The following is a 56,663-nucleotide window of genomic DNA, read 5'->3' as shown; positions in this document are numbered from 1 at the left end:
GGACGGAGTACCCCACCAGGCTGCCGACCGGCGTTCCGGACAGCGCCGCCAGTCGCCGCGCCGCCGAGCGGGCGGCCACCCGCCGGGGCTGGGTGACGACGACCCGTCCCGCGATCCCGTCCGCCGAGGCGACCGCCGGTGGTGCGAGCGTGGTCTTTCCCGTCCCGGGTGGAGCCTGGACCACCGCGGTACCCGCCGAGGCGAGCGCGTCCCGCAGGGCCGGGAGCGCGTCGGTGAAGGGCAGGCCGCGGCCGATCCGGTCCAGATCGAACGGGCTCATCACCCGGTCCCGCCCGACGCCACCATGTCCCCGAGGGTAGATGTCCGCTGCGTCCCGCACGGATTCGGCGGCGTTCGCTGACGGCGTACACGTATCCGCAATGATTCCCCGACCTGCCGCGTTGAACCCTGGTGACGGGCCGACTGCCACTCCTGTGGCTCCGGGCGTCAGACCGGGCCACTACAGTGGTGAACACCCGAGGAATGTGAGGTAGCACGATGTTCGAACGGTTTACCGACCGCGCGCGTCGCGTCGTCGTCCTGGCCCAGGAAGAGGCCCGGATGCTCAACCACAATTACATCGGCACCGAGCACATTCTGCTTGGTCTCATCCACGAGGGCGAGGGAGTGGCCGCCAAGGCGCTCGAGTCCCTGGGGATCTCGCTGGAAGCGGTGCGGAGTCAGGTCGAGGAGATCATCGGCCAGGGCCAGCAGGCGCCCAGCGGGCACATCCCGTTCACGCCGCGGGCCAAGAAGGTCCTCGAGTTGAGCCTGCGCGAGGCGCTGCAGCTCGGCCACAACTACATCGGGACCGAGCACATCCTGCTCGGCCTCATCCGCGAGGGTGAGGGAGTGGCCGCGCAGGTGCTGGTCAAGCTCGGAGCGGACCTCACCCGGGTCCGTCAGCAGGTCATCCAGCTGCTCTCCGGCTACCAGGGCAAGGAGGCAGAGGCCACGGGCGCGCCGGCGGGGACCGGCGGTCGCGAGTCCGGGACGCCGTCGTCCTCGACGGTCCTGGACCAGTTCGGTCGCAACCTCACGCAGGCCGCCATGGAGGGCAAGCTGGACCCGGTGGTCGGCCGCGCCAAGGAGGTCGAGCGCATCATGCAGGTGCTCTCCCGGCGCACCAAGAACAACCCGGTGCTCATCGGGGAGCCCGGCGTGGGCAAGACCGCGGTCGTCGAGGGCCTGGCGCAGGCCATCGTCAACAACGAGGTCCCCGAGACCCTCAAGGACAAGCAGGTCTACTCGCTCGATCTGGGGTCGCTGGTGGCCGGTTCCCGCTACCGCGGTGATTTCGAGGAGCGCCTGAAGAAGGTGCTCAAGGAGATCAACCAGCGGGGCGACATCATCCTGTTCATCGACGAGATCCACACGCTCGTCGGCGCGGGTGCCGCCGAGGGCGCGATCGACGCGGCGTCGATCCTCAAGCCCAAGCTGGCCCGCGGTGAGCTGCAGACCATCGGCGCCACCACGCTCGAGGAGTACCGCAAGCACATCGAGAAGGACGCGGCGCTCGAGCGTCGTTTCCAACCGGTGCAGGTCCCCGAGCCCAGCGTCGAGTTGTCCATCGAGATCCTCAAGGGTCTGCGGGACCGTTACGAGGCGCACCACCGCGTCACCATCACGGACGCCGCCCTGGCCGCGGCGGCCCAGCTGGCGGACAGGTACATCAACGACCGCTTCCTGCCGGACAAGGCGATCGACCTCATCGACGAGGCCGGCGCCCGCATGCGGATCAAGCGGATGACCGCTCCGCCGGACCTCCGGGAGTTCGACGAGAAGATCGCCGAGGCCCGGCGCGAGAAGGAGTCCGCGATCGACGCGCAGGACTTCGAGAAGGCAGCTGGTCTGCGCGACACGGAGAAGAAGCTCATCGCCGAGCGCTCGGAGCGTGAGAAGCAGTGGCGTGCGGGCGACATGGACGTGGCCGCGGTGGTCGACGAGGAGCAGATCGCCGAGGTGCTGGGCAACTGGACCGGGATCCCCGTGTTCAAGCTCACCGAGGAGGAGACCACGCGTCTGCTCCGCATGGAGGACGAGCTGCACAAGCGGATCATCGGTCAGGAGGACGCCATCAAGGCGGTCTCCCGGGCCATCCGCCGCACGCGAGCCGGTCTCAAGGACCCCAAGCGCCCGTCGGGGTCGTTCATCTTCGCCGGCCCGTCCGGTGTCGGTAAGACCGAGCTCTCCAAGGCGCTGGCCAACTTCCTGTTCGGCGAGGACGACGCGCTCATCCAGATCGACATGGGGGAGTTCCACGACCGCTTCACCGCCTCCCGCCTGTTCGGCGCACCTCCCGGGTACGTCGGATACGAGGAGGGTGGCCAGCTGACGGAGAAGGTTCGGCGCAAGCCGTTCTCGGTGGTCCTGTTCGACGAGATCGAGAAGGCCCACTCCGAGATCTACAACACGCTCCTGCAGGTGTTGGAGGACGGCCGTCTCACTGATGGGCAGGGTCGCATGGTGGACTTCAAGAACACCGTGCTGATCTTCACCTCCAACCTCGGCACGAGGGACATCTCCAAGGCTGTCGGGATGGGCTTCCAGTCCGCCGACAACACCGAGGACGCCTACGACCGGATGAAGCAGAAGGTCAACGACGAGCTCAAGAAGCACTTCCGGCCCGAGTTCCTCAACCGTATCGACGAGATCGTGGTGTTCCACCAGCTCACCAAGGACCAGATCGTCGAGATGGTCGACCTGATGGTCGGCCGTGTGGGCGTGGCGCTCAAGGCCAAGGACATGACCATCGAGGTCACGGACCGGGCCAAGGAGCTCCTGGCCAAGCGGGGCTTCGACCCGGTTCTGGGTGCGCGGCCGCTGCGTCGCACCATCCAGCGCGAGATCGAGGACACGCTCTCGGAGAAGATCCTGTTCGGCGAGGTCGCGGCCGGCGAGCTGATCACGGTCGACGTCGAGGGCTGGGACGGCGAGTCCGATCAGACGGAGAACGCCAGGTTCACCTTCACCGGGGTCCCGCGGCCGGACGCCGCCGAGTCCCGCGAGGGTGAGGAGATCACCGCGAGTGTCGCTCCGACCGGCGAGGCCGGACCGGGGGACTCGCTTCCGCCGAGCTCGGGAGGCTTCGGTGGTGGTGCCTCCGGTGCCCCCGGTGGCTCGTCGGGTAGTGGTGGGGCGGCCCCCGCCACCACCTAGGCCGAAGCCGCCGTACCAACAAGGCGGCCCCCGCTCAGATGAGCGGGGGCCGCCTCGTCGTCTATCGTGCTGTAGGCCCCGGGGGGGGGCATCCCGCCGTCAGTCGCGGGCCGTCGGCACGGCCCACAGGCCACCGTCGACCACCACGAGTGGATCACTCGGCTCGTCGTCGTCGAACCATGCGTCCAGCAAACGCGCGATCACCAGGACGTGGTCGCCCGCAGGCACGAGACGGTCCAGTGCGACCCGCAGTCGCGCCCGCCCGCCGTGGAGGAGAGGTTCGCCGGTCTCGGCCCGGGTCCACAGAGAGTGGTCGGCGAACCTCTGTGTCGCGGGCCCCGAGAACCTCAGCGCCAGGTGCCGGTCGGATTCCCCCAGCAGGTGGATCACCGCGGTGCGGGCGTCGAGCACCGCGGCCAGGCTGGACGAGGAGATCCCGACGTTGAAGCTCACCAGGGCCGGTTCGGACGACAGACTGGACGGCGACGACGCGGTGAACCCCACCGGGCCGTCGGCGCCGTCGAGGGTGATGATCGTGACTCCGGCGGGATGCAGACGCATCGCCCGGCGGTGGGTCTCCGCCGAGACGCTCTGGCGGTCGGAGGACAGGCTTCGTTCGGTCATGTCTGAAGTCTGGAGGCTCGTGCTACGGATGTCGAACGTTCTGGTCGCGGTGACGCGAAGTGCTGATGCCACAGGCACCACGTCAGGACACCGACAACAACCTGGCAGGCAGCGCGCTCGTGGGGTCCGCGGAGATGGCGTCGAGAGCCACCGCCATGGCCGCCAACTGCTGGATCCGCCCTCCCGCCGTCGACACCCTCAGTTCGGGTGCTTCTCCCGGCAAGGGGGTCTCCCGTGAGGCTCTCAGTACGGGGCCCAGGTATCTCGGATGGTCGGTGAAGGCCTGGCCGCAGAGCACCACCGAATCAGGGCGGGTGATGGTCGAGAGCAGCCCCACCAGGCGGCCGAGTGCCGTGGCCCGCTCGACGAGGATCGCCTCGGCCATCGGATCGCCGTGTGCGCGTGCGGCGAGTTCCGCCACCGACCCGACGACGATGCCGCGGGCGGCCGCGGCGCGGACCAGTCCGGAATCGCCCACCACGTCCGTGAGGCCGCCTCCGCGGTCGTCGAGATACGTCGTGGGGCCCACGGGCAGGTGCGCCAGTTCGGCCGAGCCGGCGCGCGGCAGGTGCACGGCGCCGTCGATCACCAGGGCGGAGCCGAGATGCTCGCGGGCGTAGACGACGAGCGTCGTCCCGGTGTGTGTCTCATGCCCCACGAGGAGTTCCGCCGCGGCCATGGCCTCGACGTGCGGGGCCACGGAGAACGGCACCCCGAGCCGATCTGCGAACAGCTCGGTCACCGGGACGTCCCGCCACCCCAGCAAGTCGTGGTCGATCCTGCCCGGGGAGGTGATCCTCGCCGCCGTGGCCACACCACCCCAGACGAGCCGACGTCCACGGTGGCCGTCGAGAAGACGGAACGCGATCGCGGACAGCTCGTCCGCGATCTGCTCCGGATCCCGGCCCGGGGTGGGGATCGCGAACTCGGACAGGATCCGGCAGGCGAGGTCACTGATCGCCACGACGCAGCGGCTGAGGCCGATGTGGACAGCCACCACCACCGGCCCGCCCGGATCTATCTCGACAGGGATGCTCGGTCGACCCACGGAACCGTCGTGCATGAGTTCCGGCCGCTCCCGGATGACTCCTGCGGACAGCAGCGCCGCCGTGGCGCGGCCGACCGTCGCCACCGACAAGCCCGTGGACGCCGCCACCTCCGGGCGGGTGACGGGCCCCCGGAACCGGATCGTGCGCATCACCCGGGCCGCGCTCACGTCGGACACGCGCAGGACAGGGGCGACTGATCGGGTGGTCATGACGAGCAGGGTAACACAGGATATAGACCGATCTGTCTACTGCGGTTATAGGAATCGATCCTCGTGATGTGAATTGTGGCTCCACGCCACCGCCCGGTCCCACGATGAGTCGGTCCGAAGTCCGATCCCAGACTCCCCAGGAGCCGTCAGTGGCCACCGACCCCACTCGTCCCCGTGCCGACCGGGCCGACCAGGCCGACCAGGCCGACCAGACCGACCAGGCCAGGACCCACTTCCACTGGTTCCTGCCCACCTACGGGGACTCGCGCAACCTCGTCGCCGGGGGGCACGGAACGTTCATGTCGGGGGACCGTCCGGCGACGCTGTCATACCTGCGGCAGATCGTCGCGGCGGCCGAGCACAACGGGTTCGAGTCGCTTCTCACGCCGACCGGCGCATGGTGCGAGGACGCCCTCATCACCAGCGCTCTGCTCGCCGAGTCGAGCGACCGCATCAAGTTCCTCGTCGCGCTGCGCCCGGGCCTCATGAGCCCCACACTCGCCGCGCAGATGGCGGCCACCTTCCAGTGGCATACCGGAGGACGACTGCTCCTCAACGTGGTCACCGGAGGCGAGTCGCGGGAGCAACGCGCCTACGGGGACTTTCTGGACAAGGAGGCGAGATACGCCCGAGCCGACGAATTCCTCGACATCGTGCGGGGACTGTGGCGCTCCGGGGAGGCGCTGACCTACAGGGGCGACCACCTCGCCGTCGTCGACTCCGTCCTGGCCCGGCGGCCCGACCCCGCGCCGCCGATCTTCTTCGGCGGTTCCTCCGCGGCCGGGATCCGTGTCGCGGCGCGCCACGCCGACACGTACCTGACCTGGGGAGAACCGCCAGCCGCGGTCGCCGAGAAGCTCGACCGGGTCCGGGGCGCCGCGGCCGCTCACGGGCGGAGCCCGTCGTTCGGGATCCGGCTGCACGTGATCTCCCGGGACACCTCGGAGCAGGCGTGGGCGGAGGCGGATCGACTCCTGGCGGGGATCGACCCCGCGGATGTCGCGCGCGTCCAGGCCTCTCTGGCCGCCAGTGAGTCCGAGGGGCAACGCCGCATGCTCGATCTCCACGGCGGCCGGACCGACTCCCTGGAGATCTCACCCAACCTGTGGGCCGGTGTCGGACTGGTCCGCGGGGGCGCGGGGACCGCGCTCGTCGGCTCCCACGAGGAGGTCGCCGACCGGATCGCCGAGTACGCGGCGCTCGGGCTCAGCCACTTCGTCCTGTCCGGATACCCGCATCTCGAGGAGTCGTACCACTTCGGAGAGGGAGTGCTGCCCGTCCTGGCCCGACGCGGGCTGTGGTCCACCGGTGAGCGCCGCCGGGAGACGGTGTCGGTCCCGTTCGCCACGGCCGAACCCGCGGTCGCCCGCGGGTGAGTGCAGGAGGAGAGACCACCATGACCACCGTTCTCACCGCGTCGTCCGCCGGGACCCCGGCCGCGCCGGCGGGCCCGACCCGGCACGAACCGACCCCGGGCCGAGGCCGCCGCCGCCGCGTCGCGAGGCGCAGCCGACCGCGTCGAGCCACCACCTGGCTGCGGTGGCTCAGTCCCATCGTGCTGATCCTGATCTGGCAGGTCGCCGGCGCCACCGGCGTCCTGCCGGAGCGTATTCTTCCCGCCCCGCAGCTGATCGCCTCGTCGGCGCTGGAGCTCATCGCCTCCGGCGAACTCGCAGAGGCGCTGGCGGTCTCGGGCGTCCGCGTGGCCCAGGGGTTCGTCCTGGGGGCCGTGGCCGGACTGGTCCTCGGGGTGATCGTCGGGACCTCGCGGGTCGCGGACGCCCTCGTCGACCCCCCGCTGCAGATGCTTCGCGCGCTTCCCCACCTCGGGCTGATCCCGCTGTTCATCCTGTGGTTCGGCATCGGCGAGACGCCCAAGGTGCTCCTCATCGCACTCGGGGTGGTCTTCCCCATCTACCTCAACACCGCCTCGGGGTTGCGGCAGGTGGATCCCAGGCTGCAGGACATGGCGACGGTCTTCGGATTCAGCCGACGCCAGCGACTGACGGAGGTGATCCTGCCGTCGATCGCGCCCCAGGTCCTGGTAGGTGTGCGGCAGTCGCTCGCGATCGCCTGGTTGACCCTCATCGTGGCCGAGCAGCTCAACGCGACCAACGGCATCGGCTACCTGATCATGAACGCCCGCGACTACTTCCGGATCGACGTGATCATCGTCGGCCTGGTCGTGTACGCGCTGCTGGGGATCCTCACCGACGCTCTCGTGCGCGTCGCCGAGGCCCGCGCACTGCGCCACTACCGATGACCACCGCGCAGCGCACATGGGAACCACCCAGCGCACATGAGAACCAGCCAGCGATCAGGAGCCCCAGCAATGTCCACCACCCTCGCCCCCGCGGGCGCGCTCCGCGGTGTCACCCGCAGCTTCGGGGACACCGCCGTTCTCCGGAATCTCGACCTCACCATCCCCCGCGGCGAGATCGTCGCCCTGCTCGGTCGGAGTGGCAGCGGGAAGTCGACCGCGCTACGCATACTGGCCGGACTGGACCGGGATCTCGAGTCAGGCGACGTCCATATCGACGGCCCTCCGGCGGTCGTGTTCCAGGATTCCCGGCTGCTGCCCTGGCGGACCGTGGCCCAGAACGTCCGGCACGGCCTCAACAGGGTCGAGGTCGGGCGCGCCGAGAAGTCGGACCGGGTCACCGAGATCCTCGCCGAGGTGGGCCTGGAGGGCCGGGAGGGTGCCTACCCCGGAGAACTCTCCGGCGGCCAGGCGCAGCGGACCTCGCTCGCCCGGGCGCTCGTCGCGGAGCCCGCGTTGCTGCTCCTCGACGAGCCCTTCGGCGCGCTCGACGCCCTCACCCGGCGGACCATGCACCGACTCCTGCTGAGACTGTGGGCCCACCACGGCCTCGGGGTCCTGCTGGTGACGCACGACGTCGACGAGGCGGTGTCATTGGCCGACCGGGTGCACGTCCTGGACGACGGCGTCGTCGGCCACACCGAGACCATCGACCTGCCCCGCGGTGGGGGCGAGACGGGCCACCACCGACGGCTTCTCCTCGACGCGCTGGGCGTCGACCACACAGACGAGGACTATTCGATATGACCACCACCCTCTCGCCGATCCACCGCCGATCCGCGTTCCCGGCCGTTCTGCTGGCGCTGTCGTTGATCGTGCTCCTCGTCGGAGCCGGGTGCGCCACGAGGGATTCCGAGGCCTCGGTCCCGGTGCCCGATCGTGTCGATCTCGAGGACCTGTCCGATCTCGTTCTGCGCGTGGGGGACCAGAAGGGCGGCACGCAGGCCTTGCTCACCGCGGCGGGAGAGCTCGATGATCTCCCCTACGAGATCGAGTTCTCCACGTTCACCTCCGGGCCGCCCCAGGTGGAGGCGCTCAACGCGGGGCAGATCGACCTGGCCGTCACGGGTAACACCCCGCCGGTCTTCGGGGCGGCCGCGGGGGCGCGGGCGTCCATCGTCTCGGCCTACGCCAACAGGGGTGAGGGGGACCGGATCCTCGTCCCCGGTGACTCTCCCGTGCGGTCCGTGGCGGACCTCGCGGGACGCAAGGTGCTGGTGGCCAAGGGCACCTCGGCGCACGGGCATCTCCTGCTGCAACTCCGCGGGGCAGGGCTCTCGCCGGACTCCGTCGAGATGGTCTTTCTCCAGCCGGCCGAGGCGGGGTCCGCCTTCGCGCGCGGTGACGCCGACGCGTGGGCCATCTGGGATCCGTACACGGCCATCACGCAGACCACCACCGACGCCCGGACCATCGCGACGGCGGCGGAGGCGTCCAACGGTTTCTGGTTCGGGCTCGCCTCCCACGACGCACTCGCGGACGCGCGGCGTCAGACCGCGATCGCGGATCTCCTTGTCCGGCTCGCCCAGGCGGGGACCTGGACGGTCGAGAACCCGGCGCAGTGGGCCGCGTTCTACGGGGAGGCCGTGGGACTGACCCCGGAGGCCGCCGACCTCTCGCAGGGTCGCAGTACCCGCAGGCCTGTGTCTCTCGCGGACACGGTGGAGCGCGAGCAGCAGCTCGCCGACGTGTTCACCGAGGACGGACAGATCGACCCCGTGGACATCGAGGGCCTTGTCGACGACAGGTACGCGGACGTGCTCGGGCCGGTGGTCGGGCCCGTCCCCGGGCGGTAGTGGCCCGTTCGGATGATCGGGTCGGTTCGGACGGTCGACTTGTCTCGTCAGGTCAGGAGGTGACCCCGGACCAGAGCGTGGTGATCGCGTTCCACCCCACCATGCCCACGGTGGAGTAGAGCAGTGCCCACAGCACACAGCCGACGGCCACGGCGGGAAGGTACCGGGTCAGCGGCATGCGGGTGAACCCGGCGGAGAAGTTGATCGCCGTCTGCACACCCACGGTGAGGAATGACAGGGGCACCGCGATCACGCCGTAGCGTGCGGACAGCCGCTGCGCACGCTGCATGTGTCGACCCTCCAGGTGACGCGCGGCCCGGTCGCTCAGCCTGCCTCCGCTCAGCGCGCCCCGGCCCAGCCAGTAGGTGGCGTTGGCGCGCAGCATCACGATGACGAAGAGCAGGCATAAGGCGATCGCAAACGGCTGTTCCGAGATCCGGTCCACGTGAGATGAGTGGGTGCGCCGGTTGAGGTGCCGGGGGTCAGGCGGACGGTGCGACGTCCAGCACGACGTCGAACTCGAGGAGGGTGGCTCCCTCGGCGACGGGCTTGCCGTGCTGGCCGGCGTGGGCGGTCCGGGCGTCGCCGTCGCGCCAGGCGGCGAAGGACGCCTCGTCCTCCCAGGTGGTCACCACGAAGTAGCGGTCCTCGCCGGCGGTGGGCCGCAGCAGTTGGAATCCGAGGAAGCCGGGGGAGTTCTCCACGGTGTGGGCGCGCTCGGCGAAGCGACGCTCCAGTTCGGGACCGGCCTGGCTCGGTACGGACAGGGCATTGATCTTGACGACGGCCATGTAGGTGAGCCTACGCTTCGTCGCGGCGTCGACGGTTGGTCAGCCCGGCAGCGAGTACACATCTCCGGTCCTCACCATCAACCCGTCGGCCACGAGCGAGTCGAGGGCGCGTCCGCGCTGGGCAGGATCGGGCCACACCGCGTCGAGGCGGTCCCGTCCCGCCGTGCCGTCGCCGTCGCGCAGGACGTCGAGGAGCAGTCCGCGAACCTGGCGATCGGTTCCGGCGAAGGTCTGGGTCCGGCGCCGTGGACCGTCCCATTCGGGTCTGCCGGCGGCCAGCCATGCGCACGACGGGGCGAGCGGGCAGTCCTCGCACCGCGGCGACCGGGCCGTGCAGACCAACGCGCCGAGCTCCATCAGGGCCACGGAGAAGGCCACCGCCCGTTCACGGCCCGCCGGCAGCAGGGCGTCGACCGCCGAGAGGTCCCGACGGGTGGACGGCGGCCCCGCCTCGGCCGCCCCTCCCACCGCCCGGGCGACGACCCGTCGCACGTTGGTGTCGACCACCGGGACGCGTTGGCCGTGGGCGAAGCACGCCACCGCGCGGGCGGTGTAGTCACCGACCCCGGGGAGGCCGAGCAGCTCGTCGACGTCGGTGGGGACCTCACCTCCGTGCTGTTCGACGACGACGAGTGCGCACTCCCGCAGACGGAGTGCGCGGCGTGGGTAGCCGAGTTTGCCCCACATCCGGATGACCTCGGCGGTCGGCGCCGCGGCGAGCTCGGCCGGGCCGGGCCACTTCTCGAGCCACGCCCGCCAGACGGGCTCCACGCGGGCCACAGGGGTCTGCTGGCTCATGATCTCGCAGAGCAGGATCTCCCACGCACTCACGTCCGGCCCGCGCCAGGGCAGGGGGCGCCCGGCGCGGTCGAACCAGGACAGCAGGGCAGGGGTGTCGACGGCAGTCACCGCGCACCCGTCAGGTACCGGTGTGCACAATATGAGTCATGCCTCATACCGATCCCATCAAGGCCTGGGCCTCCCTCCGTGACGGTAACCATCGATTCGTCGAGGGCGAGATGCGTCATCCCGGTCAGAATACCGAGCACCGCCAGACCCTCGTCGCGGCGCAGCACCCCAAGGCCGTGCTCTTCGGGTGCTCGGACTCCCGGGTCGCCGCGGAGATCATCTTCGATCAGGGGCTCGGGGACCTCTTCGTGATCCGCACCGCGGGCCACATCAGCGACTCGGCGGTGCTCGGGTCGATCGAGTACGCGGTCCACGTTCTCGAGACCCCGTTGATCGTGGTGCTCGGCCACGACAGCTGCGGCGCCGTCAAGGCCACGGTCGACGCGCTCAACACCGGGGAGATCCCGCCCGGTTTCCTGCGGGACGTGGTCGAGAAGGTCTCGCCCTCGATCCTCAACGGGCGCCGCGAGGGACTCACCGCGATCGACGATTTCGAGGCCCGCCACGTCCTCGAGACCGGCGAACTGCTCAAGCAGCGGTCCAAGATCATCAGCGACCGGATCGACGAGGGGAGGTTGGCCATCGTCGGCGTCACCTACAAGCTCTCCGACGGCCACGCGTACCTGCGCAGCGTGTTGGGGGATGTCGACGACACCCCCCACGGCCCGGGTGAGGAGATGATCGCGGTCTAGGGACACGCCGCGGGGGGGATCGGGTGCGACGCCACCCCGGCTCTAGAGTTGGTCGCGTGCACGAACCCCAGGGCTCCCTCCCGCGCGAAGTCTATGTGCGTCGCCGCGTCGCCGCGGTCGCCATCGCGGTCGTCGCGGTCCTGGCCGTGGTTCTGGCGCTCTTCCTCGCCTCCAGGGACAGCGGGACGGACACCCAGGACTCCGCGGCTGGCGGCGACGTCGACTCGGCCGAGGCGGCCACCACCTCGGAGACCACGACCACGCAGACGACCACCCGGGACGACGGCGGAGCCTCGCGGGGCCGGTGCGCGGACGAGGATCTGAGCCTGGAGGTCTGGTCCGCCGAGCCCAACGTCCCGGTGGGGCAGGATGTCCGGTTCTTCGTCAATATCCTCAACACCTCGGACACCACGTGCGACCGCGACCTCTCGGAGGCGCCGCTGTCCTTCGAGGTCTACCGTCTGGACACCAACGTCAAGGTGTGGTCGAGCATCGACTGCACCACCCCTCGTGAGGACGACGAGGTGGAGCTCCGCCCCGGTGAGCCCGAGCCCCGCCAGATCGACTGGACCGGCCGCCGTTCCGCGGAGGGCGCCTGCACGGAGGCGGACCGGACCCCCGTCGAGGTCGGGGCCTACCAGGTGTACGCCCTGGTCGGGAACGTCTTCAGCCCGGCGGCCACGTTCAACGTGGTCGAGGGGGACTGACCCCGGGCTGCGGGCCCCTCTGACCCTGCGACGACACCGGCCCTGGAACGACACCAGCCCTAGGACACCAGGCCGGTGAGCCACTGACGAAGGTGCCTGGCCCAGAGGGCTCCGACGCCCTCCACATCCGCGAAGTCGGTCTGTTCGGCGGCGAGCAGTGCCGACACCGAGCCGAAACGTTCCACCAGGGCCGAGATCTGCACGGGCCGGAGCCTGGGGATGTGGGCGAGCATCCGGTGCCCACGCGCGGTGACGTGCTCGTCCAGGTCCTCGGGCTCCGCGGGAAGGCCGAGGCAGCGCGCGACGGGGCCGGGCAGGAGGAGGTCGGCGTCGCTCAGCGCCGCCAGTCGCTCGAGCCCGGTCGCCACCTGCTCGGCGGTGGGGGCCGTGCTCCCTCCCGCGGGATCTACCGCGACGTGGTCGGCGACCAGGCCCCACAGCTCGTCCGGAGTGTCGGCCAGCAACTCCTCGAGCTGGAGCGTGGTCTGGCGCCCGTACTCGCCCATCTCCACGGCGAGCTCGGCGAGTTCGGCACCCAGACGGTCCAGCCGGACCAGCCGTTGGGCCATCGTGACGACGTCGCGGACGGACGCGTACCCGCCGAGCTCCGCGCGGTCGAGCCGGTCGCGTGCCCGGGCGGTGCGGGCACCGTGTCGCTCCATGGTGGCCACCGTCTGGTCCGCGCGGGCCAGCAGGACCACGGGGTCGGCCAGGACGCGGGCCTGCCCGCCCGCGTAGACGGTCACGGTCGTCATCGAGGCGGAGACCGCCACCGACGGGACACCCGTGTGCAGTGCGGTCCGTTCGGCCGCGCGGTGCCGGGTCCCGGTCTCGACCGCCGGCAGGGTGGGATCGGGCACGAGGTGGACGTTGGCGTGGGTGATGCGCTCACCGTCCGAGGACAGGACCACGGCGCCGTCCATCTTGCTCAGTTCGCGCAGCCTGGCCGGGGTGAACTCGACGTCCAGCGTGACGCCGCCGTCGCAGATCTCCCGGACGGCGGGGTCGTCGCCCAGCACGATGAGACCACCGGTGCCGCTGCGCCGGATGCGGTCCAGTGCCTCACGCAGCGGGGTGCCGGGGGACAGGCGCCGGAGGACGGCCCGGACGGGTGCGTCGACGGGGGTCCCGTCCGAGGCGCGGGGGGCCAGGGCGGACGTCTCAGTGCCCGTCTGAGTGGATCTCGACCGGGCGGGTGTACTCGTCGCTGGGCGGGACCTCGGCGATGACGGCGGCGGCCATCTCGATCTGGTCGCCGTTGGAGAAGGACACGGTGGCGGGCACGGAGGTCCCGATCCGGAGGTCGTCGGAGTCCGGCAGCGTGGCGGTGCTGCGCTCGACACAGAGGTCGTCGCGCGGGGGGACGGGCTCGACGTCGGCCGCCGGCGAGACGATCAGGGAGCATCCGCGTTCGAGCGGCTGAGTCTCGCCGAGGTCCGCCTGGGTCCCGTCGATCTCGATCCGGTCGAGGGAGATCGACTCGCCCATGCCGGTCCCGGTGAAGGAGGCGGCGAACCCGAGACGCGCCTCACCCTCCTCGGGGAGCACCACCACGAGATCGTTGACGTGGAGCTCACCCGCGGACCCCTGCCCGCCGTCCACCGCGGCGACCTGGTTGGCCGTCTGGGAGACCTGTCCGGCGCCACACGCGGACAAACCGACGGCGGTACCCACGGCCAGGACTACGAGCGCGGTGCGGCGCAGGCCGGTGTTCGGTGAAGTCACGTCAGGCTCCTCGGGGGATGGTCGTTCTCAGGCCGGTCTCATCGTAGTCCACGCCTGGTCGTGACCGGCGCCAGAGTGCGCTCCCGGCACCCCCCGGATGCGGCGCCCGGGCCGTACGGGTTTCTGACCTGCGCAAACGGAAAACCCCAGCACTGAGGGCGTGCTAAGATGTCTCAGTCGAAAGGGGAAAGCCACTCATGGAGTTCAAGGTCGGCGACACTGTCGTCTACCCGCATCACGGCGCCGCGAGCATTCAGGCGATCGAGATGCGGACGGTCAAGGGCACCGAGAAGGAATACCTCGTCCTCAAGGTTTCACAGGGTGATCTCACGGTCCGGGTTCCGGCCGAGAACGCCGAGTACGTGGGCGTGCGTGACGTTGTCGACGAGGCGGGGCTCGACAAGGTCTTCGACGTCCTGCGCACCGAGCACGCCGAGGAGCCGACCAACTGGTCCCGCCGCTACAAGGCGAACGGCGAGAAGCTGGCGTCGGGGGACGTGAACAAGGTCGCCGAGGTCGTGCGCGATCTGTGGCGTCGTGACCTGGACCGTGGACTGTCCGCCGGAGAGAAGCGGATGCTCGCCAAGGCACGGCAGGTCCTGGTGGGCGAACTCGCGTTGGCCGACCGCGCCGACGAGCACCGCGCCGACGAGCTCCTCGAGCAGGTCCTGTCCGCCGCCACCCCCGCCTGACGCGTCCGCAGGGGTGACTCGATTCACGGAGGCGCCCGGAGCGGGCAGCGGCCACCCCGCCCCTCCGCGCAGGGTGGCCGCCGTCGTTCCCGCTGCGGGCTCCGGGCTACGCCTGGGAGCCGGGATCCCCAAGGCATTCGTCGAGCTGTCGGGCCGGACCATGCTCGAGCGGGCCGTCGCCGGTCTGCTGGCCAGCGGCGCCGTCGACGACGTGGTGGTGGTGGTCCCGGCAGACCGGGTCGCGGAGTCGGAGGCGCTGCTCGCACCCCTCCGGTCCGGCGAGCACCTCGTCGTCGTCGCGGTGGGTGGGCCGCAGCGGACCGACTCGGTCCGTAACGGTCTGGCGGCCCTCACCGCCACCCTCGAGGGGTCCGGGTCGCCGGTCCACGACGTCGTCCTGGTCCACGACGCGGCACGCTGCCTGACCCCGGCCGCTCCGATCCTGCGGGTGGTGGAGGCGGTCCGATCGGGAGAGGGCGCGGTGGTCCCCGTCCTCCCCGTGGTCGACACCGTCAAGCAGGTCGACGCCGCCGGTTACGTGGTGGGCACGCCCGATCGCGGCGCCCTCCGAGCCGTCCAGACGCCGCAGGGTTTCGCGCCCGACGTGTTGCTGGCGGCCTACGACGCGGCCGGCGACGTGGCCACCGACGACGCCGGCCTGGTGGAGCGGCTGGGCCGGAGGGTGGCGACCGTGGAGGGCGATCCGCTCGCCTTCAAGATCACCACCGCGTCGGACCACGCCCGCGCCCTGGAGGAACTCCGCGACCAGCACGGGTTCCACGCACTTCAGAACCCGGAGGACACACCCGTGACCGAGCCCGTGATCCCTCGCGTCGGTATCGGCACCGACGCCCATCAGGTCCAACCCGGCAAGAAATGCATGATGGCCTGCCTGCATTTCCCCGACGACGACGGGTGCGAGGGCCACTCCGACGGTGACGTGGTGGCCCACTCCCTGGTCGACGCGCTGTTGTCCGCCGCCGGTCTCGGCGACCTCGGAAGCCTGGTCGGCACCGGCCGCCCCGAGTACGACGACGTCTCCGGCGAGCGGCTCCTGCGTGAAGCGGTGGCCCACCTCACCGGTCAGGGGTGGACGATCGGAAACGCCGCTGTGCAGATGGTCGGCAACCGGCCCAAGATGGGCCCTCGACGGCTCGAGGCCCAGGACACGCTCTCGGCGATCATCGGCGCCCCGGTGTCCGTCTCGGCCACCACGACCGACGGGATGGGCTTCACCGGCCGTGGCGAGGGGGTCTCCGCCGTGGCGACGGCTCTGGTGTTCCGGAGCTGACGAAGCGGGCGCGAGGAGGCCTCACCGGTAGACTCGATCCCCGTGACGCTCCATCTGTACGACACCGCCACCCGCTCCCTCCGGGAGTTCACCCCTGTCCGGGAGGGTCACGCGTCGGTCTACCTCTGTGGAGCCACCCCCCAGGCCGTGCCCCACATAGGCCACGTCCGGTCGGGGGTCGCCTTCGACATCCTGCGCCGCTGGCTGCTGGCGTGCGGATACGACGTGGCGTTCGTCCGCAACGTCACGGACATCGACGACAAGATCCTCACCAAGGCCGCGGAGAACGGGCGGCCGTGGTGGGAATGGGTCGCCACGCACGAGCGGGAGTTCACCAGGGCCTACGACGCCCTGGGCGTCCTGCCGCCGTCCACGGAGCCCCGGGCCACCGGGCACGTCACGCAGATGATCGACTACATGGAGCGGCTCATCGAGCGCGGTTACGCATACCCGGCCGAGGGGAGTGTCTACTTCGACGTCGCGGCCTGGTCGGCCGCCCCCGAAGGCGATTACGGGCACCTGTCCGGCCACCGGCTCGACGAGGTCGACCAGGGCGAGGGGGCCGACCTGCGGGGCAAACGCGACCCCCGGGATTTCGCGCTGTGGAAGGCGGCCAAACCCGGGGAGCCCAGCTGGCCCACCCCGTGGGGGGAGGGCCGGCCCGGCTGGCACCTCGAGTGCTCGGCCATGGCCACCTGGTATCTCGGCCACACCTTCGACATCCACGGCGGCGGACTGGACCTGCAGTTCCCGCATCACGAGAACGAGGCCGCCCAGTCCCACGCGGCCGGTGACGGCTTCGCCCGGTACTGGATGCACAACGGGTGGGTCACCATGGCCGGGGAGAAGATGAGCAAGTCGCTGGGCAACGTCCTCAGCGTCCCCAACATCCTCACCGCGGTGCGCCCCGTCGAGCTGCGCTACTACCTGGGAAGTGCCCACTACCGGTCCATGCTCGAATACTCACCCGAGGCGCTGCAGGAGGCCGCCGCGGGATACCGGAGGATCGAGGCGTTCGTCCGGCGCGTGGCCGAGGTCGTCCCGGAGGTACCTGTCGGAGAGTGGACCGACGGATTCGCCGCGGCGATGGACGACGATCTGGGGGTCCCCGCAGCACTGGCGGAGATCCACGGGATCGTGCGCGGGGGGAACACCGCCCTGGCCGCCGGGGACCACGATTCTGCTCTGGCCGCGGCGTCGGCCGTCCGGGCCATGACGGCGGTGCTGGGCGTGGATCCCCTCGACCCCCACTGGGTGGCCGGCGGCGGCGGGGACGACGCCGCGACCACAGCGCTCGACTCGCTCGTGCGCGCAGAACTCGAGGCGCGCAACACCGCGCGCTCGAACAAGGACTTCGCCACCGCCGACGCGATCCGGGACCGACTGGTCGAGGCCGGCGTCGAAGTGGCAGACACCGCGGACGGCCAGAAATGGTCGCTCGCCAACCGGAAGGACTGACATGGCGGGCAATTCGAGCCGACGCGGGGCGATCCGCAAATCCGGCACCAAGAAGGGTCAGGTCGTGGGATCCGGCGGCCAGCGGCGACGGGGTCTCGAGGCCCGGGGCGCCACGCCCAAGGCGGAGGACCGCACGTATCACTCAGCGCACCGCAAGGCCAAGGCCGCCTCGCGGAAGGCGGAGACCACCCAGCAGCGCCGCCGGTACGCCCAGAAGCAGGCCGACGGCCCCGAATACGTGGTCGGCCGCAATCCGGTGGTGGAGTGTCTCCGGGCCGGCGTGCCCGCGACCGCGCTGTACGTGGCGGTCGGCTCGGAGGCCGACGAGCGTCTGACCGAGGCCGTACACCTGGCCGCCAACAAGGGCATCTCGATCCTTGAGGTGCCGCGCACCGACCTCGACCGCATGACGAGCAACGGCATGCACCAGGGCATCGGCCTGCAGGTGCCGCCGTACCAGTACACGGACCCCAAGGACCTCCTCGACATCGCGATGGGGTCGTCCCGCCCCGCGCTCCTGGTCGCACTCGACAACATCACCGACACCCGCAACCTCGGGGCCGTCATCAGGTCGACGGCTGCCTTCGGCGGGCACGGCGTCCTCATCCCCGAACGGCGCAGCGCGTCCATCACGGCCGTCGCGTGGCGTACCTCGGCTGGTGCGGCGGCCCGGCTGCCGGTCGCGCGTGCGACCAACCTCAACCGCACGCTTCTGGACTGGGCGAAGGCCGGCGTGCAGCTCGTGGGCCTGGACGCCGACGGCGACACCACGCTGGACAGCTACGACGGCACCGGCCCCACGGTCGTGGTGGTGGGATCCGAGGGCAAGGGGCTCTCGCGGCTCGTGCGGGAGAACTGCGACTCGATCCTCTCCATCCCGATCTCCGGTGGGGTGGAGAGCCTCAACGCCTCGGTCGCGGCCGGTGTTGTCCTCTCCGAGTTCGCCCGTCAGCGTCGCGTGACGGGCTGACGGGCACATCGGAACCAGCTCAGTCCAGCGGGCGCCGGGGCGACCGACAGCGGTCGAACGTCGCCCGCGCGTACTCCCACGTCTCCTCGCCGTAGTACAGGTGGCCGACGACCATGTAGAGCCCGGCGAACCGTTGGTAGGTCCAGGCCCTGTCCAGAAAGGTCTCGTCGATCCTGCCGACGTAGCGCGCGAGCACCTCGTCGACGAAGCGCGGGCCGTACTCGTACAGCTCGGCGAAGTCCACCGCGGGGTCGCCGAGGCACATGTCGGTGAAGTCGATGAGCCCCAGTCGGCCCGGGGACGTGCGACGGTCCCAGTACAGATGGCGTACATACACGTCGTTGTGCAGGAGGACCCGTGGCAACAGGGTGGACTGCAGCGCGGCGACCTCGTCGCAGATCTCCCGCGCCGTCCGCATCTCGTCCTCGGTGAACACCGCCGAGAGGTCGTTGGCCACGATTCCCCGCACGAAATCCAGGTTCTCGGGTTGGTAGGAATCCGGAACCCGGTCCAGCGGAGGTCCCGACGTGTCGGCCCCGTGCAGCGCGGCCAACAGTGACCCGAGCTGGCCGGCGATCATCGTCCTGTCCGTCGTGGGCAGGGACCGGAGCAGGTCAGGAGTGAGCCGGTCCCCACACACCAGTGGGTACCCGGCGAAGCCGCCGTCCGGGGGGACGTGCGAGTACAGGGGTATGGCGGCGTCGACACCGGCCGAGAGATGTTCGAGGACGGCGACCTCGTGGGGGAGCTGCGCGAGCGCCTGCTCGTCCATGGGGAACCGGAACACCAGGTCCCGGTGCCCGAGCGAATCGGCGCCACGGCACTCGTGGAGCATCACCACCACGTGATCCCAGCCCTCGTCGATCCACTGCGCCGACTCCCAGAGCAGGGCGGGGAAGGCGGCGCGGATCGCGTCGAGTGCAGTGCTCCGGTCGGCGGGGGAGACGGCGTGGTCGGGGGAAACGGCATCGGCCGGGGAGACCGGGTCGCTCGGGGGGTCGGGATCGACGGGCATTAGTCCGACCGTAGTCACACGGGCCGGTCGGCGCTCAGCGCCGGAGCGCGGCCACCGCCCGGCAGGCCAGGTAGATGACGAAGGAGATGGTGGTGACGAACACCGAGACCGGTACCCCGGGGGCGAGTGAGAGCAGCATCCCGCCGATCGCCGCGATCTGGGCGAACAGGATGGTCAGGGCGATCGCGCGCCCGGGGCTGGAGGTGACCGCGGCGGCGGCCGCGGCCGGCGTGATGAGCAGGGAGAGCACGAGCAGAGCTCCCACCACCTGGACCGCCTGAGCGGCCGCGAGCCCGACCAGGACGGCGAAAATGAGGTTGATGGCGCGCACGGGGACCCCCCGGGCCTCGGCGACCTCGGGATCCGCGGAGGAGAAGACCAACGGCCGGTAGAGGGCGATCAGCGTGACGCAGATGATCGCCGCGACCACCGCCATCTGGATCACGCCGTGTTCGGACACGCCCACGATCTGCCCGGTGAGCAGGGAGAAGCTGGTCCCGGATCGCCCCGGGTAGAGGTGGATGAACAGCACGGCCATGCCGAGGCCGAACGCCATGACCACACCGATCGAACTGTCGCGTTGCGAGGCGCGCGCCCCCATCAGTCCGAAGATCAGCGCGGCCACCACCGAACCGAGGATCGCTCCCAGGCCGAGATTCAGGCCGAACAACAGGGCGGCCGCGGCCCCGGTCAGGGCGAGTTCGCTGGCCCCGTGCACGGAGAACGACATCTGCCGCATCACGATGAACGGCCCGATCGCCCCGGCCAACAGGCCGAGCAGCGCGATCGCCACCAGACCGTAGAGCACGAAGTCCTGTCGGAGCAGGTGCGCGGTGACCTCGGTGTCGGCGATCGACCCGGCGATCTCGAGCAGGCGGTCCATGGTCAGGCTCCGTGTCCGGGGTGGGCGTCGTCGTGATGGTGGTGGCCGGTCGACCACGGCTCGGCCACCAGGTGCTGGGTGTCGCCCACCACGATGATCTGGCCGCGGACCCGCAGCACCTCGACGGGCGAGGAGTAGAGGTCGGACATGACATCGGTGGTGAACACCTCCTCCGGGGTGCCGATGCGGTGGCGGCCGCCCACCAGGTAGACGATCCGGTCCACCATCGGCAGGACCGGGTTGATCTCGTGGGTGACAAAGATGACGGCGGTGCCGTGCTCGCGGCGCCGGTGGTCGAGGACCGCGGCGACGGTGCGCTGGCCGGCGAGGTCCAGGCTCAGTAGCGGTTCGTCGCAGAGCATGACGCACGGATCGCAGGCGATGGCCTGAGCCACCCTGACGCGTTGCTGCTCGCCTCCGGACATGCGGCCGAGGGGCTTGTCCGCCAGTCGCCCCGCCCCAAGGCGGTCCAATGAGTCAGCGACCACCCGGCGCTTCTCGCCGCGACCCGTCGGCCACCCCGGACCCCAGCGGGTGCCGTCGATACCGAGTCCCACCAGGTCGCGCCCGCGCAGGGTGATCCCGGGGTCGAACGCCTTCTGCTGGGGCACGTAGCCGAGGTGGGTCCCGCGGTCGCCTGGGACACGTCCGTCGACGAGGACCGTGCCGGAATCGGGCGCGAGCTCGCCGAGGAGCACCTTGAGCAGGGTCGTCTTGCCGGCTCCGTTGGGGCCGAGGACGGCGACGAACTCCCCGGCGGCAACCTCGAGGTCGAGGTCGCGGATGAGCGTGCGACCCCCTCGCGAGACCGTCACCGAGTTCAAGGAGACGACCGGCCCGGGGCCGGGTTCCCCACTGGTGTGGGGGGACACCTGGTCGTCAGTGTCGTCAGTGTCCACCCTCGTCAGTGCCCGCCGTCGTCGACCGGGGTCGCACCGTCGAGGGCCGAGGACAGGGAGTCGACGATCTGCGTCATCCACTCGGTGTAGTCCATGCCCTCGGGAAGGGTCTCGGTGAGGTCAAGGACGGCGACGTCCGCCGATTCGGCCGCGTCCCGGACCCGGGCGGTCACCGAGGTCTCGGTCTGGGTGTTGAACGCGAGGAACGCGACCTCCCGCTCGGCCATCAGGTCGAGCATCGCCGAGAGGTCGGCGGCGGACGGGTCGGTGTCGTCCTCGATCGAGGCGAGGAACCCGCGCGGGGTCAGGTCGACCATGTGGGCGGCGTCGAACAGGTGGGCGCCGATCCGCTCGGTCTGGGCGTAGGCGAAATGCCCGCGGTCGTGGATCTCGTCGAGCTGGGCCTCGAGCGGGGCGAGGGAGTCGGCGAACCGGTCGGCGTTCTCGCGGTACTCCTCGGCGTTGGCCTCGTCGATCGCCGCCAGTTCCTCGGCCACGCGCTCGGCGACGGCGGCGGCGGTGGGCAGGCTGAACCACACGTGCTCGTTGGTGTCCGAGTCGTGGTCGTGGCCACCGTGGGAGTCGTCCGCGCCGTGGTCGTCATGCCCGTGCTCGTCGCCGTGCTCGTCGTGGCCGTCCTCGGCACCGTGCTCGTCCTCATGCCCGTGCTCGTCGTCGTGTTCGTCGCCGTGATCGTGATCGCCGTGCGAGTGGCCGGCGATGGTCTCGCCGGTCACGCGCTCGAACTCGTCGACCGCCCGGACCACGTGCACGTCGTCGGCGTTCTCCAGTGCCCGGTCCACGAAGGAGTCGTACCCGGCGCCGTTGTAGACCACGAGGTCCGCGCCGGTGACCGCGGCCGCGTCGGCCGGGCTCGCCTCGTAGGAGTGCGGGTCGGCGGCCGGGTCCGAGATCACCGACTCCACTGCCGCGTTACCGCCGGCGACCTGCTCGGCGATATCGGCGTAGACGCTCGTGGACGCCACGACGACCGGCCCGGTCTGCGCGGACCCCTCGCCGGAACCGGCGTCGGATCCACACGCGGTCAGGACCGCCCCACCGAGGACTGCGACGGAGGCGAGGGCCACGACCCGGGCGGACAGGGGAGTACGGGGCAGGGTGGATGACGACATAACGAAGACCGCTCTCGTAGCAATGGGAACCGTTGTCGTTAATTCTAAGCCTCCACCCGGCACCGGGGTCGAGCAGGCCCCCGGTCTAACCCCGGAGTTCGGCGAGGTGCGCGAGCAGCCCGACGACCGCGGGGATGTCGGCGACGCGATATCCGGCGAGGGTCTGGCCGTCCCCGACCTTGATCCCGATGTCCCCCTCGCGCAGGCGCGCGAAGCCTCGTTCGTCCGTCACGTCGTCGCCGATGAAGATCGCGATCTCCGCACCGGTCTGCTCGACGAGCCTCTCGATCGCGGCGCCCTTGCTCGCCTCGCGAACCGCGATCTCCACGACGTTCTTGCCCTCGGTCACGAATACTCCGTCGAAGGCGGCGGGCCCGGCCATGGCCTCGGACATCGCCGTCCGACGCCGATCCGGGTCCTCGACAGGCCGGACGTGGAGGACTGCGGCGGTGGGCTTGGGCTCGACGTGTGCGCCGGGGGTGTGCGAGACGATCTCCTCGAGTGCGGAACGCACCCGGGCGAGCCGCGCGAGCTCGTCGTCGTCCAGAGGGGTGTCGAAACCGCCCTCCCACTCGGACCCGTGGCTACCGACCAGGACCACCGGTGCGGCGGCGCCGCTCACCTGCGCCAGGGCCTCGCGGTTGCGGCCGGAGAGCAGGGCGACGGTGGTTCGCGGCAGCCCGGCGAGCCGTTCGAGGGCGTCGACGGCGCCGGGCGCCGGGACGGCGAGGGTCGGGTCGTCGACGAACGGCGCCAGGGTTCCGTCATAGTCGCACGCGATCACCAGGGTGGGGGCCCCGGCGGCCCGGCGCAGGGCGTCGGCGAGTTCGGGGGACAGGTCGTCGGCGGGGGTCATGGCCCCAGCCTAGAAGGGCTGCCCGCCGGGGGGCGTGATGTCCGGATCCGCGCCGGTGTGAGTTGACGACGTGGTCGCCGACTGTAGGATTGTCGACAATCTGACGGAAGGTAGACGTATGACCACTTCCCTGACGGCGCTGGAGCTCTCCCAGCGCTTCCGCAGCGGCGCGTTGTCCCCGGTCGACGCCGCGGTGGACGCGCTGGAGGCGATCGAGCGGGTCGACGGCGAGATCAACGCCTTCTGCCACGTCGACCGGGCGGAGACCCTCGCGGCCGCCCGTCGCTCGGAGGACCGCTACCGGCAGGGCGCACCCCTGAGTCCTCTCGACGGCGTTCCCACGTCCATCAAGGACATCTTCTACACCCGCGGGGTCCCCACGCTGCGCGGCTCGCGCCTGCTGGCCCGGAAGGACGGCGCCGCCGACCCCGCCTCATGGCCCGACGACGCCCCGGTGACCTCGGCCGTGCACGAGGCGGGATGCGTGGTGATCGGTAAAACCACCACCCCCGAGTTCGCCTGGAAGGGGGTCACCGACAACACACTCACCGGGATCACCCGGAACCCCCACGACACCGACCTCACCCCGGGAGGGTCGAGCGGAGGCGCATCGGCCGCCGTCGCCGCCGGGCTCGGCCAGCTCGCGCTGGGCACCGATGGTGGCGGCTCGGTCCGGATCCCGGCGGCGTTCTGCGGGATCGTAGCGCTCAAGCCCACCTACGGCGTGATCCCCATGTTCCCCTCGAGTCCGTTCGGCACGCTCGCCCACGCCGGCCCCATGACTCGCACCGTCGCGGACACCGCCGCGTTCATGGACGCGCTCCTCAGGCCGGATCCCCGCGACTGGTCGGCGGTACCGGCACGGGCGACGACCCCCGGCCCGGGCGGGTACCTCGCCGCGGCGACCGAGGGTGCGGGGAACAGCGCCGGGGATCGACCGCTCGAGGGTCTGCGGGTCGCCTACAGTCGCGACCTGGGTTTCGGCACCAACGACCCCGAGGTCGAGCGGGAGGTGACGCGCGCGGTGGACGTCCTGGCGTCGCTGGGAGCGCGGGTCGACTCGGTCGATCCCGGAGTCGCCGATCCCGTCGACGCCTTCCACGTGCTGTGGTTCGCGGGCCTCGCCGCGGTGCTCGCGCCGCACGGCCCAGACGCGATCGACCACGTCGACCCGTCGATGCGTGAGGCGCTGGGCCGGTACCACGACTACTCCGCGGCCGACTATCTCGATGCGGTGGCGGTCCGGATGGCGCTGGGCGCGCGGATGGCGGACTTCCACCAGGGGTACGACATCCTCATCACCCCCACCACCCCGATCCCCGCCTTCGCCGCCGGATCGGACGTGCCTCCGGCGTGGCACAGCCCCGACTGGACCTCGTGGACCCCGTACACCTATCCGTTCAATATGACCCAGCAACCGGCGCTGAGCGTGCCCTGCGGGACGACCGATGCGGGCCTGCCGGTGGGGATCCAGATCGTGGGGGCGCGGTTCGACGACAGGCTCGTCGTCCGGGTGGGCGCCGCTCTCGAGGCGGCACTCGGTCAGGTGGTCCCCGCCCCGCGGATCCACGCGTCCCCGGCCGGAAGCGCCGGGGGATGACGGTGCTCGGGTCGGACGCCGGTCCCGACCTCGGTCCGGATGCGGGGCCCGCCGCGGCCGCGGGGTTGGAACCGGTCGTCCGGGAGTCGACCCCGGCCCTCATCGCCCGTACCCTCCGACGGGCGATCTCCGACGGCACGTTCCCCCCGGGCGCGCAGCTCGGAGAGGCCGCGCTGGCTCGGTCGCTCGGGGTGAGCCGAGGGCCCCTGCGGGAGGCCATGCAGCGCCTGACCCAGGAGGGGCTGCTCGTCTCGCACCGGAACCGGGGTCTGTTCGTCGCGGACCTCTCCGCGGAGGCGGTCGAGGACATGTACCTTCTCCGGACCACGGTCGAAACCGCGGCGTTGGACCGGGTGCTCGAGCTGGGACTGGGTGCCGACACCGCGGATGCGCTGGACGCGGCCGTGGACGCGATGGCCTCCCTCGCCCACGAACCACGGTCGGGGGCCATGGTCGAGGCGGATCTGGACTTCCACCACGTCCTGGTGGAGGCGGCCCGGAGCCCCCGTCTGTCGCGGGTGCACGAGACCGTTCTGGTCGAGACGAGCATGTGTCTGCACGCCATGGCCGGCACCTATTCGGACGCGGAGTCCAGGCTCGCCGAACACCGGGCCATCGCCGGGGCCATGCGCGCCGGGGACCCTGACCGGGCCAGGGGGTTGCTGGTCGACCACATGAGGGACGGGCTCGCCAGGGTCAAGGAGGGCGGCCCGGTGCGGTGACCCTGCTGCTCAGCGGGTGACCGCGAGCCCGCTGCGCATCGCCCACGCCACCGCCTGCGGGCGGGTCGTCACCCCGATCTTGCGGTAGGCCTCTCGGATGTAGGTCTTGACCGTGTTGATCGACAGGTAGCAGACCGCGGCGATCTCCTCGTTGGACTTTCCCTGGGCGATGAGCGCCAGCATCTCCGATTCCCGGGGGGTCAGGCCCACGTCGCCTGTCGGCCACATACCCGCGGACCTGTGCTCGCCGTCGTGCCCCAGTAGTCGTACCCGTTCGCCCGCGGCGATCCGCTCCACGGAGCCGACCAGTTGTTCACCGGACAGAGACTTGGACAGGTACCCCGTGGCGCCGGAGGCGAAGGCGTCGTCGATCGCGCGCGGATCCGTGACGGCCGAGTAGACGGCGACGGCACCGATCATGGGGTCGAGCGTCATTGCGGAGCACCGGGCCTGCCAGTCGACGGGCGAGGCGAAGGTGTCGAACAGCACCACGTCTACCGGCGCGTTCCCCGGTGAACCGGGTCGGTTCACCATGACCTCCACGCGGTCGCAGAACGGGGAGAGCAGGGCGTGAACGCCGGCGATGATCACTGTGAAGTCGTTCTCCACCGAAACCCTGACGGACATATCAGAACTTTAACAGTCGCGCCCCATCCCACCCCTGGGGATGTGCCGAACAGACTCGACCGTGAAAGAAGCTGGGTTGGACGGGAGGGAGAACAATGACGACCGCGGCTGCGAGGATCGTCGAACGATGGGCCTGGGCCGAGTACGGCAGGTGCAGGGACGTACCGGACCTCTTCTACAACGCCGACGACGACCCCAAAGGCCTCCGGCGGCGTAAGGAGGCGGCGGCCAAGAAGCTGTGTGAGCAGTGCCCTGTCATCCAGCAGTGTCGAGCGCACGCCGTGGGCAACCGGGAACTCTACGGTGTCTGGGGAGGCATGACGGAGGCCGAGCGACACCGCCTCGCCGGCCGGGCCCGCACCGGCTGACCGCCCCTGACGAGCCGGCCCCGTGCGACCCGCCCCCGAACGACCCGGCCCAGGTCGGTCGGTGCCCCGTCAGCGCACCGGGATCGCCACGAGCTTGGTCTCCACGAACTCCTCGATTCCGGTCAGGCCGCCCTCCCGCCCCAGGCCGGACTGCTTGATGCCCCCGAACGGCGCGGCCGGGTTGGAAACGATCCCGGTGTTGACGCCCACCATGCCGGCCTGCAGCCGCTCCGACATGGTCATCGCGCGGTCCAGGTTCTCGGTCATCACGTAGGAGACGAGCCCGAACTCGGTGTCGTTGGCCAGCTCCACCGCCTCGTCGTCGGAGTCGAACGGGATCAGGGCGGCGACGGGGCCGAAGATCTCGGTCGACATCAGGGCGGAGTCCGCCGCGACCCCGGTCAGGACGGTCGGTGGGTAGAAGTACCCGGGGCCATCGACTCGCGACCCGCCGCACAGGACCTCGGCGCCGCGCCCCACGGCGTCGTCGACCAGCTCGACCACCTTCGTCACGGCCTTCTCTTCGACCAACGGGCCCACGTCGGTGCCCTCGCGCGTGCCGTCGCCGACGGTCAGCGCGGACATCCGCTCGGAGAGGCGCCGGCCGAACTCGTCCAGGACCGAACGGTGGACGAGGATCCGGTTGGCCGACGTGCAGGCCTCGCCCATGTTCCGCATCTTGGCGGCCATCGCGGCGTCGACCGCGGTGTCCATGTCCGCGTCCTCACACACCACGAACGGAGCGTTCCCGCCGAGCTCCATCGACGTGCGCAGCACCCCTCGCGCGCACTGCTCGAGCAGGGTGCGCCCGACCGGGGTGGACCCGGTGAACGACAGCTTGCGGGCGATCCCGGAGTCGATCCACGGCTCCACGACACTGCCGGGGTCGGTGGTGCACACCGTGTTGAGCACCCCGTCGGGCAGTCCCGCCTCGCGCAGGAGGTCCACCACGTACAGCGAGGTCAGCGGGGTGAGGTTGGCCGGCTTGAACACCATGGTGCAACCGGCGGCGATGGCGGGTCCGATCTTGCGGGTGGCCATGGCCAGGGGGAAGTTCCACGGGGTGATGAGGATGCACGGCCCCACCGGCTCGTGGGTCACCATGAGCCGGGTCTTGCCGTCGGGCGACCGGCGGGCGTCCCCTCGGACGCGGCAGGCCTCCTCGGAGAACCAGCGGAAGAACTCCGCGCCGTAGGTGACCTCGCCCTTCGCCTCGGCCAACGGCTTGCCCATCTCGGTGGTCATGAGCAGGGCCAGCTCGTCGGCGCGGTCGAGGATCAGCTCGTACGCCCTGCGCAGGATCTCGGCGCGGTCGCGTGCGGGCACGGCCGCCCACTCCGGCTGCACCCGCCCGGCGGTCTCGATCGCGGCGTCGGCGTCGGCGGCCCCGCCGTCGGCGAGGGTGGCGATCACCTCGCCCGTGGCCGGGTTGACCACCTCGAAGGTGGCTCCGGAGTCCGCGTCTCGCCAGGCCCCGTCCACGTGGATGCCGGTGCCGAGCGCGGCGATGATGTCGGTGGCGGATCGGGTCATGTGGGCCTCCTGGTGGGCGCGGGGCTGGGTATGGGGCTGGGCGTGGGGCTGAGTGTGGGGTTGGGATCGGGGTCGAGGAGCTCGAACAGGTGCCGGCCGGCGCGGCCGGATCCGGTGGTGGGATCGGTGGCGCCCAGGTGGCCGACCTGCGTGGCGCAGGAGAATCCGTCGGTGAGCACGGGGGCGTCCGGATCGGCCCGCAGGGCTGGGGCCAGGGCCTGCTCGGCGACGGCCGCGGTGACGGCCTCGTGACCGGCGGTGAACCCGAAATCCCCGGCCACGCCGCAACAACCGGTGGCCTCCCTGACCGAGCCCACGCCGAGGGAGGTAAGTGCCGCCCGTTGGACGCGGTTACCGAATGTCGCGTACTCGTGGCAGTGGGTCTGTACCGTCACCCGGTCCGGGGCCGTACCGCCGGGCCAGGAGGGGGCGCGGCCCTCGTCGGCGAGTCGTCCCAGGTGGTCGGCCGCCGAGCGGATGCGGGCGGCGACGCGGCGGGCGGTGTCGGCGTCGGGGGTGTCGGCGAGCAGGCGCGGGAGGTCCTCGCGGAGGGTGGCCGCGCAACTGGGTTCCACGACGACGACGGGGACCTCGCCCCCGTCCGGGCCGCGGATCGCGTCGAGGCGGCGGGCGGTCGCCCTCATGGTGCGGCGCGCCGCGGAGAGCCGGCCTGTGGTGACGTGGGTGAGCCCGCAGCACTGGTCGGCACTGCACGCGACGGACGTGTGCACACCGCCCAGGACCCGGGCCGCGGCTCCGGCGACGGCGGGGCGCAGGCCGCGGGTGAAGGAGTCGAGGAACAGCACGACCTCTGCCGAGGTGCGCGTCCCGGGAGGTCCGTGATCGCGGACGGACCACACGCTGTCCGGGACGCGGGCCAGTTCGCCCCGCAGCTGCGCGGCCGAGGTGAAGCGCGGCAGCGTCCGGTCGGTCGCGAGCCCGCCCAGTCGGGCGGCGGCGCGGCCCGCGCGGGTGGCGAGCACGGCGTTGAGTGGTCCGGACGCCCGCACGGTCCCGCGCAGCCAGAGGGGCAGCAGGCCCAGCGAGTAGTGGGCCAGGGGGCGGATCCGCCGCCGGTAGCGCCTGTGCAGTGCCTCGGACTTGAAGGTGGCCATGTCGACGCCGGTCGGGCAGTCGGAGGAGCACGCCTTGCAGGCCAGGCACAGTTCGAGCGAGTCCTCCACGGCCGGGGCGTCGATCGGCAGGGTGCCGCGGACCACCTCCTGCAGGACCCGGGCCCGGCCACGGGTGGAGTCCTTCTCGTCGCCCGTGGCGCGGAACGACGGACACATCACGCCGCCCGCCGACGAGCGGCATCGGCCCACGCCGATGCAGGCCTGGACCGGGTGGGCGCCGTCGGCGGCGACGGTCGCGCCGAGGAGGTCACGGCCACGGAGGCCGACACCGGCCTGTGCGACACCGGCCTGTGCGACACCGGCCTGTGAGACACCGGCCAGTGCGAGGTCGCCGTCGAGGGGGCGGGTGGCGGTGAGCCCGCCCGGGGCGAGTATCCCCGCGGGATCCCAGATGCGGGCGAAGCGGGCGAAGGTGTCCAGCATCTCGGGCGAGTACATGACCGGGAGGAGCTCGGAGCGCGCCCGGCCGTCGCCGTGTTCCCCGGACAGCGAGCCACCGTGGTGCACGACGAGGTGGGCGGCGTCGGTGCAGAAGGCGCGCATGACCCGACGGCCCTCCTCGGACCGCAGGTCGAAGCTGATGCGGATGTGCATGCACCCGGCCCCGAAGTGCCCGTACATGACGCCGGTGAGGCGATGCCGCGCGAGCAGTTCCCGGAAATCGGCGAGGTAGTCGGCCAGACGGTCGGGCGCCACGGCCGAGTCCTCCCATCCCGGCCAGGACTCGATGGTCTCCCCGGTCGCGGGGTCGGTCAGTCTCGAGCTCAACCCGGCGCCGTCCTCGCGCACCCGCCACAGATCGGCGCGGGCCACCGGGTCCGTCACGACGAGCGCCTCGACGGCGTGGCCGCTGCCGGTGAGCTCACGCGCGAGGTCGGCGACCCGGTCGTCGAGGGTCGCCGACATCGGGCCCGCCCCGGCGCGGTCGGCATGCACGCCGTCGGTGTCGGTCGTGTCGTCGTCGAGTTCCACGAACAGCCATGCCCTGCCGGCGGGGAGCGCCGCGACGGCGTCGGCGCCGCGCCGCTCGCGCATGGTCTCGACGATCACCTCGTCGATCCCCTCGACCGCCGTGGGCTGGTGACGCAGGATCGCGGTGACGTCCCGGGCGGCGTCCACGACGTCGGCGTACCCCACGACCAGGAGCCCGGTCCGCGCGGACCGGGGCACGGCGCGCATGGTCGCCGCGGTGACGACCGCGCACGTGCCCTCGGAACCCACCAGGGAGCGCGCCACGTCGAAGCCCTCCTCGGGCAGCAGGTGGCGCAGGTGGTAGCCCGAGACCTGGCGGGGCAGACGACCAAGTTCCGTGCGGATGACGGCCAGGTGGTCGGCGGCCAGCTCGCGCAGCTCGGTGTCGAGGTGGTGGGCGCGGGCCGTGGCGGCGGCGTCCGAGGGATCGGTGGCCTCGACGCCGCTGCGGGTGACGGTCAGGCGCAGGCCGTCGTAGGTGACGATCCGCATCGATAACACGTGGTCCGCGGTCCGGCCGTGGCGCACCGAGTGGTTACCGCAGGCGTCGTTGCCGATCGCCCCGCCCAGGCACGCCCGGGACTGGCTGGACGGATCGGGCGCGAAGGTCAGGCGCTCGTCGGTGGCGGCGTGGACGGCCGCACGCAGGTCGGTCAGGACGCACCCGGCCTCGGCGGTGACGGTCCGGCCCGTCCCGTCGACGGCCAGCACGCGGTTCATGTGCCGGGACAGGTCCAGGACCAGACCGGTCCCGATGGCGTTGCCCGCCATGGAGGTCCCGCCGCCCCGCGCGGTGGCGGGCACGCCGAGCCGGTGGCAGACCGCCAGCGCGGCGGCGACCTCGGACTCCGACCGCGGGAACAGAACGGACTCCGGCACGACCCGGTAGTTGGAGGCGTCGTAGGAGTACTCGGCGATCCGGCGCGGGTCCGACTCGGGTGCGAGGCCCGCCGCGACGAGTTCCTCGTGGAGCCCGCCGCGCGAGTCGACGGAGGTCACGCCGCCCCGTCGCACACCCGGTGGACCGCGCGCGTGAACCGCTCCACTCCGGCGTCCACCTCGTCGGCGGTCACCACCAGCGCGGGGATGAGGCGCACCACCGAGCCCGTGGGGCCGCAGGTGAGGGTGAGCAGGTCCTCGTCGATGCACGCCTGCTGCACCGCCCCGGCCAGGCGTGCGGCCTCGACCGCGCCGGCGCTCCCGGCGGGTGCGGTCGGGTCACCGAACTCGACGCCCAGCATGAGGCCGGTCCCGCGGATGTCACAGATCTCGCGCACGTCCCCGAGGCTACGCCGCAGGCCGTCGAGGAGCTGGGCCCCGCGCTCGGCGGAGTTGTCCACCAGGCCCTCCCTCTCGACCACCCCGAGGGTCGCCACCCCCGCCGCGGCCGCGACGGCGTTGCCGCCGTAGGTGCCACCCTGCGACCCGGGCCAGGCCCTGGACATGATGGCCTCGGGTGCGGCGATCGCGGAGATGGGGAAGCCGGAGGCGATCCCCTTGGCGGTGATGATGACGTCCGGGACCAGGCCCTCGGTGTGCTGGTGGCCCCAGAACCGGCCCGTGCGCCCGACGCCGGCCTGGACCTCGTCGAGCACGAGCAGCGCCCCGATCCGGTCGGCCCGGTCACGCAGTCCCTGCAGGTAGCGCGGCGGCGTGGCCATGTAGCCGCCGTCGCCGAGCACGGGCTCGATGAGGAACGCCGCGATCTCGCGGGCGTCGACGCGGGAGGCCATCAGGTAGTCCAGTTCGGCGAGCGCGAAGTCGATCGCGTCGTCCTGGGTCCACCCGTGCCGCAGCGCGTGCGGGAACGGGGTCATCACCACGCCTCCCATGAGGGGGGAGAAGCCCGCGGAGAAGCGCGTACCGGCGGTGGTGAGGCTGGCGGCGGCGACCGTGCGGCCATGGAACCCGCCCTGGACGGTGACGATGTTGGGCCGGCCGGTGGCCATGCGGGCAAGTCGGACGGCCGCCTCGACCGCCTCGGAGCCGGAGTTGGCGTAGAAGACCGAATCGATCCCCTCGGGCAGGTGCTCGCCGAGCTTCTCCGTCAGCTGCAGCAGCGGCTGGTGCATGACGGTCGTGTACTGCGCATGGATGATCTTTCCGCACTGCTCACGGGCGGCGGCGACGACGTCGGGGTGGCAGTGGCCGGTACTGGTCACGCCGATTCCGGTGGTGAAGTCCAGGTAGTCGCGGCCGTCGGTGCCGTGGATCCACGAGCCGAGGGCGTGGTCCACCACGACGGGCGTGGCCTGCTTGAGAAGGGGGGACAGGTGCGCGGTCATGGGGCCAGTGTGTGACCCGTCGCGGTAGATTGTCAACAATCCGACGATCCGCGGGTGGTGGGTGCCAGCACGCTACGGTGTGTCCATGACGCAGCACCACCGGGACCCGGCCACCCGACCGGCAGTCGTCCTGCTCACCGCCGGCGGCGTCGCCCCGCCCGCCCACCTCGACGAGCTGCGCGGCCTCGCCGAGGTCCGCCAGTGCACCGCCGACACCCTGGCCGAGGCGTTGCCGGGCGCCGAGGTGTTGCTCGTGTGGGACATCTTCTCCGACGCACTGGCCTCCGCCTGGCACGCCGCCGACGCGCTGCGATGGATCCACGTGGCCGCCGCCGGGGTGGATGCGCTCCTCTTCGACGAGCTTCGCGACTCGGACGTCCTGGTCACCAACGCCCGGGGCGTGTTCGACGGGCCCATCGCCGAGTACGTCCTGGCCTGCGTGCTCGCCCACGACAAGCAGGTGCACCGGACGGAGGCGCTGCAGCGAGCGGGAGAGTGGCACCACCGCGAGACCACCCGGGTGGCGGGGCGCCGGGCGCTCGTCGTGGGTACCGGGGGGATAGGCCGGGCCACCGCGCGGCTGCTCAGGGCCGTCGGAATGAACGTCCGGGGGGCGGGGCGTCGACCCTCCGACGACGACGAGGACTTCGGCGTCGTCCTGGACTCGGCCCGGTTGGCAGATCACCTGGGCGACGTCGACCACCTGGTCATGGTGGCCCCGCTGACCGAGGCCACCCGCGGGATGCTCGGCGAGGTCGAGCTGGCCGCGCTCCCGGACGGCGCGCACGTGATCAACGTGGGGCGGGGCCAACTGGTGGACCAGGAGGCCCTCACGAGCGAGATCGCCGCGGGCAGGCTCTCGGCGCACCTGGACGTCCTCGTCGTCGAACCCCTCCCCGACGGCGACCCGCTGTGGACCCTCGACGGCGCGCACATCAGCCCCCACATGTCGGGCGACGTGGAGGGCTGGCGCGACACGCTCTCCCGGCAGTTCCTCGATCACCTGCAGACGTGGCTCCGGGGTGCCGAGCCCGGGCCCGCGGTCGACAAGGGCCGGGGATACGTCAGCGGCTGACCGGTTGTGGGTGGTCAGTACCCTCCTTACGGTCGAGGTCAGAGGCGGGCATACGAGGTCCGCCGGCCACCGAGAGGAGCTGCATGGCACTGGCCGTCGACGACTACGTCACGCGCGTGACCACCACCCCGACCATCATCGACAGGCCCGACCCGGTGGTGTGGTCCCGGGCCGACGATCCCGAGATCCAGCGATTCGCCGAATTCGGCTACGTGCAGCGACAGGGCGCACTGGACGCGGGCAGGGTGGACGCCTGCCTCGAGGAGGTGCACCGCATCGGTGCCGACTCCACGATGGCCACCTACCCACGGGTCATCCGCGAGGCCGGCAGCGACGCCGTGCGATCCATCTTCGACGTCCACATCCTGAGCGAGGTAGTGCAGGAGGCGGTCGAGTACTCCGGTGCCATCGAACTCGCCCGCGAGATCCTCGGCTCGGACGTCTACGTGCACCAGAGTCGGCTCAACTACAAGCCCGGCTTCGCAGGCGGTGCGTTCTACTGGCACTCGGACTTCGAGACGTGGCACGCCGAGGACGGCATGCCCCGTCCGCGGGCGTGCAGCGCCTCCCTCGCCCTCACCCGCAACGAGGTGTACAACGGCCCGCTGATGATCATGCCGGGGACGCAGAAGTACTTCGTCCAGTGCGCCGGCGAGACGCCGGAGGCGTACTACGAGGAGTCCCTCGTGAGCACGGCGCCGACGATCGGTGTGCCGTCCGAGGGGCACATCGCGGAGCTGTACCGCTCGCACGGACTGGACGTCCTCACGGGCGGGGCCGGGTCGATGACGATGTTCGACTGCAACACCCTCCACGCCTCCGGGGGGAACATCAGCCCGGTGCCGAGGGCGAACGTCTTCGTCGTCTTCAACAGCGTGGAGAACGAGCTGGCCAGCCCCTTCGCGGGGACTCCGCGACGACCCGACTTCCTCGCGCGGCGCTGAGACCCGGTGGCGTGCCCGCGGACCGGGTGCGGTCAGGTCCTACGGGGTGTCGAGCCCCAGGCCGAGGGCGGCCTCGGTGAACGCGTCCACGAAGGCCTGCAGCGGCCGGCGCCGGGCGTCCCGTTCCCGGTAGGCGATCGAGACCGTCCTGGTCAGGCCGTCGCTCAGCGGTAGTACGTCCACATCCGCGGTCGTGGTGCTCAGGCCGAGGTCGGAGGCCAGGGTCACGCCGAGGCCGGCCGTTATCAGGGCGAGTGCCGTCGACTGCTCGCCGGCCTCATGGCGGATGTCCGGTTCGAACCCCGCCTCGCGGCACGCGAGCCGCACCGCCCTTCCGAAATGCGAGCGGGGGTGGGCCAGGACCCAGGGCCTGCTCGCGAGGTCGGCCAACGCCACCTCGTCGGCGTCGATCCACCCGCGGGGGGCCACGACATGCAGGGATTCCACGGCGATCGGGGCACGGGTGAGTTCGGGGACGCGAGCCATCGTGTAGCTGGAGTAGTCCAGGACGAACGCCAGGTCGAGGGACCCGTCCCGGACGGCGCCCGTGGTGTCCTCCGGGGCGAGCTCCCGGCTCCGCACCCCGATACCCGGGTGGTCCCGGGCGAGTACCCGGATCCCCTCCGGCAGCAGCCTGGTGGCCACCGACGCCCAGACGCCGGCGGTGAGAGTCGTGCCGACCCCGGCCCGGGCCGACTCCATCGCGTGCCCGGCGTCCTCCACCGCGGAGAGGATGGTCTCCGCGTGCCCGGCGAGGACCACCCCGGCATCGGTCAATCCGATCCGCCGGCCGCGCCGCTCGAACAGAGGGGTCCCCGCCTCCCGTTCCAACAGCGCGAGCTGCTGGGAGACCGCGGAGACCGTGTAGTCCAGGGCCCCGGCCACAGCGGTCACGGTCTCGCGGCGCTCCAGCTCGCGAAGCAGCCTGAGTCGGTGCAGTGACGGCTCCATGGCCCCGAGAATAGGGGCTGACCGGGGACAGTGCAGAAAATCTGAACGGTCAGGTCCATCGATTCTCGCTGGACCCGGCCCCGTTCCCGCTCCCATCCTGGAATGACCCCGACGGAGAGTCGGACACAGGCGTTTCAGGAGGCGAGCACGATGACATCCATCGAGATTCCGGGTAGCACCGCGACGACCGGGTCCGTGCCGGTGGCTGTTCCCGCTCCGCCCGCGGAGCGGACCACCACGCGTGAGCCGTACCTGCGGCTGCACTGGAAGGACGACATCACGGGCGCTCGCGGCTTCCTCGTCGTCGACACCCTGGTCGGTGGCCTGGCCACCGGGGGCACCAGGATGCGAGCCGGCTGCACCCTGGGTGAGGTGGAGGACCTGGCCCGGGGCATGACACGCAAGACCGCGGCGTTCGACCTCCCCGTGGGCGGCGCCAAGGGCGGGATCGACTTCGACCCCAAGGATCCGCGCGCCGTCGAGGTGTTGTCGAGGTTCTGCGAGGCGATGCGCCCGTTCCTCGACCGTCACTGGGTGACCGCCGAGGACCTGGGGGTCCCGCAGCACCTGATCGACGAGGTCTTCGCGGGCCTGGGGATGCGGCAGTCCTACCACGCCGCCATCGAGCGTTCCGGGGATCCCGCCGCGACCGCCGCGCGCATCTTCCGCGGGCTCACCGCCGAGGTGCCCGGCGGGTTGCTCGGCGACGTGATCGGCGGGTACGGGGTGGCGCAGGCGTGCCTGGCCGCGGCCTACGTCCGCGGCTGGGACGTAGGCCGCACGACCGTCGCGGTCCAGGGCGTGGGCACGATGGGTGGAGCGGCCGCCTGGTACCTGCACGAGGCCGGCATGACCGTGGTCGCGGTGGCCGACGCCGCCGGGACCCTCTACGACCCGGCGGGCCTCGACATCCCCGCGCTGCTCGCCACCCGCGACCGCTTCGGTGAGATCGACCGCGCGGCCGTTCCCGCCCGGGTCCAGTGTCTGGGGCGGGAGGAGATCATCGGGATGGACGTCGACGTCCTGGTCCCCGCCGCTGTCTCGTACGCCATCACCGCGGACAACTGCGCGTCCGTCACGGCGCCGATCGTGGTGGAGGCCGCCAACGCCGCCACCACCATCGACGCCGAACTCGACCTGACGGCGCGCGGGATCGCGGTGCTCCCGGACTTCGTGGCCAACGCAGGTGCGGTGGCCTGGGCCTGGTGGCTGATCCTCGGAGAGGTCGACGACCAGCCCGGGACCTCGTTCCTGCGGCTGAGCCGGGAGATGACGGCCAAGGTGTCGGACCTGCTCACCCGGTGGACCCCCGCGGACGGCCCGGTCCGCTGGACGGCCGACGTCTCGCACCTGGTGCGCGAGGTCCCGCCGGTCGTCGTGCCCTGACCGGGGTGCGCTCGGTCCCCGGGCCGGGAAGGCGCCTCAGGCGCGCGCAACAACTGCAGCCGCACACGAGATTTCGTGTGCGGCTGCAGTCTTAGCGCGCGTGTGGGGAGGGTCGAGCGGCGGCGCCCGATCAGGCCCTGGTCAGGCCCCGGCCGCGGCGTCGGCGTCGGCCTCCACCCGCTCCTCGGCTGCCCTGTCCTCCGCAGCCCTGTTCCCCTTGCCGATCGCGGTGTGCAGACGCGCGCGGCGGGGTGAGTCGTCGGTGCCCAGCAGGAGGTCGATGGTCAGCCCCAGCCTGCTGTTGACGTCTGCGGCGGACGACCTCCTGGTGAGCCACGAGACGAGGTTCGACATCCACACGTCGGAGACCACGCGCGCGATCGAGAGCTGGACCTCGTCCGGCTCACCCTGGGCCATGGCGCGGGCGATGATCCGGTCCATGTAGAAGCCCACCTCCTCGACCTCGTTGGCCACCGAGGCGTCGGCGAACATGAACGCCCGGGTCATGGCCTCGGTGAGGTTGGGATCGCGCTGCATGGATTTGGTGATCATGTCCACCACGACCTTCATGCGCTCCTGGGCGGTGTCGCCGGGCGGTGCCGACCGTTCCGTGCGCTGGTCCAGCCGGCGGAACTCGCGGGCCAGTGCCGAGACCAGAAGGTGGACCTTGGAGGGGAAGTAGCGGTAGAGCGTGCCCACGGCGACCTCGGCCTTCTCGGCCACGGCCCGCATCTGGACCGCCTCGTACCCACCCTTGGCCGCGAGGGCCAGCGTGGCGTCGAGGATGCGACGACGACGCTCCCGCTGCGACGAGGTGCTGGGCTCGTCTGCGCGGGTGGCGGGATCGGACGCGGCTGGACCGGAACCGGTCTCGGTCGAGCTCTTGGTCATGAGGCGAGCCTCCTGGGCTGGCGACGGCCGATCGGGGGCCGGGTGCGGTCATCACGTCCTGCTGGTGCATTCTAGGACACGGTTGTTAGAACACGTTCTATTATGGGGGAGAGCGCCGGTCCCGGGACCCGCGCCGGTTCGAACCCCGTCGCGACGAGGAGCCACCGTGAGTATCGCCACCACCCCGGATCAGATCGAGATCCAGAACTCGATCAGGTCCTGGGCCAAGTCCGTCGATCCCGTGGACACAGTACGCGCACAGGAGACCGACCCGGACGCCTGGAAGGCACATTGGGCCCAGTTGGCCGAACTGGGGATCTTCGGCGTGGCCGTCGCGGAGGAGCACGGCGGGGCCGGGGCCGAGATCCTCGACCTGGCCTGCATGCTCGAGGAGGCCACCGCCCGGATGGCCCCAGGCCCGGTCCTGTCGACCACCGTCGCGGGCGTGCTGGTCTCCCGCGCCGGGGGCGAAGTGGCCTCCGCCCTGGGCGAGACCATCGCCGAGGGCGGGCTGCCGGTGGGCGTCTGCCTGGGCCACGGGGTGGCGACCCTCAAGGGGTCCACCACTGAGGGTCCGACCACTGAGGACACCACCACCGGGGGCTCGACCACCGAGGGTTCGACCACCGTGAGCGGCGACCCGGGTGTCGCCTACGGCGGGACCACGGGCGGCGGCATCCTTCTGGCGGTCGAGATCGGCGGACAGACCCGGTGGGCGCTGCTCGACGGGGACACCGCGGGACTCAGAGTGACCGCCGCGACCCCCTACGACCTGTCGGCCTCCATCGGCCACGTGACGCTTGAGGACGTGCGGATACCGGACGACCGCATCCTCGACGGCATCACCACGGACCATGTCCACCAGCTCTTCGTGACCCTCGCCGCCGCGGAGGCCGCCGGGGTCGCCGACTACGCGCTTACCACCGCGGTGGAGTACGCCAAGATCCGCGAGCAGTTCGGCCGGACCATCGGGTCGTTCCAGTCCATCAAGCACCTGGCGGCCGACATGCTCTGCCGCACCGAGCAGATCCGTGCCGCGGCATGGGACGCCGCCGCGGCCGCCGAGGACCTGCTCGCCAAGGACTCCGAGCTGCCCGTCGCGGCCGCGGTCGCCGGGGCGCTGGCCTTCGACAACGCCGTTCGCAACGCGCAGGACTGCATCCAGATCCTCGGCGGGATCGGCTTCACCTTCGAGCACGACGCACACTTCTACATGCGACGGGCGGGCGCGCTGCGCCAGGCGATCGGCGGTTCGGCCCGCTGGCGGCGCTCGCTGGCCGAGCTCACCCTGGCCGGCGCTCGGCGACACCTCGAGATCGACCTGTCCGAGGTCGAGGGTCTGGACTCCCGGCGCGAGGAGATCAGGGCCCTGGTGGCGACGGTCGCCGCGGTCTCCGGTGACGAGCGCAAGCGAGCCCTGGCGGACACCGGCCTGTTCATGCCGCACCTTCCCGAGCCGTGGGGACTGGGCGCCTCGCCCGCCGAACAACTCCTGATCGACGAGGAGCTCGAGGCCGCGGGCGTGAGCCGCCACAACATCACCATCGGCGGCTGGGCCGTGCCGACCATCCTGCAGGCCGCACCCGAGCACGCCGACCGGCTGGTCCGCGGCACCATGGCCGGCGAGATCACGTGGTGTCAGCTGTTCTCCGAGCCCGGCGCCGGCTCCGATCTCGCCGCGCTGCGCGCGACCGCGGAGAAGGTCGACGGGGGGTGGCGGATCAACGGCCAGAAGGTGTGGACCTCCCTGGCGCGCGAGGCCGACTGGGCCATGTGCCTGGCCCGCACGGATCCCGACGCCCCCAAGCACAAGGGCATCACCTACTTCCTCGTGGACATGAAGTCCGAGGGCATCCGGACCAGGCCGCTGCGCGAGATCACCGGTGAGGCGCTGTTCAACGAGGTCTACCTAGAGGACCTGTTCGTCCCCGACGAGTTCCAGGTCGGACAGGTCAACGACGGCTGGAAGATCGCGCGCACGACCCTGGCCAACGAGCGTGTGGCGATGGGCGGCGGCTCCTCGCTCGGCGAGGCCGCCGAGGAGATCATCGGGCTCATCCGCGCGGCGGGGGCCCAGGAAGACGCCCTGGTCCTGGACGAGCTCGGCAGGCACGTCGCCGACGGGGTGGTGGGGAGCCTGCTCGACCTGCGCACCGCCCTGCGGACCCTTTCCGGCTCCGGCCCGGGCGCCGAGTCCTCCGTCCGCAAGATCGTGGGCGTGCGCCACCGCCAGGACATCGCCGAGTTCGGGCTCGAGCTCACCGGTACCGGCGGCGTCGAGTTCACCGAGCAGGGGCGCAAGTTCCTCATGGTCCGCTGCCTGTCGATCGCCGGCGGCACGGAACAGGTGCTGCTCAACGTGGTCGGGGAACGCATCCTCGGCCTGCCCAGGGATTGACCGAACCCGTGCCTGAACCCCTCTCGACTAAGGACTGATCTGACGTGGACTTCACCCGTACCGAGACCCAGGCCGCCGTCGCCGAGGCCGTGGCCGGCGCACTCACCACCGCCGCCCCGGCCGACGAGCTGCTCACCGCCCTGCCCAGCCGAGGTGTCGCCGACGCCGGGTACGACGAGCGGCTGTGGTCCGCGTTCGCCGGGTCGGGCCTGCTCTCGCTGGGCCTGCCCGCCGCGCTCGGAGGCGACGACCTCTCGGTGGCCGACATCGCCGTGGTCCTCGAGGAGGTCGGCCGGTCCGGAGTGGTGATCCCCGCGCTCGAGACCCTCGGCTTCGGCGTCCTGCCGATCGTCGCCCTGGGCACCGCGGACCAGCAGAAGGCGCTCCTTGAGGGGATCGAGGACGGCCGGATCCTCACCGCCGCCCTCGCCGAGCCCGGGAGCCCGCTGCCGCTCGAGCCCACCGTGCGCCTTGACGGCGGGACGATCTCCGGCACCGCCACCGCGGTCCGCTACGCCGCCCAGGCCCGATCGGTCCTGGTGCCGGTGTCCACGGCCGAGGGTGCCCCCGTCCTCGTCGTCGTCGCCCCCGACGCCCCCGGGGTCACCCTGACCCCGACCCTCGGGTCGCTCGGTGTGCCGGAGTACGCGATGCGGTTCGACGCGACGCCGGTCGACGACGACGAGGTGCTCCGCGGCGCTGGGGACGGATCGGTTCTCGAGGAGTTCCGACGGCTCGTCCTGGCGGCCTGCATCGCCCACGGCGACGGCCTGGTCTCCGGTGCGTTGGACATGACCGCCGACTACCTCAAGAACCGGGTGCAGTTCGGCAAACCCCTCGGCTCGTTCCAGGCGGTCCAGCAGGAGCTGGCCGACGTCTACATCATCTCGCGCACGCTGCACGTCATCGCCCAGTCGGTGACCTGGCGGGTCTCGGAGGGGCTCACCGGCCCGGCCGACCGCTACGCCACCGACCCGACGATCGGCGCCTACTGGCTGGCCACCGAGGGGCCGCGGGCGGTGCAGATCCTGCACCACCTGCACGGCGGGGTCGGGGTGGACATCACGTACCCCATGTTCCGGTACTCATCGGCCGTCAAGGATCTGGCCCGCTTCGTCGGCGGCGCGCAGTCCCACCTGGACGACCTCGCGTCGGCGGTGGCGTCCGATCCCGTCGAGCACGTGGCGCCCGCCCCCGCCGACGCCGGCGCCGGTGCGGCTCCGGAGGGCACCTTCATCGACCTCACTCCAGACCAGCGGGCACTGCAGGCCGAACTCCGCGAGTACTTCTCCACGCTCATCTCGCCCGAGGAGGCCGCGGACATCGCCACCACCCGCCACGGCGACACCTACGCGACGATCATCGAGCGGATGGGCCGGGACGGGTGGCTGGGCGTGGGGTGGCCCACCGAGTTCGGCGGTAAGGGTTTCGGCCACATCGAGCAGTTGCTCTTCACCAACGAGGCCACCCGCGCCGACGTCCCGCTACCCTCGGTCACCCTGCAGACCGTGGGCCCGACCCTCCAGAAGTACGGCTCCGAGGCGCAGAAGGAGAAGTTCCTCCCCGGCATTCTCGACGGCTCGATCCACTTCGCCATCGGCTACTCCGAGCCCGACGCCGGCACCGACCTCGCCGCGCTGCGGACCACCGCCAGGCGCGACGAGGCGACCGGCGACTGGATCATCAACGGGCAGAAGATGTGGACCACCGGTGGCCACCACGCCGACTACATCTGGTTGGCCGCCCGCACCGGGGCCCCGGACTCGCGGCACCGCGGGCTGACCATCTTCATCGTCGACACCACCGACCCCGGGTTCTCGTACACCCCGATCATCACCTGCGACGGCGCCCACCACGTCAACGCCACCTACTACTCGGACGTGCGCGTCCCGGCGGACATGGTGGTGGGCGAGGTCGACGGCGGGTGGAAGATGCTCACCACCCAGCTCAACCACGAGCGCGTGATGCTGGCCCCGTCCGGCCGGCCGGGCGGGTACTACGACGAACTGGTCGGCTGGGCCCGCGGCACCGGGGCAGACGGGGTCCGGCACCTGGACAGGCGGGAGGTCCGGCGCGGGCTCGCCGAGATCTTCGCGTTCGTCCGACTCAACGAACTGCTCAACTGGCAGGTCTCCTCCGCCGGGGAGAACCCGTCGATGGGTGACTCGGCCGCGTCCAAGGTGTTCTCCACCGAGAGGATCCAACACGTCGGTCGGATCATCGAAGAACTACTGGGCCGCTTCGGTGACCCCACCGATCCCGACACCGCGAAACTGCAGCGGTGGTTCGACATGATGAACAAGCGCAACGTCGTGATCACCTTCGGGGGAGGCGTCAACGAGGTCATGCGCGAACTGACCTGCATGGGCGGTCTCGGCATGCCCCGCACCGCCCGCTGACCCGACCCTCTGTCAGCCCGCCCACGAACGAACGAGAAGGCACTCATGAGTGACGAGCAGGCCGCCCGCATCCTGGCCGCCGCCGAGGAGGTTCGAGCCTCCGGCGGCAGTGCGCGCCGCGCGGGCCGCGATCCCATCAACACGCCGATGATCCGCAACTGGACCGAGGCGATCGGGGACGTCAACCCGATCTACACCGACGAGGCCGCGGCCGGTGCGGCCGGTCACGGAGGCCTCGTGGCCCCGCCCGCGATGGCGCAGGTGTGGACCATGCGCGGTCTGGGGAAGGCTCGGGAGGCCGACGACCCGCTGGGGCGCATGACCGACATCCTCGACGCAGAGGGCTTCACCTCCGTGGTGGCCACCAACTGCGACTCGACCTACCACCGGTACACCCGCCCGGGCGAGGAGGTCACCATCTCCTCGGTGCTCACCGACGTCGTGGGACCCAAGACCACGGGCCTGGGGGAGGGCTGGTTCTTCACCACCCGCAACTACTGGCGGGTCGGCGACGAGGTCGTGGCGGAGATGGATTTCCGGATCCTCAAGTTCCGCCCCGCCGCCCGCGCCACCGAGCCCGCCGCCGAGCCCGCTGTGGCGCCCGCCGGGATCGTTTCGAGCTCCGGTTCCCCCACTGACGACCTGGTGGTGGGCAAGGTGATGCGCCCGTCGGTCTCGCACGACACCCGCTTCTTCTGGGACGGGGTCCGAGCCCACGAGCTGCGCATCCAGACGCGCGAGGACGGCTCGCTGCAGCACCCGCCCGTCCCGGCGCTGTGGAAGGACAGGTCCGAGCAGACCGACTACGTCGTGGCCTCCGGCCGCGGCACCGTCTTCAGCTTCGTCACCCACCACGCCCCGCGCGTCCCGGGACGCACCCGGTTCCCGTTCGTCATCGCCCTCGTGGAACTGGAGGAGGGCGTGCGGATGCTCGGTGAGCTGCGCGACGTCGACCCGGCCGAGGTGTCGATCGGCATGCCGGTCGAGGTCGAGTTCCTCGACATGCCCGGCGACCCCGGTGAGGACGCCGCGTTCGGCACCGAGCCGTGGACCCTCTACGCCTGGCGCCCGGCCACCGACCGCGCGACCACCGACCGTGCCACCACCGATCAGGAGGAGTCGAAGTGAGCGATCGAGTCATCTGCCCGGCCGAGCCGCCCGCGGTGGCGGTGGGGGACCGTCTGCCCGAATTGACCATCGAGGGGACCCCGACGTTCATCGTGGCGTCCGCCTTGGCGACCCGGGATTTCCAGGACGTGCACCACGACCGCGACCTGGCCCATGCCAAGGGCTCGAAGGACATCTTCGTCAACATCCTCACGGACACCGGTCTGGTGCAGCGGTTCGTCACCGACTGGGCGGGACAGCGCGCCCGGATCACGTCGATCAGGCTGCGCCTCGGAGTGCCCTGGTACGCGTACGACACGCTCACCCTGGCCGGTGAGGTCACCGGGGTCGACGACGACGGGCTGGTCACGCTCACGATCGTCGGCACGGACTCGTTGGGCGCGCACGTCACCTCGACGGCGACCCTCTACATGAACGGAGACCCGCAGTGAGCACCCTTGCGGCCGGATCACTCGCCAACCGGGCCGCGATCGTCGGCATCGGTGCCACCGACTTCTCCAAGGACTCGGGCCGCTCCGAACTGCGCCTGGCCGCCGAGGCCGTGCACGCTGCCGTCGCCGACGCGGGCCTGCAGCCGTCAGACGTCGACGGCCTGGTGTCCTTCACGATGGACACCAACACGGAGATCGCGGTGGCGCGGGCCGCCGGCATCGGCAGCTTGAACTTCTTCTCCCGGATCCACTACGGCGGCGGCGCGGCGTGCGCCACCGTGCAGCAGGCCGCGATGGCCGTGGCGTCCGGGGTGGCCGAGGTGGTGGTCTGCTACCGGGCGTTCAACGAGCGATCGGGGATGCGGTTCGGCCAGGTCAACTCGGCCCTGGTGCAGCAGGTCAACTCGTCCGGGACGGACAACGCCTTCTCCTACCCGCACGGGCTGTCGACCCCGGCCGGGTTCGTGGCGATGGTCGCCCGGCGGTACATGCACGAGTACGGAGCCACGAGCGAGGATTTCGGCCGGGTCGCGGTGGTGGACCGCACCCATGCGGCCGTCAACCCGAACGCGTTCTTCTACGACAAGCCGATCACGCTCGCGGATCACCAGAGCTCGCGCTACATCGCCGAGCCACTGCACCTGCTGGACTGCTGCCAGGAGTCCGACGGCGGTCAGGCGATCGTCGTGACCACCCCCGAGCGCGCCCGGGACCTGCCGCACCGTCCGGTGTCGATCGCGGCGGCAGCCTCGGGTTCGGGGCCTGACCAGTTCATCATGACCTCGTACTACCGCCCGGAGCTCGCGGGACTGCCGGAGATGGGGATCGTCGGCGACCAGCTGTGGGCGCAGTCCGGGCTGCGGCCGCAGGACATGGACATGGCGGTGCTGTACGACCACTTCACGCCGTACGTCCTCATGCAGCTCGAGGAGCTCGGCTTCTGCGGCCGAGGAGAGGCCAAGGACTTCGTCCGTGAACCGGGCGCGCTCGAGGTGGGCGGGCGGTTGCCGCTCAACACCCACGGCGGGCAGCTCGGCGAGGCCTACATCCACGGCATGAACGGCATCGCGGAGGGCGTGCGTCAGCTGCGGGGCGACTCGGTGAACCAGGTGCCGGGTGCGGAGAAGCTGGTCGTCACCGCGGGCACCGGGGTGCCGACGTCGGGCCTGGTGCTCACGGTCTGACCGCCGGTCTGACCCCGTGGCTCAGCTGCGCAGGCACCCGCGGACGAACGACCCGATGTCGCGCACCGCGAGCTTGGCCTCGGGGACCAGGGGGTGGAACACCTGGAACACGTGGAACTGGTGGGGCCAGAGTTGGAATTCGTGCCGGACCCCGTGTTCGGCGAACCGCTCGGCGAGCTTCTCGATCCCCCCGCAGAAGATCTCCTCGCCCCCGCACTGGATGAGGAACGGCGGCCAGTCCGGGGACGGGACGTGGTTGATCGGCGAGATGGCGGGGTCGTCCGGGTCCACCCCCGGGGCGTACTGGCGTCGGCACAGCTCGGCCAGGCCGAGGGCGAGGAACGGGTCCTTGCGGGTGCGGTCGCGGGCGGTCATGTCCGTGAAGTCCAGATCCACCCACGGCGAGAGCAGGACGACCCCCGCCGGCATCGCGGCCTGCTTCGCGCCGAGGGCGGCCACGAGTTGGAGGGCGAGGTTGCCGCCGGCGGAGTCCCCGGCCACCACGATGTCCTGCGCCCGGAAGCCCATACTCAGCAGCCACTCCCAGCCCGCGAGGGTGTCCTCGGTGGCCGCGGGGTGCGGGTGCTCGGGCGCGAGCCGGTAGTCGGGCAGGAAGACCGGCACGCCGGTCTCGCTGGCCATCCGCGAGGCGAGGGCCTTGTGCGACCAGGGGGATCCGAAGGTGAAGCCACCGCCGTGGATGTGGAAGATCACCTTGTCCGAGTGGAAGAACCGCTTGCGACCCACCCACAACCCGGGCACGGGACCGTCCGAGGACCAGTCGTTGGTCGTCTCGAGGGCGGCCGCCCGGCCGGCTCCGGAGGTCAGCGCACGAAGACGCCCGAGGGACACGTCGGTCGCCGGCATCTTGTCCAGGGCGGGGCGAACGAACATCCTCAGGCCGCCGGCGAGCCCGCGGGACCGGAGGGTCCCCTGCTCGCCGGGGCCCGTCAGCGTCGGCGTCCGGCCCGACGGTCGGTCCGCCTCGGGGGCGGCAGATCGGCGACCGTCCACCGGGACGGACCCCGTCCTCGTGGCGTGGGGCAGCATCAGGCCCCCGTCATAGGGCGCGCCGCTCTGTGGGGACCGCCGTGAACTCATGTCCAAAATGTAGGCGCTCACGGGCGCGGGGTCACGGAGAATCGCATTCGCGGGGGGAAGTATAGCTAGAACCCGTTCTATTTATTGGGGGTTTGACCTGATCAGGGTGCCGTCTGGACATGAGAACAAGTTCAGGTCACAATGTGAGGACAGCCACATTTTGACTGACCTCGCGAAGGATTCCGCCATGACCGAAGCTGCTGACCACTCGACCGATCCGCTCGCCGGCACCAATCCGGAGATGAACCAGGCCGCGGTGTTCGAGGCCGTCGTCGACACGATCCCGGACAACCCGTTGCTGACCATGGACGGTGTCGAGTACTCCTATCGCCAGATCGACGAACTCGCCAACCGGATGGGCCACCTGCTCCTCGCGCACGGCGCGGAGCCGCGCAGCCACGTCGCCCTCTACATGAAGAACAGCACCGCCCACATGGCGGCCATCCTCGGGTGCATGAAGACCCGGGTGGCCGGGATCAACGTCAACTTCAGGTACACCCCGCCGGAGCTGGTCTACCTCTTCAACGACTCCAGGTCGATCGCCGTGCTGGTCGATGCCGAGTTCGCCGAGACCATGGCCGCCGCGATCCCGGACCTCGAGACCGTCCGCACGGTGATCGTGTTCGGCGGCGTCCCGGAGGTCCTGGCCTCGGCGTGCGCCGCCAAGGGCCTCACCGTTGTCGACGGGGACACCGAATGGCCGGCGCAGTCGGCGGAGCGTGACTTCGAGCCCGTCCGTGGCGACGACCACTGGATCGTCTACACCGGCGGCACGACCGGCTTCCCCAAGGGCGTGCAGTGGCACATGTCGGACTACTTCTACGCGTGCCTGTCGGGCGGCAACCCCTACGGCGACAAGCGGCACAGCCCCGCCGAGGTGGCCGAGAACATCTCGCCCGACGGCGGGTTGAAGGTGGTCATCTCCGCGCCGCTCATGCACGGGGCGGGCCTGTTCACGCTGCTGACCTTCGTCAACCTCGGCGGCCACCTCATCATGTTCCGGGAGTTCGACGCCGCGGAGATCATCCGGGCCACGGCGGAACACAAGGCCCACATCCTCATGTTCGTCGGTGACGGCATGGCGGTGCCGCTGACGGACGAGCTGGTCAAGGCCACCGAGACCATGGACTTCAGCACGCTGTTCATGATGGCCTCCGGCGGCGGTATCTGGTCCAAGTCCAGTCGCGATCGGGTGCTCGAGGTGCTGCCCAACATCATCATCCGCGACAACTTCGGCGCCTCCGAGGCCGGTAACGACGGCGAGCTGGGGATGAACGAGTCCGGCGAGATGACCATCCCGGCCAGCCCGAAGCTCGGCGTGGTCGACGAGGACTTCCGACCCATCGAGCCGGGCTCGGACGAGGTCGGCTACATCGTCCGCCGCGGGCACCTGCCCCTCGGCTACTGGAACGACCCGGAGAAGACCGCCAGGACCTTCCCCGTGGTCGACGGCCGCCGCGTCTCGATCCTGGGGGACATGGGTCAGATCCGGGAGGACGGCACGATCGTGTTCCTCGGCCGCGGGTCGGGATGCATCAACACCGGCGGGGAGAAGGTCTTCCCGGAGGAGGTCGAGCAGGCGATCAAGGCCCACCCGGCCGTGCACGACGCGCTGGTCGCCGGGGCGCCGGACCCGCGCTACGGGCAGAAGGTCGCCGCGGTGGTCTCGTTCCGCGAGGGGCAGTCGGTCGAGCAGGACGATCTGTCGGAGTTCCTGCGGCAGTCCCTGGCGAACTACAAGGTCCCCAAGGTGATCGTCGACGTGCCCGAGATCCGCCGCTCGCCCGCGGGCAAGGCCGACTACAAGTGGGCCAAGGACCAGCTCCCCGTGAGCTGACGCACGACGCTAGTCCGTCGCGAGGATTCGCTCGACCGCGCCCAGCGGGACCCCCATCCAGCTGGGCCGGTTGCGCGACTCGTACACCACCTCGTAGACGGCCTTGTCCAAGGTGTACGCCCTCAGGAGCGCGCCGGTCTCGCGCGGGTCGGAGTCGCTGACCTCAGCGTACCCGGCGCAGAAGGCGTCGACGTTGCGGTCCCGCCACTCCCGGGCCCGGAACCGCAACTGCCGGTCGTCGACCCCCACCAGCGTGTGCTGGGCGGCGTAGTCGAGACTGCGCAGGATCCCGGCCACGTCGCGGGCGGGGGAGTCCGGCACACGGCGCTCGGCCAGCGGGGCGGACGGTTCCCCCTCGAAGTCGATGATGATCCACCGGTCCGGGGCCCGGAGGGCCTGGCCCAGGTGCAGGTCGCCGTGGACGCGGTGGACCGGCACCGGCCCGGACCCGGCGACCTCGTCGAAGACCGCCCGCGCGGCGTCGGCGAACCCGTCGAGCGCGGGCACCTCGGCCACCGCGTCGTCGAGCCGCGCCCGCATGCCCGCCACGATCTCGGAGCCGTCCCGGGTGGTGGTGCCCGTCGCGGCCGCGAGGTCGTCGTGGACCTGCGCCACGGCCGCCCCGAGCCTTCTGGACTCGTCGGCGAAGTCGGTCCCGACCTCGTCCGCCAGCAGGTCGGCCTCCGCGAACAGGTCGCGCACGCTCGCCGTGGCCATCGCCCACCCGTCGGCGGCGCCGGCGAGGAACTCCTGGGCCATGGCCAGCGTGGTGGCCCCGTCGGCCCCGTCGGCCCCGTCTGCCATGTCGTCCTCGAGTTCCACCCAGCCCCGCAGCGACGCGACGGCCGGGCACTCCCGACCGGCCAACGCGGCGTGGAGCTCCACATCGGGGTTCAGCCCCGGTTGGACCAGGCGGAACACCTTGACCATGAGGTCGTCGCCGAAGACCAGGGACGAGTTGGACTGCTCTCCCTCGAGCAGCCTGCCGCGGGCGGGTTCAGGGGCCGGGGCGCCCTCCACCAGGCGGAAGCGCAGACCCCCCACGTGGTCCTGCGCGGCGAGGTGGGTCACGAGCGACTCGGTCCCGCGCGGGTCGCGCAGTCCGTCGTAGACCACCGGTGAGGCGCCCTCCGGGGTCAGCGGGAGCGCCCGGCGGTCGTCGGGCAGGGACTCCGCGGTGGCCAGCGGGACCTGGTAACGCTGCGGCCGACCGTCCACCTCCACGTCCACCAGCAGGTGCTCCACCAGGACGTCCTCGTGGTCCAGGAGGATCACGCGCCGGGCGATCCGCACCGCGGACAGCCGCCGGCCCTTGCCCGCGAACCACCGCTGTCCGGGAAGCCACTCGGTCAGCAGTGTGACCATGGTGTCGTCGTCGACCGGGGGGATGCTCATGGGAGTGCCTCTCATGCCGGTGTCTCGGTGGGACTGCGCAGCTCCAGCCAGTAGAAGCCGTACCCGGGGAGGGTGAGCTGGTACGGGTCGGCGTCGATCTCGGGAAACGGGACCCCGCCGGTGAGCTCGGTGGGTCGGCGGCCGGCGAACCCCGAGAGGTCGAGTCGCACGGCCTGCGGGAACCTCGAGAGGTTGTTGACACACAGGATCACGTCCGCCTGCGGGTCCTCGTCGGGGGACCCCATCGTCCGGAGGTAGGCCAGGATGCTGGGGTTGGACCCGCCCAGGTCGACGAACTCGCCGCGCCCGAACGCGGGGTGGCTCTTGCGCACGTGGATCATGCGACGCGTCCAGTGCAGCAGGCTCGCGGTGGAGTTGAGCTGCGCCTCGACGTTGACGCCCTGGTACCCGTACTGCGGGTCCATGATCACCGGCAGATAGAGCCGGCCCGGGTCGCAGCGGGAGAAGCCGGCGTTGCGGTCGGGGCTCCACTGCATGGGTGTGCGGACGGCGTCGCGGTCGCCGAGCCAGATGTTGTCTCCCATGCCGATCTCGTCGCCGTAGTAGAGCACCGGCGACCCGGGCAGGCTGAGCAGCAGTGCCGAGAACAGTTCCAACTGGTTGTGGTCGCCGTCGAGGAGCGGGGCCAGGCGCCGCCGGATGCCGATGTTGGCCTTCATCCGCGGGTCCTTGGCGTACTCGGCGTACATGTAGTCGCGTTCCTCGTCCGTGACCATCTCGAGTGTCAGCTCGTCGTGGTTGCGCAGGAAGATGCCCCACTGCGCGGAGGAGGGGATGTCGGGGGTGTGCGCGAGGATCTCCGTGACCGGGAACCGGGACTGGCGCCGCACCGCCATGAAGATCCGGGGCATCAGAGGGAAGTGGAAGGCCATGTGGCACTCGTCGCCCACCTCGGGCTCGCCGAAGTACTCCACCACGTCCTCGGGCCACTGGTTGGCCTCGGCCAGCAGCACCCGCCCGGGGTACTCCTCGTCCACGACCGCCCGGCACTTGCGGAGGAACTCGTGGGTCTCCGGCAGGTTCTCGCAGTTCGTGCCGTCGCGCTCGAAGAGGTACGGCACGGCGTCCAGGCGGAACCCGTCGATCCCCAGGTCCAGCCAGAACCGCAGGACGTCGATCATCGCGTCCTGGACCTCGGGGTTGTCGTAGTTGAGGTCAGGCTGGTGGGAGAAGAAGCGGTGCCAGTAGAACTGCCCCCGCACCGGGTCGTAGGTCCAGTTGGACGTCTCGGTGTCGACGAAGATGATGCGGGCGTCCGGGTACCGGGTGTCGTCGTCGGACCATACGTAGAAGTCCCCGTACGGCCCGGTGGGGTCGGAGCGCGACTCGGTGAACCAGGCATGGGTGTCGGAGGTGTGGTTCATCACCAGGTCGGTGATCACCCGGATGCCCCGCTGATGCGCCTGGTCGAGGAATTCGACGAAGTCCTCGACGGTGCCGAACTCGGGCAACACGGCGCGGAAGTCCCGGATGTCGTACCCGCCGTCGCGAAGCGGCGAGTCGTAGAACGGCGGCAGCCACAGGCAGTCCACCCCGAGCCACTCCAGGTAGTCGAGCTTCTCCGTGAGCCCGCGCAGGTCCCCGGTGCCGTTGCCGTCCGAGTCGTTGAACGCCCGCACCAGCACTTCGTAGAAGACCGCGGACTTGTACCAGTCACGATCGATCTCGAGCTCGGCCGCGTGCCGGTAGCTGTCGGCACTGGGCTCGACCACGTGCCCGTCGTCGGTGAGCTCGGGCTCCGCGTGCCGGGGATCGGGGTGGCGGGGATCGGCCTGGTGTTGGTCGGGCTTGTGGCGCGACATCGGAGACATGGGGGCGAGCCTACGGCCCAGTACGATCCGTTGCATGTGGAAAATCGGCCCGGCGGAGCGTATCCGCGGCCTGAGGGGCGTGGATCCCGCGCGGTCGTACCGCGGGCGGCACGGCCGCCGGGCGCGCGCGCTGGCGGCGTTGCTGGACGGCGACGACGACGAGGTGGTCGTCCGCCCCTGGGAGGTGCGACTGCCCCGGACGGTCATCCTCGCCGCGGCCCGGAGCAGGGGGCTGGAGCCGGTCGGCGCCCCGGGGGAGCTCGCGCGACGCGGACCGTGGCTGGATCCGATGCGCTTCGTCAGGTCGGACGGCGCCCGCTCGGCGGACCGGCGATGAGCATCGGATGGCTGCTGGTGCTGGTGGCGCTGCTGCCGATCGCCGCGTGGCTGGTGGCCCTCGCGGCGGTGGCCGGCCGCCGGGCGCTGCGACGCCGAGGGGATGACCAGACGCGGCGCCTGCGACTGGCGCGGATGCTGGGGTCCGCCGACCTCGTCGTCGTCCCCACCTCGGACGTCGATCTGCCGGAGTCCACCGTCCTGGCGGTCGCCACCGAGGCGGGGATGCGGTTTCTGGGGTACGAGCGCACCGACTCCCCGCTGCGTCGACGCGTCGGGGTGTTCGTGCGGGCCGGGGGAGAGGTCGATGCCGTGATCCGGGGCGACGCCGCGATCCTGGGCGACGCCGCGATCCGGGGCGACACCGGGCCGACCCGCGGCCGGGGCGCCCCGACCCCCCGGTAGCGTTGCCCCCATGCGCATCGGAATGGCTCTCAACTACAGCGGCGGGTTCGCCGAGACGGCCGCGGAGGCCGCCGACCTCGAGCGGGCGGGGCTGGACATCGCGTTCGTCCCCGAGGCCTACTCGTTCGACGCGGTGAGCCAGCTCGGCTACCTCGCGGCCAAGACCTCCACCATGGAACTGGCCTCGGGCATCCTGCAGATCTACACCCGTACGCCCACCCTGACCGCCATGACCGCCGCCGGCCTGGACTTCGTCTCCGACGGCCGCTTCACCCTGGGCCTCGGCGCCTCGGGCCCGCAGGTCGTCGAGGGCTTCCACGGCGTGCGCTACGACGCCCCGCTCGCCCGGACGCGCGAGGTCATCGAGATCTGCCGCAAGGTGTGGCGCCGGGAGAAGGTCGTGCACGACGGGGCCAAGTACCAGATCCCGCTGCCCGCCGACCAGGGCACGGGCCTGGGCAAGCCGCTCAAGCTCATCAACCACCCGGTGCGCTCGACCATCCCGATCGTGCTGGCGGCGCTCGGACCGAAGAACGTGGAGCTGGCCGCCGAGATCGCCGACGGGTGGCAGCCGATCTTCTTCCACCCCGAGAAGGCGCACGTGGCGTGGGGCGACCCGCTGGCCAAGGGACGCGCGAAGCGCGATCCCTCGCTCGGTGAGCTCGAGGTCTACGCCGGACCCCCGCTGGCGATCTGCGAGGAGAGCGAGGTCGCGGGCTACCTGGACTTCGTCCGTCCGCACCTGGCCCTCTACATCGGTGGCATGGGCGCCCGCGGCAAGAACTTCTACAACGAGCTCGCCTGCCGCTACGGTTACGAGGCCGAGGCCGCCCGCATCCAGGACCTGTACCTGGACGGTAAGAAGGACGAGGCCGCGGCAGCGGTGCCCGACGAGCTGGTCCGGTCGGTCTCGCTGATCGGCCCCCAGTCGTACGTGGCCGAGCGGGTCGAGGCGTTCCGTGAGGCCGGGGCCACCACCCTCACGGTCGTCCCGATGGCGATGGACGCCCCCGGCCGGATCCGGTTGGTGGAGCGGTTCCGCGACCTCTGCTGACCGGTTCGTGGTCAGGCGAGGTCGACCACCACGTTCTTGAGCACGGGGGCGTCGTCGCGATCGGCCACCGTGGCCGCCACGAGTAGGCGCGAGGCGTCCTCCCATACCCGGACCCGCATGGTCTCGCCCGGGAAGAAGATGCCGCCGAACGTCACGCCGTAGCCGCTGACCCGCTCGACGTCCCCGTCCAGGACGTGGTCCACGACAGCCCGCAGCACCATTCCGTACGAGCACAGGCCGTGAAGGATCGGCCTCGGGAACCCGGCCGCCTCGGCGAACGCCGGATCCGAGTGCAGCGGGTTGCGGTCCCCGCAGAGGCGGTAGAGCAGCGCCTGCTGGGGCAGGCTCGCGACCTCGATGGTGTGGTCGGCCTCCCGCTCGGGGTACTCGACCTTCTCCGAGGTCCCGCGCTCGCCGCCGAATCCCCCCTCGCCGCGCGCGAAGATCCCGGACCGCGAGGTCCACAGCTTCTCACCCTCGGTGGAGACGGTCTCGGATTCCTGGATGATCACGGCCGCCGAACCCTTGTCCTGGATTTCGGCGATCCTGGTCGTGGTGACGGCGGTGCCGGCAGCGGGGATGGGCCGGTGCAGGCTGACCGACTGGCTTCCGTGGACGACCTTCGCCAGGTCGATCTCCACCCCGGGGAAGGACACCCTGGGCGCCTCGGTGACGTTCATCGTGGCCGCGACGGTGGCGAACGACGGCAGCACCTTCGGGTTCGAGTCCTCCACGTACCGCAGCCCGGCCGTGTCCATCGGGTCCCCGGCAGCACCGACTCCGAGCGCGTACAGCGCCACGTCGGAGGCGGTCCAGGAGAACTCCTGCGAGGGGAGTTCGGCCCCCAGGGCCTTCGAGAGGTCGATCGGCACAGTCAGACTCCCGTCTTGTCGATAGTGGTGGGTGCGGCGGCGGTGGATCCGGCCGTCGCGCCGGCCAGAATGTGTTCGACCGCGAGGTACCCGAAGACCATCGCGGGACCGATGGTCGCCCCGGGCCCGGCGTAGGTGTGTCCCATGACCGGCGACGACGCGTTTCCGGCCGCGTAGAGTCCCTCGATCACGGAGCCGTCCGACCGGAGCACGCGGCCGTGGACGTCGGTGGTCGCCCCGCCCTTGGTCCCGAGGTCTCCGGGCACCATCTTGACGGCGAAGAACGGGGCCTTGCGGACGGGCCCGAGACTCGGGTTGGGCTTGTTGGTGGGGTCGCCGTAGTAGTGGTCGTACCCCGAGATGCCGCGCTGGAAGTCCTCGTCGACGCCCTTCTCGGCGAAGCCGTTGAACCGCGTGGCCGTCCGTTCCAGCGCGTCGGCCGGGACCCCGATCAGGCCGGCGAGTTCGGCCAAAGTGTCCGCCTTGTGGAAGTTCTCCGTCTCGAGCCACTTCTTCGGCAGCGGTTGCTTCGCCTGCAGTCCGGCGAAGAGGTACCGGTTCTTGTATTCCTGGTCGAAGATGAGCCAGGCCGGGACGTTCTCGCCCTCGGCTCCCTCCTGGCCGGCCGGCGCCTGACCGTACTCGCCGCCGTACATCCGGTGGCCGGCCTCGACGTACGGAAGCGACTCGTTCATGAACCGCTCGCCGCGCGAGTTGACGAGGAACGAGCAGGGCAGGGACCGCTCGGCCAGCGCGAACCACGGGCCGCGGGGGAGCAGGATCGTGGGACCCCACCAGGCGTCCTCCATGAGCGCCAGCTCCGCACCCAGCTTCTCCATGTATTCGATGCCCTCACCGGTGTTGCCGGCGGCGCCCACCGTCCAGGAGGTGGGGATGGGCTGACGCTGGTACTTGTCCCGCATCTCCTGGTTGTGCTCGAACCCGCCCGAGCCGATGATCACGCCCCGACGGGCGCGGAGCGTCTGCTCCTCGCCGCCGCGGGTCACGGTGATGCCCACGACCCGCTCCTCCAGGCCACTACCCTCGGTGACCAGTCCCGTCATCGGGGTGTTGAGCCACACCGGGACGCCCGCGTCGAGGAGACCCTTGCGCATGGCGCCGATGAGGGCGCGGCCCATGCCGACCATATTGGCCCCGCGGGCCTTGGCCACCAGCATGCGCATCGTCACGCGGACGGAGCGCCGGAAGCCCTTGGTGGTGGGGCGTTGGAGCAGGTTGAGCCAGCGGTAGTCCGACTGCTTGACCACCATGTTCGCCGGGGCCTTGGCGTAGGGGGGTTCGAGCCTCGACGCCTCGGATCCCAGTTGGCGGAGGTCGAACGGCCTGGGTTCCACGGACCTGCCACCGAGTCGTCCCCCCGGGGCCTCGGGGTAGTAGTCGGAGTAGTCCACCACCCACTCCAGCTCCAGGGGTGAGTTGGCGAGCACGAAGTCGAGGACCTCGGGGCCGCGGTCGACGTACGCGTCGATCCTCTCCGGGGCCACCACATCGCCGATGATCGAGCGCAGGTAGGTGCGGGCGGCCTCCGGGGTGTCCTGCACCCCGTCCCGCCGGAGGACGGAGTTCCCCGGGATCCACACGCCGCCTCCAGAGCGTGCGGTGGAGCCACCGTAGTGCGGCGCCTTCTCCACGAGGACCACGCTGAGGCCCTTCTTCGCTGCTGTGAGGGCGGCCGTCATGCCTGCTCCACCGCTACCGACGACGACGACGTCGAACTCCTGGTCTGCCATGTAGAACACGTTATAGAACCGGGGGCTCGAGCGCCAGACGATCGAGGTAGCATCCCCGTCATGCTCACCGAGGAGACCCGCGCCACACTCGCACAGCGACTCTGGGATGCCGAGGCCGAGGTGGCGTCCATCGCGCCGCTCACCGCCGACCACCCCGAGATGACCCCCGACGACGCCTTCGAGATCCAGCTCGTCAACATCCGTCGCAAGCTCGAGGCCGGCGCGGTGGTCACCGGCCACAAGGTGGGCCTGGCGTCCAAAGCGATGCAGGAGATGATGGGCGTCGACGAACCGGACTACGGCCATCTCCTCGACACGATGGAGTATCCGGAAGGGGCTCCGGTCGAGGCCGCGCGGTTCTGCTTCCCGCGCGTCGAGGTCGAGGTGGGGTTCATCCTCGGCGCCGACATCCCGCCGGAGGGGTGCTCTCAGGAGGAGGCTGCCGCCGCCATCGAGTGGGTCGTGCCGTCGATCGAGCTGATCGACTCCCGCATCCGCGACTGGAAGATCAGCCTGCCCGACACGATCGCGGACAACGCTTCGTCGTGCGGGTACGCCGTCGGTTCGCAGCGCGTGAGGCTGGCGGATCTCGACGTCGCGGCGATCGACGCGACCCTCTACAAGAACGGTGAGTTCCTCGCCTCCGGTCGCTCCGACGCGGTGCTGGGCAACCCGCTCAACTCGGTGGGGTGGCTGGCCTCGACGGTCGCCAAGTTCGGCGTTCGCCTGCGTAAGGGCGACGTGATCCTGCCCGGCACCGCGATTCGGGCCATGGACGCCGCTCCGGGCGATTCCTTCCGTGCCGAGTTCGCGGGTCTGGGCGAGGTCACGATGGAGTTCATCTAGGAGACTGCTGAACAAGCTGTGATCCT

51 protein-coding genes and 2 pseudogenes (1 of these 53 running past the window's edge) are annotated in these 56,663 nt (G+C 71.0%); 29 read left to right on the top strand and 24 right to left on the bottom strand.

Annotated features, from left to right (window positions below; translation table 11 throughout):
• A protein-coding gene (gene hrpB, locus CEY15_RS14805) for an ATP-dependent helicase HrpB (protein ID WP_095719073.1) crosses the window boundary here: on the bottom strand, positions 1-280 show its 5' portion. Its footprint begins 2,306 nt before the window's first position; the window shows 280 of its 2,586 coding nt (coding positions 1-280); its start codon is at positions 278-280; its stop codon lies off the left edge, out of view.
• A 218-nt stretch (positions 281-498) separates the two neighbouring features.
• On the opposite strand from hrpB, the gene CEY15_RS14800 reads away from it, so the two are divergent.
• The gene (locus tag CEY15_RS14800) at positions 499-3,159 is read left to right on the top strand and encodes an ATP-dependent Clp protease ATP-binding subunit (RefSeq protein ID WP_095719072.1); all 2,661 of its coding nucleotides are present in this window, start codon (positions 499-501) and stop codon (positions 3,157-3,159) included.
• A 99-nt stretch (positions 3,160-3,258) separates the two neighbouring features.
• Here CEY15_RS14800 and CEY15_RS14795 read toward each other — a convergent pair whose 3' ends face one another.
• Together CEY15_RS14795 and CEY15_RS14790 are read right to left on the bottom strand one after the other, a co-directional pair.
• Positions 3,259-3,783, bottom strand: a complete 525-nt coding sequence (locus CEY15_RS14795) for a flavin reductase family protein (protein ID WP_017835969.1) — start codon at positions 3,781-3,783, stop codon at positions 3,259-3,261.
• Positions 3,784-3,865: 82 nt separating this feature from the next.
• Positions 3,866-5,041: an ROK family transcriptional regulator gene (locus tag CEY15_RS14790; protein ID WP_176475135.1), complete on the bottom strand. Its 1,176-nt coding sequence runs from the start codon at positions 5,039-5,041 to the stop codon at positions 3,866-3,868.
• Between the two features lie 149 nt (positions 5,042-5,190).
• Here CEY15_RS14790 and CEY15_RS14785 point away from each other — a divergent pair, with 149 nt between their 5' ends.
• The 4 genes from CEY15_RS14785 to CEY15_RS14770 all read left to right on the top strand — a co-directional run bounded on the left by CEY15_RS14785 (position 5,191) and on the right by CEY15_RS14770 (position 9,157).
• Complete coding sequence (locus CEY15_RS14785) at positions 5,191-6,417, top strand: LLM class flavin-dependent oxidoreductase (RefSeq protein ID WP_095719071.1); 1,227 nt, start codon at positions 5,191-5,193, stop codon at positions 6,415-6,417.
• 20 nt (positions 6,418-6,437) lie between these two features.
• On the top strand, positions 6,438-7,304 hold the full coding sequence (locus CEY15_RS14780; RefSeq protein ID WP_095719070.1) for an ABC transporter permease: 867 nt from the start codon (positions 6,438-6,440) through the stop codon (positions 7,302-7,304).
• 69 nt (positions 7,305-7,373) lie between these two features.
• Entirely contained in the window at positions 7,374-8,108 is a 735-nt protein-coding gene (locus tag CEY15_RS14775) for an ABC transporter ATP-binding protein (protein WP_017835973.1), read from the top strand.
• Positions 8,105-9,157, top strand: a complete 1,053-nt coding sequence (locus tag CEY15_RS14770) for an ABC transporter substrate-binding protein (protein ID WP_095719069.1) — start codon at positions 8,105-8,107, stop codon at positions 9,155-9,157. Before CEY15_RS14775 ends, CEY15_RS14770 begins: the two co-directional genes overlap by 4 nt.
• Positions 9,158-9,209: 52 nt before the next feature.
• On the opposite strand, the gene CEY15_RS14765 is transcribed toward CEY15_RS14770, so the two are convergent.
• The 3 genes from CEY15_RS14765 to CEY15_RS14755 are packed head-to-tail and all read right to left on the bottom strand — an operon-like array spanning position 9,210 to position 10,857.
• Positions 9,210-9,602: a DedA family protein gene (locus CEY15_RS14765; RefSeq protein WP_095719068.1), complete on the bottom strand. Its 393-nt coding sequence runs from the start codon at positions 9,600-9,602 to the stop codon at positions 9,210-9,212.
• 37 nt (positions 9,603-9,639) lie between these two features.
• Positions 9,640-9,948, bottom strand: coding sequence for an antibiotic biosynthesis monooxygenase family protein (locus CEY15_RS14760; RefSeq protein ID WP_017835976.1), 309 nt, complete (start codon positions 9,946-9,948; stop codon positions 9,640-9,642).
• Positions 9,949-9,987: 39 nt separating this feature from the next.
• Positions 9,988-10,857 (bottom strand): A/G-specific adenine glycosylase, encoded by an 870-nt coding sequence (locus CEY15_RS14755; RefSeq protein WP_017835977.1) that lies wholly within the window; start codon positions 10,855-10,857, stop codon positions 9,988-9,990.
• A 38-nt stretch (positions 10,858-10,895) separates the two neighbouring features.
• Between CEY15_RS14755 and CEY15_RS14750 the strand changes: the two genes are divergently transcribed.
• Entirely contained in the window at positions 10,896-11,549 is a 654-nt protein-coding gene (locus CEY15_RS14750; protein WP_017835978.1) for a carbonic anhydrase, read from the top strand.
• A 56-nt stretch (positions 11,550-11,605) separates the two neighbouring features.
• Complete coding sequence (locus CEY15_RS14745) at positions 11,606-12,256, top strand: hypothetical protein (RefSeq protein ID WP_017835979.1); 651 nt, start codon at positions 11,606-11,608, stop codon at positions 12,254-12,256.
• A 59-nt stretch (positions 12,257-12,315) separates the two neighbouring features.
• Here the strand turns inward: CEY15_RS14745 and disA are convergent, their stop codons facing one another.
• A complete protein-coding gene (gene disA, locus CEY15_RS14740; RefSeq protein ID WP_095719081.1) occupies positions 12,316-13,407 on the bottom strand; it encodes a DNA integrity scanning diadenylate cyclase DisA in 1,092 nt (363 codons plus the stop codon).
• Between the two features lie 10 nt (positions 13,408-13,417).
• Positions 13,418-13,981, bottom strand: a complete 564-nt coding sequence (locus tag CEY15_RS14735; protein ID WP_017835981.1) for a hypothetical protein — start codon at positions 13,979-13,981, stop codon at positions 13,418-13,420.
• Positions 13,982-14,178: 197 nt separating this feature from the next.
• Between CEY15_RS14735 and CEY15_RS14730 the strand changes: the two genes are divergently transcribed.
• The 5 genes and pseudogenes from CEY15_RS14730 to rlmB all read left to right on the top strand — a co-directional run bounded on the left by CEY15_RS14730 (position 14,179) and on the right by rlmB (position 18,392).
• Positions 14,179-14,673: a CarD family transcriptional regulator gene (locus CEY15_RS14730; protein ID WP_017835982.1), complete on the top strand. Its 495-nt coding sequence runs from the start codon at positions 14,179-14,181 to the stop codon at positions 14,671-14,673.
• A 73-nt stretch (positions 14,674-14,746) separates the two neighbouring features.
• Positions 14,747-15,430 (top strand): annotated as a pseudogene (gene ispD, locus CEY15_RS18850) (2-C-methyl-D-erythritol 4-phosphate cytidylyltransferase); the annotation flags it as partial.
• A gap of 51 nt (positions 15,431-15,481) precedes the next feature.
• A complete protein-coding gene (ispF, locus tag CEY15_RS18845; RefSeq protein ID WP_245847640.1) occupies positions 15,482-15,964 on the top strand; it encodes a 2-C-methyl-D-erythritol 2,4-cyclodiphosphate synthase in 483 nt (160 codons plus the stop codon).
• A 42-nt stretch (positions 15,965-16,006) separates the two neighbouring features.
• Entirely contained in the window at positions 16,007-17,422 is a 1,416-nt protein-coding gene (gene cysS, locus CEY15_RS14720) for a cysteine--tRNA ligase (RefSeq protein ID WP_095719066.1), read from the top strand.
• 1 nt (position 17,423) lies between these two features.
• Positions 17,424-18,392, top strand: coding sequence for a 23S rRNA (guanosine(2251)-2'-O)-methyltransferase RlmB (gene rlmB, locus CEY15_RS14715; protein WP_017835985.1), 969 nt, complete (start codon positions 17,424-17,426; stop codon positions 18,390-18,392).
• 19 nt (positions 18,393-18,411) lie between these two features.
• Here rlmB and CEY15_RS14710 read toward each other — a convergent pair whose 3' ends face one another.
• The 5 genes from CEY15_RS14710 to otsB form a co-directional block, all read right to left on the bottom strand.
• Positions 18,412-19,407 (bottom strand): aminoglycoside phosphotransferase family protein, encoded by a 996-nt coding sequence (locus tag CEY15_RS14710; protein WP_095719065.1) that lies wholly within the window; start codon positions 19,405-19,407, stop codon positions 18,412-18,414.
• 34 nt (positions 19,408-19,441) lie between these two features.
• Positions 19,442-20,290 (bottom strand): metal ABC transporter permease, encoded by an 849-nt coding sequence (locus tag CEY15_RS14705; RefSeq protein WP_017835987.1) that lies wholly within the window; start codon positions 20,288-20,290, stop codon positions 19,442-19,444.
• A 2-nt stretch (positions 20,291-20,292) separates the two neighbouring features.
• Positions 20,293-21,162 carry a metal ABC transporter ATP-binding protein gene (locus CEY15_RS14700; protein WP_042329060.1) on the bottom strand — a complete coding sequence of 290 codons (870 nt, stop codon included), beginning with the start codon at positions 21,160-21,162 and terminating at the stop codon, positions 20,293-20,295.
• Positions 21,163-21,194: 32 nt separating this feature from the next.
• Positions 21,195-22,322 carry a metal ABC transporter solute-binding protein, Zn/Mn family gene (locus CEY15_RS14695; RefSeq protein ID WP_095719064.1) on the bottom strand — a complete coding sequence of 376 codons (1,128 nt, stop codon included), beginning with the start codon at positions 22,320-22,322 and terminating at the stop codon, positions 21,195-21,197.
• Between the two features lie 85 nt (positions 22,323-22,407).
• Positions 22,408-23,178: a trehalose-phosphatase gene (gene otsB / locus CEY15_RS14690; protein ID WP_095719063.1), complete on the bottom strand. Its 771-nt coding sequence runs from the start codon at positions 23,176-23,178 to the stop codon at positions 22,408-22,410.
• 118 nt (positions 23,179-23,296) lie between these two features.
• Here otsB and CEY15_RS14685 point away from each other — a divergent pair, with 118 nt between their 5' ends.
• Together CEY15_RS14685 and CEY15_RS14680 are read left to right on the top strand one after the other, a co-directional pair.
• Complete coding sequence (locus tag CEY15_RS14685) at positions 23,297-24,778, top strand: amidase (protein ID WP_095719062.1); 1,482 nt, start codon at positions 23,297-23,299, stop codon at positions 24,776-24,778.
• Positions 24,775-25,500, top strand: coding sequence for a GntR family transcriptional regulator (locus CEY15_RS14680; RefSeq protein ID WP_017835992.1), 726 nt, complete (start codon positions 24,775-24,777; stop codon positions 25,498-25,500). The genes CEY15_RS14685 and CEY15_RS14680 overlap by 4 nt, the downstream gene beginning before the upstream one ends.
• Before the next feature lie 9 nt (positions 25,501-25,509).
• Here CEY15_RS14680 and CEY15_RS14675 read toward each other — a convergent pair whose 3' ends face one another.
• Positions 25,510-26,127, bottom strand: coding sequence for a helix-turn-helix transcriptional regulator (locus CEY15_RS14675; RefSeq protein ID WP_095719061.1), 618 nt, complete (start codon positions 26,125-26,127; stop codon positions 25,510-25,512).
• A gap of 95 nt (positions 26,128-26,222) precedes the next feature.
• Here CEY15_RS14675 and CEY15_RS14670 point away from each other — a divergent pair, with 95 nt between their 5' ends.
• A complete protein-coding gene (locus CEY15_RS14670) occupies positions 26,223-26,495 on the top strand; it encodes a WhiB family transcriptional regulator (protein WP_017835994.1) in 273 nt (90 codons plus the stop codon).
• Positions 26,496-26,564: 69 nt separating this feature from the next.
• Here CEY15_RS14670 and CEY15_RS14665 read toward each other — a convergent pair whose 3' ends face one another.
• Genes CEY15_RS14665 through CEY15_RS14655 form a run of 3 tightly spaced genes read right to left on the bottom strand, consistent with a single transcriptional unit; the run spans position 26,565 to position 32,421 of the window.
• The gene (locus CEY15_RS14665; protein ID WP_017835995.1) at positions 26,565-28,028 is read right to left on the bottom strand and encodes an NAD-dependent succinate-semialdehyde dehydrogenase; all 1,464 of its coding nucleotides are present in this window, start codon (positions 28,026-28,028) and stop codon (positions 26,565-26,567) included.
• Complete coding sequence (locus CEY15_RS14660) at positions 28,025-31,150, bottom strand: FAD-binding and (Fe-S)-binding domain-containing protein (RefSeq protein ID WP_095719060.1); 3,126 nt, start codon at positions 31,148-31,150, stop codon at positions 28,025-28,027. The genes CEY15_RS14665 and CEY15_RS14660 overlap by 4 nt, the downstream gene beginning before the upstream one ends.
• On the bottom strand, positions 31,132-32,421 hold the full coding sequence (locus CEY15_RS14655) for an aspartate aminotransferase family protein (RefSeq protein ID WP_095719059.1): 1,290 nt from the start codon (positions 32,419-32,421) through the stop codon (positions 31,132-31,134). The genes CEY15_RS14660 and CEY15_RS14655 overlap by 19 nt, the downstream gene beginning before the upstream one ends.
• Positions 32,422-32,506: 85 nt before the next feature.
• Here CEY15_RS14655 and CEY15_RS14650 point away from each other — a divergent pair, with 85 nt between their 5' ends.
• Both CEY15_RS14650 and CEY15_RS14645 read left to right on the top strand, forming a co-directional pair.
• The gene (locus CEY15_RS14650; protein ID WP_095719058.1) at positions 32,507-33,496 is read left to right on the top strand and encodes a D-2-hydroxyacid dehydrogenase; all 990 of its coding nucleotides are present in this window, start codon (positions 32,507-32,509) and stop codon (positions 33,494-33,496) included.
• A gap of 83 nt (positions 33,497-33,579) precedes the next feature.
• Positions 33,580-34,440: a phytanoyl-CoA dioxygenase family protein gene (locus CEY15_RS14645; protein ID WP_095719057.1), complete on the top strand. Its 861-nt coding sequence runs from the start codon at positions 33,580-33,582 to the stop codon at positions 34,438-34,440.
• A 39-nt stretch (positions 34,441-34,479) separates the two neighbouring features.
• On the opposite strand, the gene CEY15_RS14640 is transcribed toward CEY15_RS14645, so the two are convergent.
• The gene (locus tag CEY15_RS14640; RefSeq protein WP_095719056.1) at positions 34,480-35,391 is read right to left on the bottom strand and encodes a LysR family transcriptional regulator; all 912 of its coding nucleotides are present in this window, start codon (positions 35,389-35,391) and stop codon (positions 34,480-34,482) included.
• A gap of 150 nt (positions 35,392-35,541) precedes the next feature.
• On the opposite strand from CEY15_RS14640, the gene CEY15_RS14635 reads away from it, so the two are divergent.
• On the top strand, positions 35,542-36,777 hold the full coding sequence (locus CEY15_RS14635; protein WP_176475134.1) for a Glu/Leu/Phe/Val family dehydrogenase: 1,236 nt from the start codon (positions 35,542-35,544) through the stop codon (positions 36,775-36,777).
• Between the two features lie 141 nt (positions 36,778-36,918).
• Here CEY15_RS14635 and kstR read toward each other — a convergent pair whose 3' ends face one another.
• Entirely contained in the window at positions 36,919-37,668 is a 750-nt protein-coding gene (gene kstR / locus CEY15_RS14630; RefSeq protein WP_095719055.1) for a cholesterol catabolism transcriptional regulator KstR, read from the bottom strand.
• Between the two features lie 166 nt (positions 37,669-37,834).
• Between kstR and CEY15_RS14625 the strand changes: the two genes are divergently transcribed.
• The 6 genes and pseudogenes from CEY15_RS14625 to CEY15_RS14605 all read left to right on the top strand — a co-directional run bounded on the left by CEY15_RS14625 (position 37,835) and on the right by CEY15_RS14605 (position 45,208).
• The gene (locus CEY15_RS14625; RefSeq protein ID WP_095719054.1) at positions 37,835-40,066 is read left to right on the top strand and encodes an acyl-CoA dehydrogenase; all 2,232 of its coding nucleotides are present in this window, start codon (positions 37,835-37,837) and stop codon (positions 40,064-40,066) included.
• A gap of 44 nt (positions 40,067-40,110) precedes the next feature.
• A pseudogene (locus CEY15_RS19090) lies at positions 40,111-41,205 on the top strand (acyl-CoA dehydrogenase family protein); the annotation flags it as partial.
• A 42-nt stretch (positions 41,206-41,247) separates the two neighbouring features.
• Positions 41,248-42,465 carry an acyl-CoA dehydrogenase family protein gene (locus tag CEY15_RS19085; protein WP_342744912.1) on the top strand — a complete coding sequence of 406 codons (1,218 nt, stop codon included), beginning with the start codon at positions 41,248-41,250 and terminating at the stop codon, positions 42,463-42,465.
• A gap of 45 nt (positions 42,466-42,510) precedes the next feature.
• Positions 42,511-43,593, top strand: coding sequence for a bifunctional MaoC family dehydratase N-terminal/OB-fold nucleic acid binding domain-containing protein (locus CEY15_RS14615; RefSeq protein ID WP_095719052.1), 1,083 nt, complete (start codon positions 42,511-42,513; stop codon positions 43,591-43,593).
• Positions 43,590-44,024, top strand: a complete 435-nt coding sequence (locus tag CEY15_RS14610) for a MaoC family dehydratase (protein ID WP_017836006.1) — start codon at positions 43,590-43,592, stop codon at positions 44,022-44,024. Before CEY15_RS14615 ends, CEY15_RS14610 begins: the two co-directional genes overlap by 4 nt.
• Positions 44,021-45,208, top strand: coding sequence for a lipid-transfer protein (locus tag CEY15_RS14605; protein WP_095719051.1), 1,188 nt, complete (start codon positions 44,021-44,023; stop codon positions 45,206-45,208). Before CEY15_RS14610 ends, CEY15_RS14605 begins: the two co-directional genes overlap by 4 nt.
• Positions 45,209-45,229: 21 nt before the next feature.
• Here the strand turns inward: CEY15_RS14605 and CEY15_RS14600 are convergent, their stop codons facing one another.
• On the bottom strand, positions 45,230-46,309 hold the full coding sequence (locus tag CEY15_RS14600) for an alpha/beta hydrolase (protein WP_245847638.1): 1,080 nt from the start codon (positions 46,307-46,309) through the stop codon (positions 45,230-45,232).
• Between the two features lie 187 nt (positions 46,310-46,496).
• On the opposite strand from CEY15_RS14600, the gene CEY15_RS14595 reads away from it, so the two are divergent.
• A complete protein-coding gene (locus CEY15_RS14595) occupies positions 46,497-48,146 on the top strand; it encodes an AMP-binding protein (RefSeq protein ID WP_095719049.1) in 1,650 nt (549 codons plus the stop codon).
• A gap of 9 nt (positions 48,147-48,155) precedes the next feature.
• Here the strand turns inward: CEY15_RS14595 and CEY15_RS14590 are convergent, their stop codons facing one another.
• Both CEY15_RS14590 and treS read right to left on the bottom strand, forming a co-directional pair.
• On the bottom strand, positions 48,156-49,541 hold the full coding sequence (locus CEY15_RS14590) for a maltokinase N-terminal cap-like domain-containing protein (protein ID WP_017836010.1): 1,386 nt from the start codon (positions 49,539-49,541) through the stop codon (positions 48,156-48,158).
• 11 nt (positions 49,542-49,552) lie between these two features.
• Complete coding sequence (treS, locus tag CEY15_RS14585; protein ID WP_017836011.1) at positions 49,553-51,364, bottom strand: maltose alpha-D-glucosyltransferase; 1,812 nt, start codon at positions 51,362-51,364, stop codon at positions 49,553-49,555.
• Positions 51,365-51,407: 43 nt separating this feature from the next.
• Here treS and CEY15_RS14580 point away from each other — a divergent pair, with 43 nt between their 5' ends.
• From CEY15_RS14580 to CEY15_RS14570, 3 genes are read left to right on the top strand one after another with little or no spacing between them, the layout of a single operon-like run.
• Positions 51,408-51,710, top strand: coding sequence for a hypothetical protein (locus CEY15_RS14580; protein WP_031264614.1), 303 nt, complete (start codon positions 51,408-51,410; stop codon positions 51,708-51,710).
• Positions 51,707-52,114 (top strand): hypothetical protein, encoded by a 408-nt coding sequence (locus tag CEY15_RS14575; RefSeq protein ID WP_017836013.1) that lies wholly within the window; start codon positions 51,707-51,709, stop codon positions 52,112-52,114. The genes CEY15_RS14580 and CEY15_RS14575 overlap by 4 nt, the downstream gene beginning before the upstream one ends.
• Positions 52,115-52,124: 10 nt before the next feature.
• Positions 52,125-53,168, top strand: a complete 1,044-nt coding sequence (locus CEY15_RS14570; protein ID WP_017836014.1) for an LLM class F420-dependent oxidoreductase — start codon at positions 52,125-52,127, stop codon at positions 53,166-53,168.
• A gap of 11 nt (positions 53,169-53,179) precedes the next feature.
• On the opposite strand, the gene CEY15_RS14565 is transcribed toward CEY15_RS14570, so the two are convergent.
• The gene (locus CEY15_RS14565) at positions 53,180-54,040 is read right to left on the bottom strand and encodes a MaoC/PaaZ C-terminal domain-containing protein (RefSeq protein ID WP_095719048.1); all 861 of its coding nucleotides are present in this window, start codon (positions 54,038-54,040) and stop codon (positions 53,180-53,182) included.
• A 2-nt stretch (positions 54,041-54,042) separates the two neighbouring features.
• A complete protein-coding gene (kstD, locus tag CEY15_RS14560; RefSeq protein WP_042329070.1) occupies positions 54,043-55,791 on the bottom strand; it encodes a 3-oxosteroid 1-dehydrogenase in 1,749 nt (582 codons plus the stop codon).
• 60 nt (positions 55,792-55,851) lie between these two features.
• On the opposite strand from kstD, the gene CEY15_RS14555 reads away from it, so the two are divergent.
• Positions 55,852-56,637 (top strand): 2-keto-4-pentenoate hydratase, encoded by a 786-nt coding sequence (locus CEY15_RS14555; RefSeq protein WP_095719047.1) that lies wholly within the window; start codon positions 55,852-55,854, stop codon positions 56,635-56,637.
• Positions 56,638-56,663: the final 26 nt, after the last annotated feature.

Origin of the sequence: Dietzia natronolimnaea (assembly GCF_002289575.1) — a bacterium.
In the GTDB taxonomy this organism is placed as follows: Bacteria; Actinomycetota; Actinomycetes; order Mycobacteriales; family Mycobacteriaceae; genus Dietzia; species Dietzia natronolimnaea_A.
The sequence above is the reverse complement of the archived record's forward strand: the minus strand, read 5'-3'. Positions and strand labels throughout refer to the sequence as shown.

Bases quoted from the DNA above. Each gene is read 5' to 3' on its own strand.
- CEY15_RS14705 (WP_017835987.1), bottom strand. From the start codon at position 20,290: ATGGACCGCCTGCTCGAGATCGCCGGGTCGATCGCCGACACCGAGGTC.
- CEY15_RS14710 (WP_095719065.1), bottom strand. From the start codon at position 19,407: ATGCCCGTCGATCCCGACCCCCCGAGCGACCCGGTCTCCCCGGCCGAT.
- CEY15_RS14695 (WP_095719064.1), bottom strand. From the start codon at position 22,322: ATGTCGTCATCCACCCTGCCCCGTACTCCCCTGTCCGCCCGGGTCGTG.
- CEY15_RS14600 (WP_245847638.1), bottom strand. From the start codon at position 46,309: ATGAGTTCACGGCGGTCCCCACAGAGCGGCGCGCCCTATGACGGGGGC.
- CEY15_RS14750 (WP_017835978.1), top strand. From the start codon at position 10,896: ATGCCTCATACCGATCCCATCAAGGCCTGGGCCTCCCTCCGTGACGGT.
- CEY15_RS14775 (WP_017835973.1), top strand. From the start codon at position 7,374: ATGTCCACCACCCTCGCCCCCGCGGGCGCGCTCCGCGGTGTCACCCGC.
- CEY15_RS14645 (WP_095719057.1), top strand. From the start codon at position 33,580: ATGGCACTGGCCGTCGACGACTACGTCACGCGCGTGACCACCACCCCG.
- rlmB (WP_017835985.1), top strand. From the start codon at position 17,424: ATGGCGGGCAATTCGAGCCGACGCGGGGCGATCCGCAAATCCGGCACC.
- CEY15_RS14590 (WP_017836010.1), bottom strand. From the start codon at position 49,541: ATGAGCATCCCCCCGGTCGACGACGACACCATGGTCACACTGCTGACC.
- CEY15_RS14555 (WP_095719047.1), top strand. From the start codon at position 55,852: ATGCTCACCGAGGAGACCCGCGCCACACTCGCACAGCGACTCTGGGAT.
- kstR (WP_095719055.1), bottom strand. From the start codon at position 37,668: ATGACCAAGAGCTCGACCGAGACCGGTTCCGGTCCAGCCGCGTCCGAT.
- CEY15_RS14780 (WP_095719070.1), top strand. From the start codon at position 6,438: ATGACCACCGTTCTCACCGCGTCGTCCGCCGGGACCCCGGCCGCGCCG.
- CEY15_RS14685 (WP_095719062.1), top strand. From the start codon at position 23,297: ATGACCACTTCCCTGACGGCGCTGGAGCTCTCCCAGCGCTTCCGCAGC.
- CEY15_RS14665 (WP_017835995.1), bottom strand. From the start codon at position 28,028: ATGACCCGATCCGCCACCGACATCATCGCCGCGCTCGGCACCGGCATC.
- CEY15_RS14670 (WP_017835994.1), top strand. From the start codon at position 26,223: ATGACGACCGCGGCTGCGAGGATCGTCGAACGATGGGCCTGGGCCGAG.
- CEY15_RS14790 (WP_176475135.1), bottom strand. From the start codon at position 5,041: ATGACCACCCGATCAGTCGCCCCTGTCCTGCGCGTGTCCGACGTGAGC.
- CEY15_RS14800 (WP_095719072.1), top strand. From the start codon at position 499: ATGTTCGAACGGTTTACCGACCGCGCGCGTCGCGTCGTCGTCCTGGCC.
- CEY15_RS14595 (WP_095719049.1), top strand. From the start codon at position 46,497: ATGACCGAAGCTGCTGACCACTCGACCGATCCGCTCGCCGGCACCAAT.
- CEY15_RS14615 (WP_095719052.1), top strand. From the start codon at position 42,511: ATGAGTGACGAGCAGGCCGCCCGCATCCTGGCCGCCGCCGAGGAGGTT.
- CEY15_RS14770 (WP_095719069.1), top strand. From the start codon at position 8,105: ATGACCACCACCCTCTCGCCGATCCACCGCCGATCCGCGTTCCCGGCC.
- treS (WP_017836011.1), bottom strand. From the start codon at position 51,364: ATGTCGCGCCACAAGCCCGACCAACACCAGGCCGATCCCCGCCACCCC.
- CEY15_RS14680 (WP_017835992.1), top strand. From the start codon at position 24,775: ATGACGGTGCTCGGGTCGGACGCCGGTCCCGACCTCGGTCCGGATGCG.
- CEY15_RS14655 (WP_095719059.1), bottom strand. From the start codon at position 32,421: ATGACCGCGCACCTGTCCCCCCTTCTCAAGCAGGCCACGCCCGTCGTG.
- CEY15_RS14640 (WP_095719056.1), bottom strand. From the start codon at position 35,391: ATGGAGCCGTCACTGCACCGACTCAGGCTGCTTCGCGAGCTGGAGCGC.
- otsB (WP_095719063.1), bottom strand. From the start codon at position 23,178: ATGACCCCCGCCGACGACCTGTCCCCCGAACTCGCCGACGCCCTGCGC.
- CEY15_RS14675 (WP_095719061.1), bottom strand. From the start codon at position 26,127: ATGTCCGTCAGGGTTTCGGTGGAGAACGACTTCACAGTGATCATCGCC.
- CEY15_RS14580 (WP_031264614.1), top strand. From the start codon at position 51,408: ATGTGGAAAATCGGCCCGGCGGAGCGTATCCGCGGCCTGAGGGGCGTG.
- CEY15_RS14760 (WP_017835976.1), bottom strand. From the start codon at position 9,948: ATGGCCGTCGTCAAGATCAATGCCCTGTCCGTACCGAGCCAGGCCGGT.
- CEY15_RS14650 (WP_095719058.1), top strand. From the start codon at position 32,507: ATGACGCAGCACCACCGGGACCCGGCCACCCGACCGGCAGTCGTCCTG.
- kstD (WP_042329070.1), bottom strand. From the start codon at position 55,791: ATGGCAGACCAGGAGTTCGACGTCGTCGTCGTCGGTAGCGGTGGAGCA.
- CEY15_RS14570 (WP_017836014.1), top strand. From the start codon at position 52,125: ATGCGCATCGGAATGGCTCTCAACTACAGCGGCGGGTTCGCCGAGACG.
- CEY15_RS14795 (WP_017835969.1), bottom strand. From the start codon at position 3,783: ATGACCGAACGAAGCCTGTCCTCCGACCGCCAGAGCGTCTCGGCGGAG.
- CEY15_RS14575 (WP_017836013.1), top strand. From the start codon at position 51,707: ATGAGCATCGGATGGCTGCTGGTGCTGGTGGCGCTGCTGCCGATCGCC.
- CEY15_RS14635 (WP_176475134.1), top strand. From the start codon at position 35,542: ATGACATCCATCGAGATTCCGGGTAGCACCGCGACGACCGGGTCCGTG.
- CEY15_RS14730 (WP_017835982.1), top strand. From the start codon at position 14,179: ATGGAGTTCAAGGTCGGCGACACTGTCGTCTACCCGCATCACGGCGCC.